This window comes from Rhodopseudomonas palustris (genome assembly GCF_003226555.1).
Classification (GTDB): domain Bacteria; phylum Pseudomonadota; class Alphaproteobacteria; order Rhizobiales; family Xanthobacteraceae; genus Rhodopseudomonas; species Rhodopseudomonas palustris_I.
On sequence record NZ_QKQS01000006.1, the window covers coordinates 467861 to 525099 of the forward strand.

The window sequence follows — 57239 nt, forward strand, 5'->3', positions numbered from 1 at the left end:
AAGCGGGGAGAGGGAGACAACCGCCCCCCTCCTCCTGGTCGAAAAGCTGGTGAAGGAATATCCGCGCCAGGGCGCCACCGCGACGCTGAGCCGGCTGTTCTCACGCGGACCGGCGCCAGAGCCGGAGGTGTTTCGCGCCGTCGACGGCATCAGCTTCCAGATCGGTCACGGCGAAAGCGTCGGGCTGGTCGGTGAGTCCGGCTGCGGCAAGTCGACCACCTCGATGATGCTGATGCGGCTGCTCGACCAGACCTCGGGCCGCATCGTGTTCGACGGCGAGGAGATCGGCGCCATCCTGCCACAGCGCTTCACGCGACTGCCGCTGCGCAAATCGATCCAGATGGTGTTTCAGGATCCGACCGACAGCCTCAATCCACGCTTCACCGCCGCGCGCGCGATCGCCGATCCGGTCCTGCAACTCGGCGAGATCAAAGGCCGCGACGCGGTGCGGGTGCGCTGCGAGGAACTGGCCGAGCAGGTCGGCCTGCCGCTCGATCTGCTCGACCGCTTTCCGCATCAGCTCTCCGGCGGCCAGAAGGCGCGCGTCGGCATCGCCCGCGCCATCGCGCTACGCCCGAAGCTGGTGATCCTAGACGAGCCGACCGCGGCGCTCGACGTCTCGGTACAGGCTGTGGTGCTGAACCTGCTGCAGGATCTGAAGCAATCGCTCGGGATGAGCTATTTGTTCGTCTCGCACGACCTCAACGTAGTGCGGCTGCTCTGCGACCGCGTCATCGTGATGCGCTCGGGGCGGATCGTCGAACAGGGCACCTCCCAGCAGGTGCTCGGCAGCCCGCAGCACGACTACACCCGCGAACTCCTCACCGCGATCCCACATCCGCCGCTGCCGGTGACGTGATGACGCGACGCACAATTCTACATGGTCATTCCGGGGCGCTCGCGCCCGCGAGCGAACCCGGAATCTCGCTTCCATCATCTCGGGATTCCGGGTTCGCGCTGCGCGCGCCCCGGAATGACGAACTGATTACTTGAAAGGTACTGATTTTGACCGATCCCCTCGACACCTACATCGACGCCGTCGCTGCCGCGCTTGATTTGCCGATCGATCCGACTTGGCGGCCGGCGGTGCGGGCCAATCTCGAGGTTTCGCTGAAGCTGGCGCGGATGGTCGATGAGTTTCCGCTGCCCGACGAGACCGAGCCTGCGAGCGTGTTCCGTGCCTGAGATCAGTTCTGCAATGTCCACCGATTGGATGACCGCCGCCGAGATCGCCACTGCCGTGGCGAACCGAACCACAACCGCCCTCGCCGCGACCGACGCTGCAATCGCGCGGATTGCCCAGGCCGACTCGACGCTCAACGCCTTCACCGATGTCGTGGCCGATCGCGCCCGTGCGCGCGCTCGTGAGATCGACGCCGCGATCGCGCGTGGCGAGAACCCCGGCCCGCTCGCCGGCGTGCCGTTCGCGGTGAAGAACCTGTTCGACGTCGCTGGGCTCGCCACCCGCGCCGGCTCCAAGATCAACCGCGACCGCGCGCCCGCCGCTCACGATGCGCCGCTGATCCAGCGGCTGGAAGCCGCTGGCGCGGTGCTGATCGGCGCACTCAATATGGGCGAGTACGCCTACGACTTCACCGGCGAGAACATCCACGACGGCCCGTCGCGCAATCCGCACGACCCGACCCGGATGACCGGCGGCTCCTCCGGCGGATCGGGCGCGGCCGTTGCCGGCGGCGAGGTGCCGCTGGCGCTCGGCTCGGATACCAACGGCTCTATCCGCGTCCCCTCCTCGCTGTGCGGCATCTTCGGGCTGAAGCCGACTTACGGACGGCTGCCGCGCACCGGTTCGTTCCCGTTCGTGGCGAGCTTCGATCATCTCGGACCACTGGCGCGTAGCGCTGCCGATCTAGCGCTGGCCTACGACGCGATGCAGGGGCCGGACGATGGCGACGCCGCCTGCACCACACGGGCGCCGGAGCCGGTCTCCGGCCTGCTGACGCAAGGCATCGACGGCCTGCGGATCGCGAAGGCCGGCGGTTACTTCGAGACCAACCTGTTTCCGGAGGCGCGAGAAGCCGTCGGGCGTGTCGTCAAGGCGCTCGGCGTCACCCGCTCGGTCGAACTGCCAGAGGCCGCCCGCGCCCGCGCCGCCGCGTATGTTATCAGCACCACCGAAGGCGCCTCGCTGCATCTCGACCGGCTGCGGCAGCGGCCGAACGATTTCGATCCCGCGGTGCGTGACCGACTGCTGGCCGGCGCGATGGTGCCGGCGTCGCTGGTCGACCGCGCGCAAAAGTTCCGGCGCTGGTACGGGGCCCGGGTGCTCGAACTGTTCGAGCAGGTCGACGTCATCATCGCCCCGGCAACGCCCTGCGTCGCGCCCAAACTTGGACAGGTCACCTTCACGCTCGACGGCGTCGACCTGCCGGTGCGCGCCAATGTCGGCCTCCACACCCAGCCGATTTCGTTCATCGGCCTACCGGTGGTGGCCGCCCCGATCCCGCTCGAACCGCTGCCGATCGGCGTGCAGATCATCGCCGCGCCGTGGCGCGAGGACATTGCGCTGCGCGTCGCCGCTGCGCTGGAGCGCGCTGGCGTCGCCGGCGCAGCACGACCGAAAGATTTCTGAAGATGGATATCGATCTGCCCGAAATCGTCGCCGAAGTCAGCGAAGCCTTCGCACGCTACGAGGCCGCGCTCGTCGGCAACGACGTCGCCACGCTGAACGAGCTGTTCCACGACGATCCGCGCACGCTGCGCTACGGCGGCGGCGAGAACCTCTACGGCTACAACGAGATCAAGGCATTCCGCGGCGCGCGCTCACCGGCGGGACTGATGCGCACCACGGCGCGCACAATCATCACGGCCTACGGCCGTGACACGGCGGTCGCGTCGACATTGTTCTATCGCGACAGCGCGCCCGGCAAGGTCGGCCGCCAGATGCAGACCTGGGTGCGATTTGCGCGAGGCTGGCGCATCGTCGCCGCCCATGTCAGCATCATCGACGAACCGCGAGCGTCGACATGAGCTTCGATGATGCGCTGACGTCGCGCCGAACCAGGGCGTCTCTTGCGCCGCCCGGAGTCATCACTCCGGGCACGCGGATGGCGCGGGAACCGGCGCCGATCAAGATCACCCGCGCCGAAGAGCTGCGACGCCAGCTCGCCGACGAGATCGTGCGCGGCTCGTTGCGCCCCGGCGCAGCACTCGATGAAACCGAGATCGCGCAGCGCTTCAAGGTGTCGCGCACGCCGGTGCGGGAGGCACTACGCCAGCTCGTCGCCAGCGGTCTCGTCGAGTCGCGGCCGCATCACGGCGCCGTCGTGGCTAAGCCCTCGTTCGAGCGGCTGACCGGCATGTTCGAAGCGATGTCGGAACTCGAAGCGCTCTGCGCGAGCTTTGCGGCCGAGCGGATGACGCCGCTGGAGCGGCGAACGCTGGAGACAATCCATGAGGAGCTGCGGATGCTCAGCTCGCAGGGCAATCCGGAGCGCTTCCATGACGTCAACGAACACTTCCACAACGCGATCTATGCCGGCGCGCATAACGACTATATCGCCGAGATCACCCTGGCGACGCGGGTGCGGGTGCAGCCGTTCCGCCGCGCCCAGTTCCGCAATCTCGGCCGGCTGGCGAAGTCACATGCCGAGCACGACCGCGTGGTGATCGCGATCCTGCGCGGCGACCGCGACGGAGCCGCCAAGGCGATGCGCCATCACATCGATCTGGTGCGCGACGAATACGAAATCTACGCGGTGTCGGTATGAGCCAATTCGAAACCATCCCTGAAATCGTCGCCGCGCATCGCGCCGGCACCACGACGCCGGCGCAGACGATTGCGCGCTGTTATCAGCGCATCCGCGCCTATGCGGACCCGGCGCTGTTCATCACCCTGCGCGACGAGGCCGATGCGATCGCCGAAGCGGTCGCGCTTGCGGCACGCGATCCGTCGCTGCCGCTGTACGGCGTGCCTGTCGCGGTGAAGGACAATATCGATGTCGCCGGCCTGCCGACCACCGCCGCCTGCCCGGCATTTTCGTATCAGCCGTCGCGCGACGCCACTGCGGTCGCCAAGCTGCGCGCCGCCGGTGCGATCGTGATCGGCAAGACCAATCTCGATCAGTTCGCCACCGGCCTCGTCGGTGTACGCTCGCCTTACGGCGTCCCGCGCAACGCTATCCGCAGCGATCTGGTGCCCGGAGGATCAAGCTCCGGCTCTGCGGTCGCAGTCGGTGCCGGCTTGGTGCCGCTGTCGCTCGGCACCGACACGGCGGGCTCCGGCCGGGTGCCGGCGATGCTCAACAATATCGTCGGGCTGAAACCGAGCCTCGGGATGATTTCGACCACCGGCGTGGTGCCGGCCTGCCGCACGCTCGACTGCGTTTCGGTGTTCGCCCTGACCACCGATGATGCGATCACGGCGCTTCAGGTGATGACGGGACCGGACGCCGACGATCCGTTCTCGCGCGAGCGCCCGGTGGCGGCGATCACCGCGATGCCGAAGCGGGTGCGGCTCGGCGCGCCGCAATCAGGTCAGCTGCAGTTCTTCGGCGACGACGCTGCGGCGCGCAGTTACGACGAGGCGTTACAGCGCTGGCGGCGGCTCGGCGCCGAGCTGGTCGAGATCGACGTCGAGCCGCTCTACGAGACGGCAAGGCTGCTGTACGAAGGGCCGTGGGTGGCAGAGCGCTATCTGACGATCCGGGCGCTGCTCGACACCCAGCCGGACGCGGTGCATCCGGTGACGCGGCAGATCACCCTCGCCGGCGCCAAGATCTCCGCCGCCGATACATTCTCGGCGCTGTATCGGCTGCAGGCGCTGCGCAAGATCGCCGAGCGCAGCTTTGCCGGGATCGATGCACTGGTGCTCCCCACAGCGCCGACCGCGTACACCGTCGACGACGTGCTGGCCGATCCGGTCACGCTGAACAGCCGGCTCGGCACCTACACCAATTTCGTCAATCTGCTCGACCTTTGCGGCCTGGCGCTGCCGGCGTCGATCCGCAGCGATGGCATTCCGTTCGGCATCACGCTGCTGGCGCCCGCCGGCCGCGACGCCGAGCTTGCCAGCCTCGGCCGCGTCTTCCATGCCGACACCGCGCTGCCGATGGGCGCCAGCGGCCAGTCCCAGCCACCGCTCATTGAAGTCGCAGACGGTGACGCCGCCGACGAGATCGCGATTGCGGTGGTCGGGGCGCATCTGTCCGGGATGCCACTGAACCGCGAGCTGACGGCGCTCGGCGGCCGGCTGCTGTCGGCCACCGCCACAACACCGGACTACAAACTTTACGCACTGAAAGGCACCGTGCCGCCGAAGCCCGGCCTGCTTCGGGTGGCGCCCGGCGCAGGCACTGCGATTGCCGTAGAGGTGTGGGCGCTGTCGCCGGCAGCGTTCGGCTCATTCGTCGCGGCGATTCCATCACCGTTGTCGATCGGCACGCTGACCCTCGCCGACGGCACCACGGTGAAAGGCTTCCTCGCCGAGCCGGCGGCACTCGAGGGTGCCCGCGACATTTCGCATTTCGGCGGCTGGCGCGCCTACATGGCGGAGCTCGCCGCCACCGGCTGAAGCGACTGCGCGATCAACGGAAGAACACTTCCTGATGACGCCGCTCGAGTTCGGTCGAGTAGGTGCGCAGGACGTGAGCCTCGCTGACGGTGCCGATCACCTGCTTGGTCGCCAAATTGTCGACCACTGCGAGAACGTCCGCCTCGCTGCGATCGAAGGTGGCGAGGATATCGCGCACGGTGACGCTCGGAAGCAGGTACTGGTGGCGCAGCTGCGCCAATGTCGCGAGCGTATCGTGATCGGCGTCGGTGACGCCGTGCAGTTCGGCCGAGCTGACGATTCCGCCATAGCTTCCGTCGCCTTTGCGCAACACGATCTGCTTGACGCGTCCGGGCGGAAACAATTTCTGCGCGGTCGAGATCGGCAGGTCGTCCTGCGCAGAGGCGAAATCCGATCGCATCAGCGTCGCCGCGCTGATCTGCTTGATCCAGCCGATGTCTTGCGGACCGCGGATCGTCTCGCCGCGCAGATGGAAGCGCCAGGTGGCAAAGCTGTAGCCGAACAACTCCCGCACGATCAGTGCGCTCGTCGAGGCCGCAACCACCGCACCGATCGTCACCCAGAAGTCCCCAGTCAGCTCGAGCGCCAGACAGATCATGCTGAACGGAGCCCCGATCACGCCGGTGCCGAGCGCCACCATCCCGGCCACTGCCGCCGTCCCGGGCTGCAATGCGATGTTCGGGAAGTACGGCATCAGCACCGTGCTGTAGAGCTGTCCGATCAATGCACCGAGCATCAGCGAGGCGAAGAACAGACCGCCGCGAAAGCCCGCGCCGAGCGAGATCGCGGACGCCAGCGCCTTGAGCAGCAGCGTCGTCACCAGCATCAGCCAGGTCGGGTCACTCATCAGCAGAAGCTGCATCGCGCCGTGCCCGGAGCCGAGCACGGTCGGCGTGAGCAACGCCAGCCCACCGAGCAGCGCCGCGCCGATCACCAACCGCAGCGCGCCGCGCAGCACGGTGATGCGCAGAAACACCCGCTCCGAGAATGCCACCGCGAGCATCACCAGAATGCTGAAGAACGCACACAGCACACCGATCAGCACGGTCTGACCGACCATCTCGACGGACGGTAGCGTCGGCGTGCCGGGGATCTGCAGGAACGAGGTGTGCACCAGGTTCCGCATCACGAGCCACGACGATACGGCGCTGGCGATCACCGGCACCAAGCTGGCCGAGGTGTAGGCGCCGAGCACGACTTCGAACGCGAAGAACGCGCCCGCGAGCGGTGCAGTGAATGCAGCGCTGATCGCGCCCGCGGCGCCGCAAGCGACCAGCAGCCGCATATCGGAGCGTCGGGCGGCGAGACGCTGTCCGATCTGCGAACTGAGCGCCGCGCAGATCTGGGTGTAGCCTGCTTCCAGCCCGACCGAGCCGCCGCAGCCGTTCGACAGCACCGTCTGCAAAGAAATCAGCAGGCTGCCGCGCATCGACATCCGCCCACCATACAGCGCATTCGCTTCGATCGCGTCGGCCAGCCGCCCTTTGAAGCGGCCGGCGTAGAACACCCCGATGATCGTCAGGATGACGGCCCCGCCGAGCGGCACCAGCAGCGTCCGCTGCCACGAGATCACGCCGTTGGCGCTGAGACGGGTGTCGAACGGAATGTTGAACAGCACGGCGTGAGCGAATTCGCTGAGATGCCAGATGATCGCCACCAGCAGGCCGGACAACAGGCCGATCACCACCGCGACGATGACCAGGCCGATTTCCCGGTTGCGGACGAAGTTGCGGATGACCGCTGGCAGCCGCCAGGGCACGGGCGCCGCCGAAGCGGAGGCGCTGCCGGAAACTGCCGGAGCCTCTGGGCGCGATAATACGCTCATCGAGCGCGCTCGCGTGAAACGACATTGGTCATGACGCGTGGCATATGGCTAAGGGAGATCCTGGTGAAAATACGGACAGAACTGGCTCGCAGCGGACATCCGCCCAGCCGACACGCGCCAGCTTCTACCCATTGATCCGAGCGTTCGCCAGCGCAGAGCTGACAATCAATTTCAACTGCATTGCCGGGCTCGATTTTCACCGTTTTGGCTGTATGGTCCGAGGGTTGTCAGGGAGGAACAGGATGGCGGGCAGAGCGGTAATCGGCGTGATCGGCAACGCCCATCTCGTCGATAATCGGTTTGCCGTCCAGCATGTGGGCGAGCGCAACCTGCGCGCGGTGGCCGAGGTCGCGGGTGCCCTGCCGCTGATGTTCGGTGGCTCGTCCGACTTCACCGAGATCGAGGACCTGCTCGCCGTGGTCGACGGCATTCTGCTGACCGGCGGCCGGGCCAACGTGCATCCGACCTATTTCAAGACCGAGCCCAATCCCCGCCACGAGCCCTACGACCAGCCACGCGACGAGCTGGCGCTGGCGCTGGTGCGCACCTGTGTCGAGCGCGGCGTGCCGCTATTCGGGATCTGCCGCGGCTTTCAGGAGATGAACGTCGCCTATGGCGGCTCACTGCATCCGGAAATCCGCGAACTGCCGGGGCGGATGAACCACCGGATGCCGCGGCTGGAGAACGGCGAGGTTCATCCCGATCCCACCGTGGTGTTCGCCGATCGCCACGACGTGCAGCTCACGCCGGGCGGCGTCTTTGCCCAGCTGTTCGGCCGCGATCTGATCCGGGTGAATTCGCTGCACGGCCAGGGCATCCTCGAGCCCGGCCCGCGTATCGTCATCGAAGGCGTCGCCGAAGACGGCACCATCGAGGCGATCCGCATCGCCGACGCGCCGGGCTTCGCGCTCGGCGTGCAGTGGCACGCCGAATACGACCCGCAGGTCAATCCGATCAACCGCGCGCTGTTTCTCGCCTTCGGCGAAGCCGTCGCCGGCTATCGCACCGCGCGGCAGCGGCCCGCCGCGCTGAGGCGATCGGGCTGAGGCGAACTGTTAATTCGTTCCTGAGCTACGTCATGGCCGGGCCCGTCCCAGCCGTCCACGTCTTGGTCGCGGCCTCGTGGATGCCCGGCACGAGGCCGGGCATGACGTGGAGAAGCGCTATTAGGATTTCGGTGCTTACCGAACCCGCCGCTTGACGTCGCGCACCGCGCCGTTGGCGGCGCTGGTGGTCAGCATCGCATAGGCCTGCAGCGCCGCCGAGACCTTGCGCTTGCGGTCCTTCGGCGTCCAGGCGGCATCACCGCGCGCCCGCTCTTCTTCACCGCGCTTGGCGAGTTCGGCGTCGGAGACGTCGAGCGAGATGGTGCGGTTCGGGATGTCGATCGAGATCCGGTCGCCGTCACGCACCAGCCCGATCAGGCCGCCTTCCGCCGCTTCCGGCGAGACGTGGCCGATCGACAGCCCCGAGGTGCCGCCGGAGAAGCGGCCGTCGGTGATCAGCGCGCAGGCTTTGCCGAGGCCCTTCGATTTCAGGTAGCTGGTCGGATACAGCATCTCCTGCATGCCGGGGCCGCCGCGCGGTCCTTCGTAGCGGATCACGACGACGTCGCCGGCGACGATCTTGTTGGTCAGGATCGCCGACACCGCATCGTCCTGGCTCTCGAACACCTTCGCGGGCCCCGAGAAGACTAGGACCGAGGCGTCGACGCCCGCCGTCTTCACGATGGAGCCGTCCAGCGCGATGTTGCCGTACAGCACCGCGAGGCCGCCGTCCTTGCTGAACGCATGCGCCGCATCGCGGATCACGCCCTTCTCACGGTCGAGATCGAGCTCGTCGTAGCGGCGCTCCTGGCTGAACGCCGTCTGCGACGGCACGCCGCCGGGCCCCGCACGGAAGAAGGTGCGGACGCTCTCGCTGTTGCTCTGGCGGATATCCCAGCGCGCCAACGCAGCGCCAAGCGTTTCGGCATGCACGGTGGTGCAGGACGTATCCAGCAGCCCGGCGCGATCCAGTTCACCCAGAATCGCCATGATGCCGCCGGCGCGATGCACGTCCTCCATGTGGACGTCGGACACCGACGGCGCGATCTTGCTGAGGCAGGGCACGCGGCGCGACAGCCGGTCGATGTCCTTCATCGAGAAGTCGAGCTCGGCCTCGCGCGCCGCGGCGAGCAGATGCAGCACGGTGTTGGTCGAACCGCCCATCGCGATGTCGAGCGTCATCGCATTCTCGAACGCCTTGAAGCTGGCGATGCTCCGTGGCAGCACCGAGGCGTCGTCGCCTTCGTAGTAGCGCCGCGCCAGATCGACGATGGTGTGGCCGGCCTCGACGAACAGCCGCTTGCGATCGGCGTGGGTGGCGAGCACCGAGCCGTTGCCCGGCAGCGACAGGCCGAGTGCCTCGGTGAGGCAGTTCATCGAATTCGCCGTGAACATGCCGGAGCACGAGCCGCAGGTCGGACAGGCCGATTGCTCCATCGCCTGCACTTCGGAGTCCGACATGCTGCTGTCGGCGGCGGCGACCATCGCGTCGATCAGGTCGACGGCGTGGGTCTTGCCCTTCAGCACCACCTTGCCGGCTTCCATCGGGCCGCCGGAGACGAACACGGCCGGGATGTTCAGCCGCATCGCCGCCATCAGCATGCCGGGCGTGATCTTGTCGCAGTTGGAGATGCACACCATCGCGTCGGCGCAATGTGCATTGACCATGTATTCGACGCTGTCGGCGATCAGCTCGCGCGAAGGCAGCGAGTACAGCATGCCGTCGTGGCCCATCGCGATGCCGTCGTCGACCGCGATGGTGTTGAACTCCTTGGCGACGCCGCCGGCCGCTTCGATCTCGCGCGCGACGAGCTGGCCGAGATCCTTGAGATGGACATGGCCAGGCACGAACTGAGTGAACGAGTTGACGACTGCGATAATCGGCTTGCCGAAGTCGGAATCCTTCATGCCGGTGGCGCGCCACAGGCCGCGTGCGCCGGCCATATTGCGGCCGTGGGTCGTCGTTCTCGATCGATAAGCAGGCATTGAACTGTTCCGTGAAAAATGTCCGTCGCCGGGAAAGCGCGCCGGCGGCCGAAAACAGGCTTCAGTGAGGGGCGCGCCGAAGCAAAGCGACCATCGTTACAGCCTTACTGCAGAACTCGCGGCCTCTCAATGGCCGCTGGGCGCGCAGTCGGATGCCGCACGCGCACCGACTCGGCCGATTTGGCCGCCTGCCGGGACTTCCATCCGGCGCGCACGATCAATTGAACTGCGGCGGCGTGGTCAGCGTCTCGATTGCTTGCTTGGAAAGCATGTAACGTTATAACGTTTCAAAAACAACCCTCCCTTACCAGCAACGAAGGCTTCGTCCGCCATGGATCACCCCCTGCTCCCGGTCACCGTCCTGTCCGGCTTCCTCGGCGCCGGAAAGACTACCCTGCTCAACCGAATGCTCGCCAACCGCGAAGGTCGGCGGATCGCCGTGATCGTCAACGACATGAGCGAAGTGAACATCGATGCCGAACTGGTGCGGCAAGATGGCGGGCTGACACGATCCGAGGAGTCGCTGGTCGAGATGACCAATGGCTGCATCTGCTGCACGCTGCGGGAGGATCTGCTGGTCGAGGTCCGCAAGCTCGCCGAGAGCGGCCGGTTCGACGCGCTGGTGATCGAATCCACCGGGATTGCCGAGCCGCTGCCGGTCGCGGCCACGTTCGAATTCCGCGACGAGAACGGCGACAGCCTCTCGGACATTGCCCGACTCGACACCATGGTGACGGTGGTGGACACCGCCAGCCTGCTGGCGAACTACTCCAGCCAGGAATTCCTGCGCGATCGCGGCGAGGTCGCCGGCGACGACGACGAGCGCACGCTGGTCGATCTTTTAGTCGAGCAGATCGAATTCGCCGACGTCATCGTGCTCAACAAGGTCTCGGCGACCTCGCCGAGCCGGCGCGAGACCGCGCGGTCGATCGTGCGGGCGCTGAACTCAGACGCGAAGATCATCGAGGCAGATTTCGCCGACGTGCCCCTATCGTCGGTGATGCACACCGGGCTGTTCGATTTCGAACGCGCGCATCAGCATCCGCTGTGGTTCAAGGAGCTGAACGGCTTCTCCGATCATGTCCCGGAAACCGAAGAATACGGCATCCGCTCGTTCGTCTATCGCGCGCGGCGGCCGTTCCATCCGCTGCGCTTCCAGTCGTTCTGCAACCGGAGCTGGCCGGGCGTCGTTCGAGCCAAAGGCTTCTTCTGGCTGGCGACGCGGCCGCAGCACGTCGGCGAGATTGCGCAGGCTGGCGCCATGGTACGCACCTCCAAGCGCGGCCTGTGGTGGTCGGCGGTGCCGAAGACGCGCTGGCCGGACAACGCCGACTGGCACGAGGCGATGAAGCCGTATTTCGATCCCGTCTGGGGCGATCGCCGCCAGGAGATCGTGTTCATCGGCACCAGCGAAATGGACGAAGCCGCGCTGCGCCGACAGCTCGATCTGTGCCTCGTCGGCGACGAGAAGCAGTTCACGCCTGACGCGTGGCGGCAACTCCCAGATCCGTTCCCGAACTGGACCGCCGCCCAGGCCTGATATGCTACGCTTGCCGCCACTGGCGGCGAGCGGCACCACACCGCTCTGGCAACCGGCGGACTCGAATTCCGAAACGAGTGCCGGCCGCGAGAGGCGGCCGAACGGTCTGGAACTTCCATCGTCGGTCACGCTTTGACCTCGGTTCCCGAGGGCGGCACGCGATCCTGCGCCCGCCGTCGCCCGAACCGAGGGCCGCCGATGGCATCAGCAAAGCAACACCACTCCGACCAATCATCGAATCAGGTCACCGCCGAGACGGCCCCCAACCATGCGCCGATCTCCGAGCGCGAGGTCGAGGATGTCGAGGCGCGATCGACCCCACGAACGCCGGTGATCTACGAGATCGTGCGCCGGCTCGGCGAAGAGGAGATGGCACGGCCGGTGGTGTCGCTGTGGTGGTCCGGGCTCGCGGCCGGCCTGTCGATCAGCTTCTCGCTACTCGCGCAGGCGGTCCTGCAGCAGCATCTGGAACCGACCGGCTGGCGGCCATTAGTCACCAGTCTCGGCTACTCGATCGGCTTTCTGATCGTGGTGCTGGCGCGCCAGCAGCTGTTCACCGAAAACACCATCACGGTGGTGCTGCCGGTGATGGCGAATTGGTCGCTCGGCACGCTCGGCCGCGCGGCGCGATTATGGGCGGTCGTCCTGGCGGCGAATTTCGCCGGCACGCTGTTCGCCGCGGCGTTCTGCAGCTTCACACCCGCGATCGAACCTGATCTGAAACAGCAAATGCTCGAGATCAGCCGACACGTGATCGAACATGGCTGGTTCGTCTCCGTGCTCAAGGCGATCCCTGCCGGCTTCCTGATCGCCGCGATGGTGTGGCTGCTGCCGAGCGCCGAAGGCAGCCAGGCCTGGATCATCGTGGTGATGACCTGGCTGATCTCGGCCGGCGGCTTCCTCCACATCGTCGCCGGGAGCACGGAGGCGTTCATGCTGATGTGGGACGGCTCGGCGAGCGTCACGGAGGTGTTCGGCGGCTTCGTCGCGCCGGTGCTGATCGGCAACCTGATCGGCGGCACCGCATTGTTCGCGCTCCTGACGTACGCGCAGGTGATGAAGGAGATGGAGTGAGCCGCCGCGACCGGTCACCCCATCAGATTGCGGTAGATGCCGGGCAGCGTGGCGGGCAGCCGGCCGATGTGGCCGACGATGGCGTAGCCGGCGCGGCCGAACAGCGTCGGGAAATATGCCTGCGCATCGACATCGATGGTGACGCCGAACACCGCGATGCCGCTGCGACGCGCCTCCTGCACCGCCCTGCGACTGTCCTTGAGCGCGAACCGGCCCTCGTAGTGATCGACGTCGTTGGGCTTGCCGTCGGTCAGCACCAGCAGCAGCTTCTTGCGCTGTGGCTGCTTGGCCAGCTCCGCGCTGGCATGGCGTAGCGCCGCGCCGATCCTGGTGTAGTAGCCGGGCTTCAGCGCGGCGATCCTCCGCTCGACCAGCGGACTCATGCTCTCGTTAAAGCGCTTCACCGTCTCGACCCGCACCCAATCCCGGCGCCGCGACGTGAAGGTCAGGATGCTGTGCTGATCGCCGCACGCCTCGATGCCGTGTGCCAGCACCGTCAACGCCTCCTTCTCGACGTCGAGCACGCGTCGGTTGTCGATCCAGGCATCGGTCGACAGCGACACGTCGACCAGCAGCGTCACCGCTAGATCGCGCGCCTGCGGCCGCGCCGCAAGGTGATAACGATCCGAGCCACCGTCGCCGGCGGCGATCTCGCAGCGCGAGCGCACCAGGGCGTCGAGATCGAGATCATGACCGTCGGCTTGCGCCCGCAGCACCTCGTGCCGCGGCCGCAACGCTTCGAACTGACGCCGCACCCGCTTGACCAGCGCCCGTGTCGCCTCGCCGCATTGCCACGCCTCGCCCTGTTCCGGCGCCTCCTGCGCCAAAACGCGGCAATGATCCGCAAGGTAGGCGCCGCGCTTGTAATCCCATTCCGGATACAGCGTGCCGGCGGTGAGCCGGCTGTGCTCGATCGCCTGCGGCGGCAGATCGAGATCGAAGTGGAATTTGCTCGCGGGCTTCTTGGTCGATTTGCCGATGGTGATCTCGTCGAGATCGTCGGCCGCCTTGTCGGCGTGCTCGTCGTCGTCCTCGTCGGTCGGCCGATCGACATTGACCACCTCGGCCATCGCCAGGATCTTCTCGAAGCGGTTGAGCGCCAGCGGATCGCGCTTCGGCCCATCGTCCGCCTTCCGATTCGCCGCCTTGCGCCGTGGCTTCGAACATGACTTGGACGCCGCCTCGTCGGTTTCGTCGGGATCGCTGGCAGGAGCCTCGACTTCGCGGCTCCAGACTTCGCCCCACAACGGGCACGGCAGGAACGGCTGATAGCCCGGCGGTGACCGGGCCGAGATCTCGCCATCGGTGACGATCATCCGCCACAGCTCGGGGTCAGGCGTGACTTCCGCGCCGAGCAGTGCCTGGATCGCGGTTTCGAGACCGCTCTCCATCCGCGGCAAGGCCCGCCGCGGCCTTGCCGCCGCCGTTGCGGCCGCAAGGCGATGATAGGAGCAGCAAAGCCCGGGATAAGTCACCAGCACCTGCTGCGTCGTAGTATGCGCACGTCGCAATAGCAGGACATCGCGCCGCAGCGGATCGGCTTCCTGCACGCTGTCGGTCGGCGTCACCGCGAACCAAGCGGCAAGCCAGCGATACAGCGCCCGATTGAGCGCAACATCGGCGAACAGCGCGATCCGGTCAGGCAGAAACAACGTCGCGTCGTCGCGGCCGGGCTGCATCAGCCGCTCCTCGCCGAGCCCGATCCGCTGCCGCCAGCCGAGCCGGTGCCCAGACGTGCGTGCGCTGCTGCCGGCGAGCTGCACCGCCGTCTCGCCGCCGAGCCCGCGATAGATCACGCCGAGCGCGCCGCGGCAGTCGTTCAGCGTCGCCGCGTGTTCCGGATGCTCCGGATAGCTCGCGGCGCGCCCGACCATGCGGTGCCAGGCACGGCCGACGGTCTCTTCGAGTTCGAGGAAGTCGAGCATGGCGTCTGCTCCAGCGAAATCCCAGGATGTCATTCCGGGGCGCGAGCAGTTCGCGAACCCGGAATCCGGAAGTTGTTATCGAGAGAGACTCCGGGTTCGCCGCTGCGCGGCGCCCCGGAACGACGGCATTGAGGGATCAGTTCACCCGATCACCGCGCCGGCGACTTCGATCAGCGCGGCTTTCACATCCGGATCGTCGGTCAGCGGTTCGATCAGCCCGGCGAGCACGGCGTCGCGCACCGAGAGTCCTTCGCTGATCAGACTGGCGCAATACACCAGCAGCCGAGTCGAGACGCCTTCCTCGAGATCATGGCCCTTGAGCTTGCGCAGCCGGCCGGCCAGCGCGACGAGCGGCGCGACGCGCTCGCTCGGCAGGCCGCTCTCGGCGGCCACCACCGCGATCTCCTGCTCGGGCGCGAGGAAGCCGAACTCGATGGCGGCGAAACGTTGCCGCGTCGAGGGCTTCAGGGCTTTGAGCAGGCTCTGGTAGCCGGGGTTGTAGGACACCACGAGCATGAAGTGCGGCGGCGCCTGCAGTTCCTCGCCGGTGCGCTCCAGCGGCAGCACGCGGCGATCGTCCGCCAGCGGATGCAGCACCACTGCGACGTCCTTGCGGGCCTCCACCACCTCGTCGAGATAACAGATGCCGCCTTCTCGCACCGCGCGGGTCAGCGGACCATCGACCCACACCGTCTCGCCGCCCTTCAGCAGGTAGCGACCGGTGAGATCCGCCGCGGTGAGATCGTCGTGGCAGGACACGGTGAACAGCGGCAGGCCGAGCCGCGCCGCCATATGGGCGACGAAACGCGTCTTGCCGCAGCCGGTCGGCCCCTTCAGCAGCAGCGGCACCCGCCGCTTCCAGGCGTGTTCGAACAGCGCGCATTCGTTGCCGGCAGGCGTGTAAGGCGGCGGAGCGGGCAGCGTCGCATCGATGGCGTGCAGAGCGGGCTTCATGGCGATCTCCGTGAATGGAAAGCGGCGGCCACGGATCGCCGTGGCCGCCAGGGGGCCTATTCGGCCGGTTGCAGGGCGCCAGTCAGCGTGGCCTGCTTGGTGCGTCCGGCGACGAGAATCGCCCAGACGAACATCAGCGCGGAGATCAGCACCGCGACGCCGGAGCCGAGCCGCACCCAGTAGAACAACGCGACCTGGTCCTGCACCTCCATGTAGTTCTGGCCGAGCACACGCTGCAGGTGCACCTGAATGATGCCGGCGAAGGTCAGCGCGAAGGTCATCACGCTCATCGCCGTGCACATCAGCCAGAAGCTGGCGATCGACAGCGCCTGGTTGTAGGGCGCGCGGCCGCGGAGCTGCGGGATCGCGTAGGTCATCATCGCCAGGTTCAGCATCACATAGGCGCCGAAGAAGGCGAGATGGCCGTGCGCCGCGGTGACCTGGGTGCCGTGGGTGTAGTAGTTCACGCTGGACAGCGTGTGCAGGAAGCCCCAGACGCCGGCGCCGAAGAACGCCATCACCGAGCAGCCCACCGACCACAGCAGCGCGGCGCGGTTCTCGTGCTTGCGGCCGGCCTTCCAGGTCATCTGCACGGTGAACACCACCATGGTGAAGAACGGCGCGACTTCGAGGGTCGAGAACAGCGAGCCGATCCACTGCCAATAGCCCGGCGCGCCGATCCAATAATAATGGTGACCGGTGCCGAGAATGCCGGAGAACAGCGCAAGGCCGATGATGACGTAGAGCCACTTCTCCACCACTTCGCGATCGATGCCGTTGAGCTTGATCATCAGAAACGCCAGCACCGACGCCATGATCAGCTCCCACACACCCTCGACCCAGAGGTGTACGACGTACCACCAATACATCTTGTCGAGCGCCAGATTGGCCGGATTGTAAAACGCGAAGAGGAAGAAGATCGCCACACCCCACAGCCCGAACAGCAGGATGTTGGTGATCGTCGTCTTGCGCCCTTTCAGCACCGTCATGGTGATGTTGAACAGGAAGATCAGGCAGACCACGACGATGCCGATCTTGATCACGAACGGCTGCTCGAGGAATTCGCGGCCCTCGTGATAGTGAAACAGGTAACCGACCACAGCGGCGCCGGCCGCGCCGAAGAACAGCCAGAACTGCAGCTTCGCCAGCAACGGGCTGAACAGCTCGTTCTCGGCCTCTTCGGGCACCAGATAATAGGCGCAGCCCATGAAGCCCATCAGCAGCCAGACGATCAGCGCGTTGGTGTGGATCATCCGGACGATGTTGAAGGGCAGCAGCTCCGACAGCGTGTTCGGCAGCACGTAGATGGTGCCGGCGAGCACGCCGAACGACACCTGGGCGAGGAACAATGTCAGCGCGCCGTAGAAATACAGCAGCGCGACCTTTTGGGTTTGATATTTCATCACGAGGTCTTTCTGATGCGGATGCGTGAAGGTCGGATCAGCCGGCGTCGTTCGGCGGCCAGTGCTGGGTCTTGATCTTGCTGGTCCACTCCAGGAAGTCGGCGAGGTCACCCACCTCCTGATCGGTCAAATGGAACTGCGGCATCTGCCGCCGTCCCGGGACGCCGGACGGCTGCGACGCCATCCAGGACTTCAGCATCTCGCGGGCCTGAGCCGGATCCTTGTCGCCGCCCCAGCGCACCCAGACATTGCTGAGTTCAGGAGCAAAGTACGCACCCTCGCCGAGCAGGGTGTGACAGTTGATGCAAGAGTTCTTTTCCCAGACGTGCTTGCCGCGGGCCACCGACGGGGTCAGCGTCGAGGCGTCGGTCGACTTGGTCGCGATGTAATAATGGCTGTGGGCGGTGAGCCCGACGAAGATCGCGAAGAAGAAGGCCGAGCCGCCGAAGAACACGTTGCGCGCGGCAGACTTGGTGAGGCGTTCAGCCATCACGTGATTCCTTTTTCGATGTGGGGAGGCGAAGGTGCGGCGCTGCAGCTTCGCCCGCGAAACTAATCGACCGGACCGCCGCAACTTTGTGCTAGCTCAAGGTTCGGAACGATTAGCGAAGGGCCTGCACCAATGGCGAGGCGAGTGCTCCGCACGCCACCAGCGCGATCCAGCCGAACAACAGCGCCCGCCACGGCCCGGGCGCGCCGCGGAACCCGAAATAATCGAGCACGACCAGGCGGGCCTTCAGCACCGCGATGATCATCAGCACGGCGCCGCCGGCAAACGCTGCCGCGGCACCGCCGCTAAGTAGAACTCCGAGGATGGTGAGCAGCAGCAGAGCAATCGCGCTGCGATCCCGGCGCTGAGTGAACCGGATCATCGCGTCACCGCATTAGATAGACGATCGGGAACATCACCAGCCACACCAGATCGACCATGTGCCAGAAACAGGTTCCGCTTTCGACCGCGGCCGCATTAGCGCGCCACGCCACGCCGAGCAGGATCGCGATCCCGAGCGCGACATGCAGCAGGTGGAACCCGGTGAGCAGGAAGTACAGGGTGAAGAAGGTGCTGCCATCGATGTCGGCGCCACGGCCGATCTCGCCGGCATATTCGAACAGCTTGATGGCGATGAAGGCGCCGCCGAGCAGACAGGCAGCCATCGTCCAGCGCCATTTCGCCTGGCGTGAGCCCGCATAAGCGGCCGCGCTGGCCTTGGCGGCGAACCAGCCGCTCGACACCAGGCAGAGCGTATTGGCGGCGGCCAGCGCCGGATCGAGCTGGCCCTGCCCGGCCGCGAACACTTCAGGCTGCAGCGCCCGCGCGATTTGGAACCCGATCAGCAGCGCGCCGAACGCGGCAAGTTCGCTGAAGATCAGCACCCACATCATCAGATGACCGGGCAGCGAGTCGAGCGCGCTGGCCCCGGGCGCGATGCGGCTCTCGGGGCTGTCGGGCAAGGCGGGCACGCCCGCTGCGGTCGCGTCGGTCATGGCGCGACCATAGAGGCAGCGCCTGCCGGAACGTTGTGCCGCGACAAACTCGCAGCCAATTCACCAGAGCTTGCGCCCCGACAAACTGCGCTCCCCGCCGACCGCTAGGATCGCCTCCACTCGGAGAAAGAGGGAAAACATGACCGAAGCCAAGCTGGGGCTGATCGTCGTGTCGGTGATCATCATCGCCTTCGCGTTCGCGATGCGGCGGTTCGGCGCGCTGCAAACCACGGGCGTGGTCGCCACCGCGATCATCACGGTGGCGATTGCCGCCAGCCTGTTCCTGACCCAATAGGCAGGACTATCCCGCCGGATACAGCGTGGCGTGTTCCTGCGCGTAGGGCGCGTAGGAATCCTTCAGCGTCGCCGAATTCAGCAGCATGGTCGCGACCAGGCGGCCGGTGGCGTCATAGGCTTCGCTGCGCACCCACATGCTCTCGGTGCGCTTGCTGCCGGACAGCGCCACCACCTTGCGCTCGATCCGGTACGGCTCGCCGACGAACAGCGGCCCGTGGATCAGCCGGATCTCCTGATCGGCGAACAGGCCCACCACCGGTCCGCGCACCGGCAATCCGTCCTGCTTGCTGAGATACTGGAACAGCACGCTGAGCATTTCCAGCGGGATGATCGGCTTGCCCCACGGCGCCCCGCCGCCCGGCCGATAATACGGCGACGGCTCGGTGATGACCTCGAGCTTCTGGGCGAGCGAGAACGGATATAGCTCGCCCATGATCTGCTCATGGTCCATCTGCGCCGCCTGGGTCTTGGTCGTCATGCCGACCGAGACGTCGCGCAAGATCACCGGATCGGCGAGCGGCTTCAGTTCGCCGAGGCGGACGTCGAGCGCCGAAGCCGGCGCATCGTGGCCGACCGAGACCGTACCGCGCAGCACCTCGGTGCCGTCGCGCTTGACCATCCGGATCGTGGTGTGACGAGCGCCGGCCACCGGCTTGTCGACGATCGCCTGGACGTCCTCGCCCTCGAAGGCGGCGTTACGATAATGCGCCGAGATGCAACCGGTCTCGAACCACTCCTTGCCCCACAGCCGTTCGCACAGCGGCGCGAACTGGCTGAAATGCGTCGGCCCTTCGATCGTGCCGCCCTTGAAGCCGAGCTTCTGGGCGGTGGCGTCGTCGTGGATCGAGGCGTGCGAGTCGTAGACCTGCGCGTGCAGCATCTGGCGCGGCTGCCGCCACGGCCCGATCAGCGCCGCGCCGGTGTCGTCGATCGGCGTCTCGAAAGCGGCTTGTGTCATCGTCTCACTCCCAATGCGTTCGAACAGTCGTCGGCTACTACCAGGTATCGATACAGGGTCGCTTGCGCTCGCTGCGCTCGGGCGGCGTCGGCACCGAACGCAGCCCCGCCATGACCCAGCGCCGCGTCTCGGCCGGATCGATCACGTTGTCGATCTCGAACACTGAAGCGATCGAGACCGCCTTGCCGTTGGCGTACAGCTCCGCGACCTTGTTCTTATAGTAAGCCTCGCGCTCGACCGGATCGGCAATCGCTTCCATCTCCTTGCGGAAGCCGAGGCGGACGTAACCTTCCAGACCCATGCCGCCGAATTCGCCAGTCGGCCAGGCCGCGGTGAAGAACGAAGCGTGGAAGCCACCGCCGATCATCGACTGTGCGCCGAGGCCGTAGCCCTTGCGCAGCACGATGCCGAACAGCGGCACGGTGAGGCTGGCGCCGGTGACGAACATCCGCGCGACGTGACGGACGATCGCGGTCTTCTCGGCTTCCGGCCCGACCATGAAGCCGGGCGTATCGCACAGCGACACGAGCGGAATGTCGAACGCATCGCACAATTGCAGGAAGCGCGCCGCCTTGTCGCCGGCGTCGGCGTCGATGGCGCCGCCGAGATGCTTCGGATTGTTGGCGATCAGGCCGAACGGTTTGCCCTCGATGCGGATGAAGGCGGTGATCATGCCGACGCCGAAATCGCGACGCAGTTCGAGCACCGAATCCTCGTCCGCGATCAGATCGATGACGTTGCGGATGTCGTAGACCCGCAGCCGGTTCTCGGGGATCGCCCGGCGCAGCAATCGTTGGTCCGGAGCCTTCCACTCGCTCACCGTGCCCTGGAAGTAGGACAGATATTTCTGCGCGACGCGGGTCGCCTCCTCTTCGTCCTGCACCAGAATGTCGACCACGCCGTTCGGCGCCTGGAACGACACCGGGCCGACCTCGGCCGGATGATACACGCCGAGGCCACCGCCCTCGATCATCGCCGGCCCGCCCATGCCGATCGAGGCGTTCTGGGTGGCGATGATGACGTCGCAGCAGCCGAGCATCGCGGCGTTGCCGGCGAAGCAATAGCCGGAGACGACGCCGACCACCGGCACCAGGCCGGACAGCTTGGCGAACTGCACGAACGACGGGCCGTCGAGCCCGGTCATGCCGAGCCGGTCGGTGTCGCCGGGCCGGCCGCCGCCACCCTCGGCGTAGAACACCAGCGGCATCTTCCATTGCTCGACCAGCGTCAGCATCCGGTCGATCTTCTTGTGGTTCATGTGGCCCTGGGTGCCGGCCAGCACGGTGTAGTCGTAGGCGATCACCATGCAGCGCGCGACGTGCTCGCCGAACTTCGCGGCATTGACGGTGGCGACACCGGTGACGAGACCGTCGGCCGGGGTGTTCTTGATCAGGTCGTCGAGCGAGCGGCGCCGGCGCTGGCCGGCGATCGCCAGGCTGCCGTATTCCATGAAGGAGCCTTCGTCGACGAGCTGCGCGATGTTCTCGCGCGCGGTGCGCTGATTGGTCTTGCGCCGCCGCCCCACCGAGTCGGGCCGATTTTCGTCGAGCGTATTGGCCTGCCGGGCCAACATCTCGGCGAGGTCCGGCCGGATCGCGTCGAGGTCGACATCTTCTTCGGCGACCACATGGTCGCCTTCGACCTCCTGCGGCTCGACATACAGGATCGGTTCGCCCTGCATCAACGTCACGCCGTCGGGGGCGACGATACGGCGGATGCGGCCGCCCTGCTCGGCCGCGACCAGATGCTCCATCTTCATCGACTCGATCACCGCGAGCTGCTGCCCGGGCCGCACCACGTCGCCTTCGGCGACCGTGATCGCCACCACGGTGCCCTGCAGCGGCGCGGCGATCGCGACCGCGCCTTCGGGGACCGGCTCGGCGTTGGCCGCGGCGACAGTGCTGCTCCGCTTGTCGGCGCTCACCGTCGCAATCAGCGGTTGGCCGAACTGCTGGGCGGCTTCGACCAGATCCGCGACGTGGCGATCGATGAAGCTGGTGCTGACGCGATTGGCCTTGAAGTCGGCATGGGCGAGGATCGCCTGCAGCAGCGGGATGTTGGTGGCGACGCCGCCGACCCGGAATTCGCGCAGCGCACGGGAAGCTTTCGCCACCGCCTCGGTCCAGTCGCCGCGGCCGTGCACGATCACCTTGGCGAGCAGCGAGTCGTAGGCCGCGCTGGTGGTGTAGCCGGCGTAACCGAACGTATCGACGCGAACGCCGGGGCCGGACGGCGGCTCGAAGATTGCAAGCGTGCCGCCGGTCGGCTTGGTCGCGCCCTTGGCGTCCATCGTCTCCATATTGACGCGGAGCTGGATCGCAAATCCGCGCGGCTGCGGCACGGAGGCTTGATCGAGCCCAAGCGACGGCAGCGTTGCGCCGCCCGCAACCGCGAGCTGGGCGCGCACCAGATCGATCGACAGCACCTCTTCGGTGACGGTGTGTTCGACCTGCAGCCGCGGATTGGCCTCGATGAACGCATAGACGCCGTCGCCTTCACCGGCGTCGCCGTCGACCAGAAACTCGAAGGTGCCAAGGCTGTCGTAGTTCGCCATCGCGGCCAGCGCCTTGGCGGCCTCGACGATTCTGGTGCGCAGGCCATCCGACAGCGACGGGCTCGGCGCGATCTCGACCAGCTTCTGGTTGCGGCGCTGGATGGTGCATTCGCGCTCCCACAGCTGGCTGACATTGCCATGGCGGTCGCCGATGATCTGCACCTCGATGTGCCGCGCGTTGCGGATCAGCCGTTCGGCATAGACGCCCTCGTAGCCGAACGCCGCCTTGGCCTCGGACTGGCAGCGCGCATAGGCGTCGGCGAGATCCTCGGCGCGCTCGACCACGCGCATGCCGCGACCACCGCCGCCAGCCATCGCCTTGATCATCACCGCCGGCTTGTCACCGAGCGAGGCAAAAAACGTTTGAATCTCTTCGAGCGACGACGGGCCGACGGTGCCGGCGATGATCGGCACATCGCAGCGCTTCGCCAGCTCCTTGGCGGCGACCTTGTCGCCGAACAGCCGTAGCGTCTCCGGTGACGGACCGACGAAGGTGATACCCTCCTCGGCGCAGCGCCGCGCCAGATCGGCATTCTCGCTGAGGAAGCCGTAGCCGGGATGCAGCGCATCGCAGCCCGCCGCCTTCGCCGCCGCCATCACCGCCTCGATGTCGAGATAGGCCCGCGCGCCGCGGCCGGGGATCTGCTCGGCGTGATCGGCGATGCGGACGTGCAACGACGCCGCATCGTCGGCAGGATGGATCGCCACCGTGGTGAGGCCGGACTCGGCGGCGGCGCGCGCGATACGGATCGCGATCTCGCCGCGGTTGGCGATCAGCAGTTTTCGGAACGGCATTGGGGATTTCCTCGACAGGTAGCTTTGGGCCGGCAACGCCTGTGCGTTGCCGGCCGTCTCGTTTCACAGCGGCGCGTTGGCGTTGAGCTCTTGCTTCTTCACCTTGCCGGTCGCGGTCATCGGCAGCGCGTCGATAATACGGATCTCCGGAACCTTGTAGACCGCCATGCGCTCGGCGCACCAGGCCTGCAGCTCGGCCGGCGTGATGGTGCCTTCGGCTTCCGGCTTGAGCTGGATGAAGGCGACCGGTACCTGGCCCTTGCCGGGATCGTCGCGCCCGACCACGCCCGAACCGAGCACCTTCGGATGCTGGCCGAGCAGCGCCTCGATCTCCGGCGGAAACACGCTCATGCCCTTGACCTTGAGCATCTCCTTGCGGCGGCCGAGGAAGTGCAGGAAGCCCTGCGGATCGATGGTGCCGATGTCGCCGGTGCGCAGCCAGCCATCGACCAACGATTGCGCGGTGGCTTCCGGCTTATTCCAGTAGCTCTTGAGCAGCGACGGCGTGCGGACGCGGATTTCGCCCTCGCCGCCGAGCGGCACCAGTTCACCGGTCTCGAAGTCCGTGATCTTGAATTCAGCACCCGGCACCGGCAGGCCGACGAAGATCGGCTGCGACACCAGATCGAAATCATCCCCCTGAAAGCCTGCCGTAAAGGTGTTGGAGGTGTGGGTCTCGGTCATCCCCCACGCTGCCTCAGTCAGGATCGTACCGGTGAGATCCTTCCAGCGCTTGCGATAGGTCGGGTTGAGCTTCTTGACGAACGACACCACCCGCACCTGGCTGAGCGAGGACAGATCGAACTCCTTGAAGCGTGGGTGATCCATCAATTCGACCGCGCCGTCGACCGGCATCGCGGTAACGTTGACCTTGTAGCGCTGGATCGCGCTCAGCACCCCGAGCGCATCCCAGCGCGCCAGCAGCACCAGGGTCGCGCCGGTAAACAGCGGGAAGATCAGGCCGAAGTTTTCACCCGCGATCCAGAATTCGGGGAAGAACGACAGGAACACGCTGTTCTGATCGGCCACCACCGAGATGCCGTGGTTGGCGGCCGCTGTGTAGACCATGTCGCGCTGGGTGTGGACGCAGCCCTTCGGCATGCCGGTGGTGCCGCCGGTGTAGTTGAGCGCCGCGACATCGTCGAGCGATGCCGGCGGCAGCGGCTCCGGCTTCGGCAGCGCCGCGAGCGCCGGTAGCAGGTCGGTCGCGCCCGGCACCGCGATACGAGGACCGCTCACCGAGTCCGGCACCGGAATCGTCGGATCGGCGGGGATCACGTCGGCAAAGCTGGTGACGATCACTTCACGCAGCGAGGTCTCGGCGCGCACCTGCTCGACCACGCCGGCGAGCTGGTCGAGCGCCACGATCACTTCGGCGTCGGTATCGTTGAGCTCGTAGGACAGCTCGAACGCGCGCGACAGCGGGCTGACCGGCACATGAATCGCGCCGAGCTTCAGGATTCCGAAGAACACGATGTGGAACTGCGGGCAGTTCGGCAGGAAAACCGCGACCCGATCGCCCTTCTTCACGCCCTTCTGCATCAGCAACGCAGCAAAACGGTCGCTCTGCTCGTCGAGATCCGCGTAGGTGGTGACGTGGCCGTAGAAGATCACCGCCGGCCGCAGCGGCGCCGATTTTGCCCAGGCGCGCAGGTACTCGCTGAGCGCGACTTCGCCGTGCAGATATTGCGGCTCGCGCGGCGTGCCCTTCGGCCACGCCTTGGCCCACAGCTCGTGCAGCTTCGCCAGATAGTCGGCTTCCTTGGCGTCCACGGTCATGTCTCGTCCTTGTTGTTCTTGTTTGATCAGTTGCGCTTCATCGTCGGATCGAGTGCCGCCCGCAAGGATTCGCCGAGCGTATTGTAGGCGAGCGCGGTGAACAGGATGGCGAGCCCGGGCGGATACATCTGCTCCGGCGCGATCTCCATGTTCTGATAAGCGCGCGCCAGCATCGCGCCCCAGCTTGGGTCGGGCGGCTGAATGCCGAGGCCAAGGAAGCTGAGGCTCGCCTCGGCGAGCAGCGCGGCGGCCAGCAGCAGCGTCACCTGTACGATAACCGGCTGAATCGCGTTCGGCAGCACGTGCCGCCACAGGATGCGGCCGGTCGAGCCACCGAAGCAGCGCGCGGCGTCGACATACAGCTCCTGCCGCACCACCAGCGTCCGGGCGCGCACCAGCCGCGCGAGCTGAGGCGCGAATACGATGCCGACCGAGATCATGCCGTTGGTGAGCCCGATGCCGAGCGCGCCGGTCACCGCGATCGCCAGCACGATCGCCGGGAACGACAGGAAACTGTCGATGACGCGGCTGATCATAGTGTCGACCCAGCCGCCGAGATAGCCGGCGAGGATGCCGACCGGGACGCCGATCAGCACGGCGATCGCGACCGCCAGGAAGCTCGCATACAGCGACGCCATGCCGCCATAGATCAACCGGCTCAGCGTATCGCGGCCGAGATCGTCCGCGCCGAGCCAATGCTGTGCCGACATCGGCGCCAGCGCCGCATCGATATCCTGGGCGACCGGATCGTATGGCGCAATCCACGGCGCCAGCAGCGAAATCACTAGCAGCACCAGCAGGAACGTCAGGCTGATGGCGCCGCGCAGATCGGAGACGAACCAGCGCAGGAAACGGCGCATCCGGCGGCGGCGATGGTGTGGCTGCGCGGCGGTGAGCGAGACCGTGGTCATGTCGAGATCCTCGGATCGAGCACGCTGTAGAGAATGTCGGTGAGCAGATTGAGCGCGACTACGATCAGCACCATGGTGAACACCACGCCCTGCACCACCGGGAAATCGCGGTTCATCGCGGCGTTGACGATCAGGCCGCCCATCCCCGGAATGGCGAACACCGCCTCCACCACCACGGTCGCGGCCAGCATCCGGTTGGCGAGCAGGCTGATCACGGTGAGGAGATTGACGCTGACGTTCTTCAGGCCGTGCCGCCACAGGATCGACGACGGCGGCAGCCCCTTGGCGTGCAGCGTGCGGACCTGCTGCGACGACATGATCTCGACCAGCGAGGAGCGCAGTTGCCGCGCCACCTCGGCGATGCCGCCGGAGGCGAGCGCCAGTGCCGGCAGAAGAGCGTGACTGAGCGCGGCGGCCGGGTCCTTCATCAGCGACACCGCACCGGTGGCCGGCAACCAGTTGAGCTGCAGCGAGAAGAACGCCACCAGCAGCATGCCGAGCCAGAAATTCGGCACCGCGACGCCGAGCGAAGCGACCGCCATCACGATCCCGTCGATCCACGAGCCGGGCTTCGCCGCAGCCGCGATGCCGAGCGGCACACCGATCACCAGCGCTGTGAGCAGCGCCAGCGCCACGATCAGCAGCGTGTGCGGCAGACAGCGTTCGATCGAAGTCAGCACCGCCTCGCTCGACACCAGCGAATTCGACAGATCGCCCTGCACCGCCTTCGCCAGCCACGAGCCGTATTGCACCAGGAACGGCTGGTTCAGGCCGTAGAGTTCGCGGATCTCGGCGATGCGCTGCTCGGACGCGTTGTCGCCTGCCAGCGTCACCGCGACGTCGCCCGGCACCAGCTTGAGCAGACCGAACACGATGAAGGTGGACAGCACCACCACCGGTACCGCGTGCAGCAGGCGGCGACCGATGATGCGCAGACGCGGAGCGTTCAACATGGCGAAACCAGTCCAGAGAAGGGGCGCCGCGATCTCTCGCGGCGCCGGACGATCAGGCGAGCGAGACGTTCTCGAACTTCGGCTTGCCGAGCAGGTTCGGCTTGAAGTCCTTGACCTTCGCCGACAGCGCATCGAGCTCGAACTGGAACGCCAACGGCGCCGACAGCGCCTGTCCGACGGTGATCCGCTGGATCTTGGCGAACACCGCGGCGCGCTCGGCGAGATCCTGGCTGGCCCGGCTCTCCTGGATCAGCTTCGACAGCTCGGGATCTGCGGTGCGGCCGGCGTTGTAGTAGGCGCCTTTGTCGAAACCGAGCGCGTAGGTCATGCTCGGATCAGGCCGGCCGGTCCAGGCCGACACCAACAGATCGAACTTCTTCTCCTGGGCGAAGAACTGCGCGCTGATCTCGGCGATGGTGCCGCGGGTGAATTTCAGCCTGATGCCGACCTTGCCGAGCTGATCCTGGATGATTTCGCCTCGCCGCACCGAATCCTGATCGGTGTAGCCACCGATCGTCATTTCCAGCCCATCCTTGTAGCCGGCTTCGGCGAGCAGCTTCTTCGCCTTCTCCGGATCGTGCGGGTAGGTGCCGGCGACATCCTTGGCGTAGGCCCAGTGCGTGCTCGGCAGCGTCATCCGCGCCGGCTCGCCGAGGCCGCTCAGCGTCGCCTTGACGAAGGCTTCGCGATCGAGCGCGAAGTTGATCGCCTGGCGGACCTTGACGTTGTCGAGCGGCGCGCGGGCGTAGTTGAAATAGACCTGGATGCAGTACAGCGTCGGCGACGACACCAGCTTGAGATCCTTGGCGCGCTCGATCACCGGCTTCAGCCGCGCCGGCAATTGGAACGCCATGTCGTTCTGGCCGGCAACAACCGAGCGCAGCGCCGTGGCGTTCTCCGGGATGATGTTGAACTCGATGCCGTCGAGGAACGGCCGACCCTTGCGCCAGTAGTTTTCGTTACGAGCGACGACGATGATCTCATTGTCGTTCCAGCGCACGAACTTCCACGGGCCGGCGCCGACCGGCTTGCGGTCGGTTTCGTTGCCGAGCGCCTTGATATTGGTCGGCGACACCATCATGCCGGCGCGGTCCGACAGGATCGCCGGCAGCGAGGTGTCGGGATTCTTCAGCTTCAGCGTCACCTGAAGCGGGCCGGTCACTTCAACAGCTTCGATGGTCAGCAGATCGGATTTGACGTTGGAACGCTGGTCGGAGCGATTGCGATCGAGGTTGAACTTGACTGCCTCGGCGTCGAGCGGCGTGCCGTCGTGAAACTTGATGCCGTCGGAAATGTCCAGCACCATGGTTTTGGGATCGGGATACGACCACTTCGCCATGCCGGGCTTCGGCTTCAAGGTGTCGTAGTCCCATTCGACCAGCGTGTCGTACATGGTCCAGAGGATGCTGTGATCGGAGCCGGCGCCACCGGTCGCCGGATCGAGCGACGACGGATTGGCAGGCGCAGCGACCTTGAGAATGCCGCCGGTCTTGGCGGCCAGCACTTCGCCCGGCAACCCGAGCACGCCGGCCGCGGCGGCGCCGCCGAACAGCGCCAGAACTTCGCGACGGCGTAAGGTGCGGTTTCCCAAATCGATCACGCGCATGTTGGTCCTCCCATGATTGTTGTGTTTTCTGCTTGTCGTTGATCGGGTGGCGGACCTTCCGTGGTCGCGAAATGACAGGCGACGCGGTGTCCCGACCTGACCTCGCGCCACGCCGGCTCCTCGGCGGCGCAGCGCGGCTGCACCGAGGGGCAGCGCGTGCGAAACCGGCAGCCGGACGGCGGCGCCACCGGGCTCGGGATCTCGCCTTCGAGAATGATGCGGCGATCGACCCGCAGATGCGACGGCAGCGGGATCGGCTCGGCCGACAGCAGCGCGCGCGTATAAGGATGCAACGGGTGCTCGATCACGTCCTCGGCGGGCCCGAGCTCCATCAGCTTGCCGAGATAGGTGACGGCAATCCGGTCGGAGATGTGCGACACCACCGAGATGTCGTGGGTGATGAACACGTAGGTCAGGCCGAACTCGCGCTGCAGATCGGCGAACAGGTTGAGCACGTCACCGCGGATCGAGACGTCGAGCGCGGCCACGACCTCGTCGCAGACGATCACCTTGGGACGCAGCGTGAGCACCCGCGCGATGTTGACGCGCTGCTTCTGTCCGCCGGAGAGCTGGTGCGGATAGCGATCGGCGGCCTCGGGAGACAGACCGACCCGCTCGATCGCAGCGATGCCCCGGCGACGGCGTGATGCAGCATCGCCTTCGCCAACGATTTCCAGCGGCTCCATCACGCTGTCGATGATGGTCATCCGAGGGTTCAACGCCGCGTTGGGGTCCTGAAACACGATCTGGTAGTCGCGGCGATGCCGGCGGAATGCCTTGGCGCCGAGCGCGGCGGGATCGACGCCCTGATGCAGGATCTGTCCTTCTGTGGGCTTCAGCAGCGACACCAAAGCGCGTCCCAGCGTGGTCTTGCCCGATCCGGATTCGCCGATGATGCCGAAGGTCTCGCCGGTGCGAACCTCGAAGTCCATGCCGTCGACGGCCTTGACGGTGTCATGGCCGTCACGGGTGGGGAACAGAATGCGCAGATCGCGCACCGCGATGATCTCGCTCGGAGTGGGCGAAGTTGAATCGGTCAATTCACCGCTCCCGGCAACGCTAGCTCGGCCGCGCGCCAGCAGCGAGCGCCATGGCCGGCATCGACTTCGACCATCGCCTGCTCGCGTTCGCAACCGGCCACCACGTGGGCGCAGCGCGCGCGAAACCGGCAGCCGGCCGGCATCGCATTCGGCGACGGCACGCGGCCGGGAATCGACGACAGCACACCGCGGCGCGCGCTGAGTCCCGGCAGCGAACGCAGCAGACCCGACGTGTAGGGATGGCGCGGCCTCGTCAGCACGCCGTCGACCGGTGCGTCTTCGACGACCTCGCCGGCATACATCGTGATCATCCGCGTGCAGGTCTCGGCGACAACGCCGAGATCGTGGGTGATGAAAATCAGCGCGGTACCGGTCCGTTCGCTCAGCGACCGCAGCAGGTCGGTGATCTGGGCCTGCACGGTGACGTCGAGCGCGGTGGTCGGCTCGTCGGCGATCAACAGCTTCGGCTTGCAGATCAGCGCCATCGCGATCATCACGCGCTGCCGCATGCCGCCGGAGAGTTGATGCGGATACTCGTCGCAGCGCCGTTCCGGCGCCGGAATGCCGACCTCGCGCAGCGCCTCGATGGCGCGGTCACGGCCCTCGGCCCGGCTGACCGGAAAATGCACCCGATAGGCTTCGCTGATCTGATCGCCGACGGTGAACACCGGATCGAGCGCACTCATCGGCTCCTGAAAAATCATCGCGATGTCGCGGCCGCGCACCGCGCGCATCCGCCGCGGCGACAGCTTCAACAGATCGACGCCGTCGAACCTGATCTCGCCGCGGACCTGCGCGTTGTGCGCCGGCAGCAGCCGCAGAAGCGACAGCCCGGTGACCGTCTTGCCGCAGCCGCTCTCGCCGACCAGGCCGACGCGCTCGCCGGGCGCGATCGAAAAGCCGACGTTGCGCGTGATCGGCAGCGAGCCGCTCGCGGTCGCGAACGACAGCGACAGATCGCGCACCGCGAGCAGCGGCTGCTCGGCGCGAACCGACACGGTCGCGCGGTCCAGGGCATTTGCTTGAGCAACTGACATCACTGCGCGTCAGCCCACGATCGCGCAGGCAACGGCAGCGGGGACGGCCGCGGACATCTCGGGCTGGAGAATGTCCGACGACGCGGCGAATGTTGCACACGCCTTCGACCCGACGGTGCGGGTGCTGGTTCGCATCTGCGCGAACGTCATCGCCATCTCCCTCCCTTGATCCGCAGCGTGGGCGTGCGGGCCGTCGCCTTTTCGGCTTGTCGCCGGTCTCTGACCGGCGCCGGCGGACGTCATCAAAGGGCACCGGTTGTCGATTGTCAACAATCGACTGTCGCGCTAGGAAAGGAGACGCAGCGCGTTCCGCCGCTGAGAAGGCCGAGGAGACATCATGGCAGCGACCAACTATCGCAGGCCTGAGACCGACGACGAGACCATGCCGTCGGGTCGCTTCTCTCTGCGCACGCTGCCGGATCAGATCGCCGAAGAACTCGGCGCCGATATCGTCTCCGGCCGCCGCAAGGCCGGCGAGCGTCTGGTCGAACTCGACCTCGCGCGCGACTTCGGTGTCAGCCGCGGCCCGATCCGTGAAGCGATCCGCATTCTCGAACGGCGTCGCCTGGTCGAGCTCACCCCGCGGCGCGGCGCCTACGTCAAACCGCTGTCGCTGAAGTCGGTGGCCGATCTGTTCAACGTCCGCACCGCGCTTTCGATGCTGGCGGTACGCACGATGGCGACCGCGCCGATCGAGAGCTTCGTCGAGACGCTGGCGCGGCGCTGCGACGAATTGAACGCGGGCGTCGAAACCGACGATCCAATCAGCTTCGCGCGGACAACCACTCGCGCGGTCAGAACCATTGCGCGCGGCTCCGGCAACGAGCTGCTGGTCGAACTCCTCGCCGACCTCGCCAACCAGACGGTGTGGACCACGATCTGGAAGTCACCGCTCGACTATCAGACCCGGAAAATTCGCCGGCACAGCGCCGACCTGATGGCCGCGACGCTACGCGCGATCCGGCAGCGCCGCCCGAACGCTGCCGAGACGCATTACTGCGAACTACTCGAGGGCGACCGTGACCGCGCACTTGAGACGCTGTCGCGAATGCGTGGCGAAGCGATCGACTTCAGCGGGATCGCGCCGACAGACGGCACCGCAGCCAGGCCACCGAAGGCACGGTCCCCGAGCCGCCCATCGGCCCAGCCCTGACGGTATCCGTCGGCGACCGGGATTTTCGTGATCAGCACAAGCCTCGCGGCACGCGACGTGAGTGTTGCCACTAATAGCTACATAACGCCTTGAACTTCCTCACAAATAATCACTATCAGCATCTCTACAGCGTCGCGCTCGATCTCGGCCTGCCGGTCGGCTCGCTCGCACCGCTCGCCGCCAGCGAAGCCGGCCAGAACGGTCACATCCTGGCGACGTTGCTGGCGCCCGAGGGCGTGTCCTACGTCGAGAAGCCGACGGTGGCGAACCAGCTCGCGATCCATCTCGCCGCAACCCGCGCGGTGGTGGCGAGCGCCTTCCCGCCCTATCACAATCACGAATTCCCTGGCGCGCGGCTGCCGCCGCATCGCTGCGACGTCGGCGCCTTCCTGCTCGCGGACGCGCTCGGGGCCGCCGGGCTCACCATCGTCGAGGACGTCGATGGCGTGTTCAGCGCCGATCCGAACGGCCCCGGCGGCGACAAGGCCGAGCTGATCGCCGAGACCAGCTATGCCGATCTGGCCAAGCACGACGGCACGCTGCCACTCGACCGCGCGCTGTTCGATGTGATGGCGAATGCCCGCCACATCGAGCGGGTGCAGGTCGTCAACGGCCTGAAGTCCGGCAAGCTCACCGCGGCGCTGCGCGGTCAGCACGTCGGCACGGTGATCAAGACCGGCGCGCAGCCGGCCTGACGCTGCGACACGGAGGCGCGTAGCTTTTGATGCAGCGCGCTTCCATCTCGCGCCGCTTTTGCTATCTTGATGACGGTGCCGCGCCGTAAGCGCCCACCTTCATCAGGAACGAGGGTTCCAACCATCTGCAACTCGATCGCATGATTTGCCGATCGAAGGTTGGAGCCTGCATGATGTCGATCGCACACGCCCGACAGGCCGCGATCATTCTGATCCTTTTCGGACTTTCCACCGCCACGGCCTTGGCCGCGGAGCCGAACGGCTGCGCCGCCTTCAAATGGCCTGTAGATCGCGAGCGAGCCAGCCTCACCGCATCCGATCGGATGCAATCGGCGTCCGGCCAGACGTTGGATGCGCTGCCGAACCGCACGATCGTCCTCTCCCTGAAGCCCGCGGCTGACGCCTCCTTGCCGAAGCCGCCCGAGCGCAGCTCGGCCCCGGGGCGCTTCGCCGGCTTCATCCGCATCAAGCAAGTGAGCGAGGCCGGCACCTATACGGTCGCGCTGTCGACAGCCGCTTGGGTCGACGCCGTTCAGGGCGACCAGCCCCTGAAACCGAGCGGCTTCAGGGGCGCGACCAATTGCGACGGCGTCCGCAAGCTGGTGCGCTACCAGCTATCGGCCGGCGAACTGCTGCTGCAGATCAGCGGCGTCAGCGCCGAAACGATCGCTCTGACGATCATGCCGGTGGAGTGAGCGATGCCGACGGCCCAAAATCAACGCCGGATCGCGCCGGATCCTGTGCAGCCCGAACGCGCAAAGCGCCCGACGACGCTCGATCTCGACCAGGACCCAGCCGGCTTCGTCGATGAATTCTCGCATTGCTTCACCGGCGAATGCCGGGTCAACGTGCTGCAGATCCTGTTTCGCATCAATCAGGTGCTGACGCAGAACGCCGACCTCGCCACGCTGGTGTCGATCATTCTCGACGGCATGCGCCAGCAGATGAGGATGCAGCGCGGCGTGATGATGCTGTACGACCGCCACTCCGACGCGATCTTCATCCACGACAGTTTCGGACTGACCGAGGAAGAACGTGGCCGCGGCATCTACGCACCCGGCGAGGGCATTACCGGCAAGGTGGTCGAGACCGGCAAGCCGATCATCATCCCGCGGGTGATCGACAACCCGGATTTCCTCGATCGCACCCGCGCCCACAACAAGGGCCGCAAGCACGACAAGCTGGCGTTCTTCTGCGTGCCGATCGTGCTCGCCCAAAAGGTGCTCGGCACCATCTGCGCCGAGCGCGTCTATATGAATCAGCGCCTGCTGAAGCAGGACGCCGAGCTGCTCGCCATGGTCGCCTCGCTGATCGCGCCGGCGGTCGAACTCTATCTGATCGAGAACGTCGACAAGGTGCGGCTCGAGGCTGAAAACCGGCGGCTGAAAAGCGAGCTGAAACAGCGTTTTCGACCGGCCAATATCATCGGCAATTCGAAGCCGATGCAGGACGTCTACGCCATGGTGCACAAGGTGGCCTCGACCAAAGCCACCGTGCTGCTGCTCGGCGAAAGCGGCGTCGGCAAGGAGCTGGTGGCGAGCGCCCTGCACTACAACAGCCCGGTCGCCGACGGCCCCTTCATCAAGGCGAACTGCGCGGCGTTGCCGGAAGCGCTAGCCGAAAGCGAACTGTTCGGCCACGAACGCGGCGCCTTCACCAGCGCGGTGGCGACCCACAAGGGCTATTTCGAACAGGCCTCCGGCGGCACGATCTTTCTCGACGAAGTCGGCGAACTCAGCCTGCCGACCCAGGCCAAACTGCTGCGGGTGCTGCAGGAACGCACGTTCGAGCGGGTCGGCGGCGCCAAGCCGGTCAAGGTCGACGTCCGGATCATCGCCGCCACCAACCGCAACCTCGCCGACATGGTCGCCGAGGGCACTTTCCGCGAGGATCTATACTATCGGCTCAACGTGTTCCCGATCACGATCCCGCCGCTGCGGGATCGCGGCTCCGATGTGATCACCCTCGCCGACCATTTCGTCACCACCTATTCGGCCGAAATCGGCAAGCCGATCAAGCGGATCTCGACGCCGGCGATCAACATGCTGATGAGCTATCACTGGCCCGGCAATGTCCGCGAGCTGGAGAACGTGATCGAACGTTCGGTGATCCTGGCCGACGAAGGCGTGATCCACGGTTACGATCTGCCGCCATCGCTGCAGACACCGACCGAGACCGGCACCGGCTTCAGCGGCACGCTGGAAGACCGTGTCACGGCGGTCGAATACGAAATGATCGTCGAGGCACTGAAGGCCTCGAACGGCAATGTCGGCCAAGCAGCCACCGCGCTCGGCCTGACGCGGCGGATGCTCGGCCTGCGGATGGACCGCCACGGCCTGACCTACAAGACGTTCCGCACCGCTGGGCTCCGGCCGCGGAACTGACGTCTTCTCATCTTGTGCATCGAAACTTCCGACGGCGGCTCTCACGGGCCGCCGTTTTGCGTTGGTGCAGAACGTCCGCGCAATCGACCACCCGGTAAATCTGGGCATCGAAATTTACGCTCGACGTTACTTTCCTTGATCCCGGCACAAACCGGTCGGAAGTTACGGCTCGCGTCACGCCTCCTTGAGAATTTACGTCAGACGAACATTTCGATCGCCAGCTCGCGATGCGAGACCTGAGGCGTCGTCTCCGGTGCGCTTTCTTGGTCGTCGTCGCCACCGCACACAGTGACCAATCCACGGGCGTTCTCGGCGCTCCCTCGTCGGACCTCATCATCTCGAATGCATGCGAACGCTTAGCATCCGTCGCTAGCAACCCGCGCTTGGCTTTTTCCCTTTCGCGTACTTCCGATTTCGCGCCAAGGCGTGCGCGCACGTTGGCACGCCCGTTGCTCTTAACGATGGCGAGGCGATGGACAACTCATCGTCCTGATCAACTCATCGCAGGAGTTTCAGCAGATGACGCGCAAGGTGGCGATCTACGGCAAGGGTGGCATCGGAAAATCGACGACCACTCAGAACACGGCGGCAGCGCTCGCGTTCTATCACGACAAGAACATCTTCATTCACGGCTGCGATCCCAAGGCGGACTCCACCCGCCTGATCCTCGGCGGCAAGCCGCAGGACACCGTGATGGATACGCTGCGCACGCTGGGCGCCGAGAAGGTGACGCTCGAGAACGTGGTGAAGAGCGGCTTCAAGGACATCCGCTGCGTCGAATCCGGCGGACCCGAGCCGGGCGTCGGCTGCGCCGGCCGCGGCGTCATCACCGCGATCGACCTGATGGAGGCCAACCAGGCCTACACCGACGATCTCGACTTCATCTTCTTCGACGTGCTCGGCGACGTGGTGTGCGGCGGCTTCGCGATGCCGATCCGCGACGGCAAGGCGCAGGAAGTCTACGTCGTCGCCTCCGGCGAGATGATGGCGATCTACGCCGCCAACAACATCTGCAAGGGCCTCGTCAAATACGCCAAGCAGAGCGGCGTGCGGCTCGGCGGCATCATCTGCAACAGCCGCAAGGTCGACGGCGAGCGCGAATTCCTCGAGGAATTCACCGCGGCGATCGGCACCAAGATGATCCACTTCGTGCCGCGCGACAACATCGTGCAGAAGGCCGAATTCAACAAGAAGACCGTCACCGAGTTCGATCCCGAGGCCGATCAGGCGCTCGAATACAAGCAGCTCGGCGCCGCGATCATCGACAACAAGGACTTCGTGATTCCGAAGCCGCTGACGATGGATGAACTCGAAAAGATGGTCGTGAAATACGGCCTGATGGACTGACCTGCGCACCCCGCGCCTGACGGCGTACTTCCCGCACGAGGACAACAAGATGCCATATCACGAGTTCGACTGTTCGAAATGTCTCCCCGAACGTAAGAAGCACGCCGTCACCAAGGGCACTGGCGACAATCTCGCCACCGCGCTTCCGCTCGGCTATCTCAACACCATCCCCGGATCGATCTCCGAGCGCGGCTGTGCCTATTGCGGCGCCAAGCACGTGATCGGCACGCCGATGAAGGACGTGATTCACATGAGTCACGGCCCCGTCGGCTGCACCTACGACACCTGGCAGACCAAGCGCTACATCTCCGACAACAACAACTTCCAGCTCAAATACACCTTCGCCACCGACGTGCGCGAAAAGCACATCGTGTTCGGTGCCGAGGGCCTCTTGAAGCAGAACATCATCGAGGCATTCAAGGCCTGCCCCGACATCAAGCGGATGACGATCTACCAGACCTGCGCCACCGCGCTGATCGGCGACGACATCAACGCGGTCGCCGCCGAGGTGATGGAGGAGATGCCGGACGTCGACATCTTCACCTGCAATTCGCCCGGCTTCGGCGGCCCCAGCCAGTCCGGCGGTCACCACAAGATCAACATCGCCTGGATCAACGACAAGGTCGGCAACGTCGAGCCCGAGATCACCTCGGACTACGTCATCAACTATGTCGGCGAATACAACATCCAGGGCGACCAGGAGGTGATGCTCGACTATTTCACCCGGATGGGCATTCAGGTGCTGTCGACCTTCACCGGCAACGGCACCTATGACGGGCTGCGGGCGATGCACCGCGCGCATCTCAACGTGCTCGAATGCGCCCGCTCGGCCGAATACATCTGCAACGAGCTGCGCGTGCGCTACGGCATTCCGCGGCTCGACATCGACGGCTTCGGCTTCGAGCCGCTGTCGCAGTCGCTGCGCAAGATCGGCATGTTCTTCGGCATCGAGGACCGCGCCGAGAAGATCATCGCCGAAGAGACCGCGCGCTGGAAGCCCGAGCTCGATTGGTACAAGGAACGGCTGAAGGGCAAGAAGGTCTGCCTGTGGCCGGGCGGCTCCAAGCTGTGGCACTGGGCCCACGTCATCGAAGAGGAGATGGGCGTCAAGGTCGTTTCGGTCTACACCAAGTTCGGCCACCAGGGCGACATGGAGAAGGGCATCGCCCGCTGCGGCGAGGATGCGCTGGCGATCGACGATCCCAACGAACTCGAAGGGCTCGAGGCGCTGGAGAAGCTGCAGCCGGACATCATCTTCACCGGCAAGCGCCCTGGCGAAGTCGCCAAGAAGGTGCGCGTCCCCTACCTCAACGCCCACGCCTATCACAACGGCCCGTACAAGGGCTTCGAAGGCTGGGTGCGGTTCGCCCGCGACATCTACAACGGCATCTACTCGCCGATGCATCAGCTCTCGGGCCTCGACATCTCGAAGGACGAGATCCCGACCGATCGCGGCTTCGTCACGCAGCGCATGCTGTCGGACGCGCACCTGCCGGAGGAGATCGCCAAGTCGGAGAGCCTGCGCCGCTACACCGGCAAGGACGACATCATTGCCGACCTGCGCAAGAAGAACCCGCCCTACTTCACCCCGATCGTCAAAGCCGAAGCGGCCGAGTGAGACGAGAGCCCCATGACCAAGATCACCTACAAAGTCACCTCGGAGCATCCGTTCCCGGCCGACGCCGCCGCGGCGGCCGCCTCGCTCGCCGCCTATGAGGCTCTCGACGACATCACCAAGGCCCGCGTCGACCAGATGGTCGACTGGATCATGAAGAACTGCCTCTGGCAGTTCCATTCGCGGACGTGGGACCGCAAACGGCAGAACGAGGGCATCCTCGGCATCGCCGCCAAGCTGCTCGCCGGCGAGCCGTTCACGCCGGAGACGCCGGAAGACCGCTGCTACTGGGTCGATTCGGTGACACTGCAGCGCGCCTATCAGGCCACCTGTCCGTGGCTCGCCGAGATGTCCAAAGAGGACATCAAGGCGCTGATGAAAGAGCTGCACGCCCGTATCGACTATCTCACCGTCACCGGCTCGCTCAACGAAGAGCTGACCGACAAGCACTATTGATTGGACCCTCGCCATGAACTGTCAATTCAAGCCGAAGGACCGGATCGGCACCATCAATCCGATCTTCACCTGTCAGCCGGCCGGCGCACAATACGCCTCGATCGGCATCAAGGACTGCATCGGCATCGTCCACGGCGGCCAGGGCTGCGTGATGTTCGTCCGCCTGCTGATTTCGCAGCATCTCAAGGAGAGCTTCGAAATCGCCTCCTCGTCGGTGCACGAGGACGGCGCGGTGTTCGGCGCACTCGACCGTGTCGAGGAAGCGGTCGACGTCCTGCTGATGCGCTATCCGCACGTCAAGGTGGTGCCGATCATCACCACCTGCTCGACCGAGGTGATTGGCGACGACGTCGACGGCGTCGTCACCAAGCTGCAGGAAGAGCTGCTCGACGTGAAGTATCCGGACCGCGAGGTCCATCTGATCCCGATCCACTGCCCGAGCTTCGTCGGCAGCATGGTGACGGGCTACGACGTTGCGGTGCGCGACTTCGTCAAGCACTTCTCCAAGAAGGACAAGCCGAGCCTGAAGATCAATCTGATCACCGGCTGGGTCAATCCGGGCGACGTCAAGGAGCTCAAACATCTGTTGGCCGAGATGCAGGTCGAGGCCAACGTGCTGTTCGAAATCGAGAGCTTCGACAGTCCATTGATGCCGGACAAGAGCGCGGTGTCGCACGGCTCGACCACGATTGCCGAGCTGACTGCGACTGCGGACGCGCAAGGCACGATCGCGCTCAACCGCTACGAAGGCGGCCAGGCCGCGACCTGGCTGCAGACCCGCTGGGACGTGCCGGCGGTGATCGGCCCGACCCCGATCGGGATCCGCAACACCGACACCTTCCTGCGCAACGTCAAGGACATGACCGGTAAGCCGATCCCGGAATCGCTGGTCAAGGAACGCGGCGTCGCGCTCGACGCCATCACCGACCTTGCCCACATGTTCCTGGCCGACAAGCGGGTGGCAATCTATGGCAACCCCGATCTCGTGCTCGGTCTCGCGGAATACTGCCTCGATCTCGGCATGAAGCCGGTGCTGCTGCTGCTCGGCGACGAGAACGCCGGCTACGAGAAGGATCCGCGGATCGCGGCGATCAAGGAGAATGTCGACTACCCGATGGAGATCATCACCAACGCCGACCTGTTCGAGCTCGAGGACCGCATCAAGAACGGCCTCGAACTCGATCTGATCCTCGGCCACTCCAAGGGACGGTTCGTCGCGATCGACTACAACATCCCGATACTGCGGGTCGGCTTCCCGACCTACGATCGCGCCGGCCTGTATCGCTATCCCGTCGTCGGCTACGCCGGCGCGACCTGGCTCGCCGAACAGATGGCCAACACGCTGTTTGGCGACATGGAGGTCAAGAAGAACCGCGAATGGATCCTGAACGTGTGGTGATCACGGTCATGATCTGGTCCGGCGACGGTTTGCCATGTCCGTCGCCGGACTCTTTTTTCTCCTGACGGCCGCGAGACAACCGATGAAGATCGCAGCTTATGTCGACGCCGAGGGCGAGATCACAAAGGTCTCGGACAAGGGCGTGATCCTGCTGTTCGAGCAGCACGGCGAAGTCTGGAAGGTTCGCAAGACGATCCGCTTCGCGGTGCGACCGGACGATGGGCTTGCCGAGATTCACGCATCCCTCGCCGCAATGGTGCCCGAGCTGGAAGACTGCCGGCTGTTTCTCTCCAGGAGCGTGCGCGGTGTCGTCAATTCGCTGCTGCAGGAAATGGGCGTGCAGACCTGGCAGTCGCACGGCCCGCTGTTCACCCAACTCGAAACCATCGCCCGCAAGGAGAACGAGCGCGCGCAACAGAGCGCCAAGGCCGCACGCGCCGAGCGACGCTCGCGCCGACGGCGCCGTCGTCAGGACAGTCCGGACAGCGATCTCGACGAGATCAAGCCGGTGCTGGTCGGCGATGACGACAGCGGTCACTTTCGGCTCGATCTGGTGCGGCTGCTGCAGGACGATCCGGGCCTGAATTCCTGGGACATCCTGATCCCGTTCCTCACCGGCACGCCGTTCCGTCAGCTCGATCTCGTCTGCGATCACATTCCGCGCTGGTTTTCCCGCGCGATGCGCGCGCTCGATATGGACGCCGAAATCATGGAGCTGCCCGGCCTCGGCGTCGCCGCCACCATCACCCCGAAGCAACAGGCAGAAGCGACATGACCCCGACGCTCACCACGCCGCTCCCGACTGCGCCGCGCGCCAAGCCGGCCCGCCGTCCGACCACGCTGCTGTTCGCCTATGGGGCGACGCTGAACCCGGAGCACATCATGGTGCGGCTGTGCCAGCCGAAGATCCGCGCAATCGCCCGGCTGCCGGACTACCGGCTGGGCTTCCACGGCCATTCGGACGTTTGGGACAGCGGCCTCGAAACCCTGGTGGACAAGCCCGGCGCAGAGGTGTGGGGCGTGCTCTACGAGCTGTCGGCCACCGAGCTCGACCGCTTCGATGCCTGGCAGGGCGTCAAGCTCGACGGTGGCGGATCGTACTTCCACTACCCGGTCGAAGTGATCGATGAGCACGGCCAGGCGCTCGACGCGCTGTTTCACCGCAAGACCGAAATGGGGCCGCAACAGCCGCCGAGCCGCGACTATCTCGACTTCATCCTCGCCGGTGCACACGCTCGCGGCCTGCCTGCGCCGGCGATCGCCGCGCTCGAAGCCTGTCCCGCGGTCCAGCCGCGCTATCCGGTGCCGAAGATCAATACCGACATCAAGGCACTGGCCTCGAAGCTGTCCTGCGCCTGCTGACAATCCGATCCAGCGGTCTCGGCAAAGCCGGAGCACCGCGCCATTAGGAGACTTGGAATGACCGACCCCGCCTCCGACCTGTTGTCCCGACCGATGCGGCGGCGGAGCCGCGAAATCACCGACCGCGCCGAGATCGACGCCATCCTGGCGAGCGACAAGGTGCTGCATCTGGCACTAGCGCGCGATAACGTGCCGTTCCTGGTGCCGGTGTTCTACGGCTTCGACGGCAAGGCGCTGTACGTCCATTCGGCCAGCGCCGGCACCAAGATCGAGATTCTCAAGACCAACAACCGCGTCTGCTTCGAGGTGACGACCGAGAACGGCGTCGTCACCGCCGACGCCGCTTGCGATTTCGAAGCCAAGCACCGCACCGTGATCGGCTTCGGCCGCGCCAATTTCGTCGATGACGTCGCCGAAAAGACCAAGGCGCTCGACCTGATCGTCAGCCGGTTCACCGACCGCAAGTTCGACTATCCGGCGGAAAAGCTCGGCATCACCAAGGTGATCCGGATCGACATCGACAGCATCAAGGGCAAAGCCTACGGCTTCGGCGAACCGCGCCCCGAGCAGCCCGGCGAGACCGATTGATCCTGCTGCCTCCGCACGTCATTCCGGGGCGCGGCCGAAAGGCCGCGAACCCGGAATCCCGAGGTGCTCTGAACGTCGAGATTCCGGGTTCGCGAGCTGCGCTCGCGCCCCGGAATGACTCGTGGAAACGTGGGACACTTTATAGCTGCGAGGATGCAGCGCGTCCTCAAAACCATCCGTGATACGCCCGCACCTTGTAGTTTCCACCGATCACCAGAAACTCGCCTTCATAGCCGAGCACATGCCGCTGCAGCAGGCCGGGGAAGAACAACAACTTCGCCGTCGGCACTTCGGTCTCCAGCACCCAATCACCAAATTCCTCGGCGCGCTCCTTGGAATCGCTGAACGACACCAGATTGTTCAGCCGCACTGTGCACAGACGGCTACGGGCATCACCATCGATCAGCTGATCCTCGACGTCGTTGGTGCCGCGCCACAGCCGGACGAAACGCGGGCCCGGCGTTTTGAAGTGGCGGATGCTCCATTGGCAGTATTCGTACAGCAGGTCGAACTGCTGGAAGATGCAGTTGTTGTGAAAGCGGGCGTCGGTCTTTTCCTGCAAGTAGGTCGCCCACGCCGCAGACGGAAACAGCCCGAGCCGCTGCTTGTGGAAGGTCGGCACCAGCCCGAACCGGCTCTCGACCCAGCCCTTCAGCACCGCTGCCTTCGGGCAATCGGATTCGACGCCCCAGCCGCGCAGCAGATCGAGATAGCTGGTCGGGTGCCGCGCGGCTGACGGGCCATGCGCTCCCGGCGCGAGGCCGAACTCGAGCTCCATGTAATGCTCGAACACTTCGGCGGCGGTCGCCGGATACTCGCAGGCGGCGAGCAGCCGGAACAGACCTGGGTGCGTCTCGCGGGTGCCGTGGATAGTGATCCGGCGCAAACAGCGGTTGAACGCGGTCGAGCCGATCAGCCCGACCGGTACGCCCACCATATTGGTGCAGTACCAGCGTTCTGGATCCTCGCTCACCGGAGGAAAAGGGTGGAGTTCGTCCATGCAAGGCTGCGAGACCGGAGTGCCGACGCTGCATTTGATCGAGACATCGGTCCCTCATCAAGCCCGCCTGTCGGAGGGGGCGTGCCAGCCTTTGATCAGGAGTGACTCGCAACTTCTCCCGGAATCCAACGCTTGTCGTGAGTGAGCATTCGATGCGCAACCGACTTGCGAACCGAGTGCCTGATTCCGGCTGGTTCGCAGGTGTGCGCGCTGCAGCAGGAAGTTCTCTTCATCCGAGGGAGCAGACCACGGCGCTTTCTCATTCGCGCGTCCCCGCGCCAAATCGATCTTATTTTTTGGCACGCGTTGACTTCACATCGACGTCTGGCAGATTTGACTCGTCCGACGTTCTTGGTGGGCTCGGATCGCGGGATTTGACGGAGCAGCTTGCGCCGCGGGTTTAATCGCTAAAGCGCCACGACACGGCTCGTGGGCTCCTTTGTTGACGGAGATCGGCTCATGAACGCCATCATCTCGATCATTGTTGAACGACCTGCCTCCGACCGTCGCGCAACCATTTCATTGCGTGCGATTGCGCCGGGCTCGACATCCGCCCGACTTTCTCTCCCCCGCTCCGGCCTCTGTTGTCGCTGTCGAATGATCCTCGGCTGACGCCGACATCGTTTCGACACCACCGACATCATCAGAGATCAGAAGGCGCTGGCTTTGCCAGTGAGGGAGTCATGTCCGACGCTTACGTCATTGAAGTTCACGCCCGCACCGCCGGCATCGTCGTCCGGGACGGACGCAAGTTCTGCTTCTTCGCGGCCCATCACGACTTCAACAGTCTGGAGCGACAGTCGTTCGGTTCGCTGGTCGCCGCCCAGAAGGCCGCGACCCGCTGCGCGAAAGATGTCCGTCCGCGGCTGCAGTGACCAGCAGCGGCACCGCGTCCCGTCACCCAAACGGCGTCCAAGCCACATTCGCGTCGCGCGCGGCGCGAAGGCGCGGCGGGCATCGCGGGCCGCACACGCGACACGAATGTTCTGCGATGGCGGCAGATCGGGAAATCCCGATCTCGTCTCGTCGCGGATTTCGAAATGGCCGCTGGTTCGGGCGGCCGGTAGTTTCCCCGCAAACCACGACCAGCAAGATGGTCACGTCTCGAGGTTGATTCCCATGGCACGTAAACTCGTTTTCGCCGCGGCCGCTTTCGCCGCGCTCACCGCCGCGGCTCCGGCCTACAGCACCGAAGTGGTCCGGATCGGCACCACCGCCGGTCCTTATGCCGAGATCCTACGCTATGCCGGCGATCTCGCCGCCAAGCAGGGCATCGAACTGAAGATCACCGAATTCACCGACTACACGGTGCCGAATGCTGCGCTGGCGCAGGGCGACCTCGACATCAACAACTTCCAGCACCAGCCCTATCTGGACAACCAGGTGGCACAGCGCGGCTACGATATCGTCTCGATCGCCAAGAGCATCATCGTGCCGATCGGGATCTATTCGAACAAGGTCAAGAGCATCGCCGACATCAAGGACGGCGCCAGCGCCGCAATCCCGAACGATCCGTCGAACGGCGCCCGGGCGTTGCAGCTGTTCGAGAAGGCCGGGCTGATCAAGCTGAAGCCGGGCATCGGCATCAAGGCGACGATCGCCGACATCGCCGAGAACCCCAAGCATCTGAAGATCGTCGAACTCGACGCCGCGCAGTTGCCGCGCTCGCTGAACGACCTCGACTTCTCCGCGGTCAATCTCAACTACGCGCTCAGCGCCGGGCTCGACCCGAAGAGCGCGCTGCTGCTCGAAGGCGCCGACACCAACTGGAACCTGGTGTTTGCGGTGCAGGCCAAGAACAAGGACAATGCGACGCTGAAGAAGTTCGTCGAAATCTATCGCTCGCCGGAGGTCAAGGCCTTCACCGAGCAACGCTTCAACGGCACCATTCTCACCACCTGGTGACACCGGACGCCGTCGCAACGATCGCCTGTTCATCCTTCCATCGATAGCGCGACCGGCCCCACGGCCGGTCGTCCGCGTTCAGGACCACTGCACATGACCGCGACTTCCGACGAGCGCCCGTACTGGGACGCCAAGCTCGAAACCCAATCGCGCGCCGACTGGGACGCGCTGAAACTGTCGCTGCTGCAAAAGCACGTCGCCCACGCCTATGCGGGCTCACCGGCCTATCGCGCCGCGTTCGACGCCGCGAAGGTCTCGCCGGGCCAGATCAAATCGCTCGACGACATCCGCCGCTTTCCGTTCATCGACAAGCGCCGCTTGCGTGATCGCCAGATCGCGGTGCCGCCGTTCGGCGATCTCGTCGCGGTGCCGGAGCGCGACATCGTCTATATCTCCGCGTCGTCCGGCTCGACCGGCGTGCCGACCGCCTCGCCGTTCACGCAATCGGACTTCGACGGCTGGATCGACTATGAGGCGCGGCAGTTCTGGTCGTCCGGGATGCGGCCGACCGATCGCTACGTGCATTCGCTGAACTTCTCGCTGTTCATCGGCGGGCCGTGCGTGCTCGGCGCTCAGAAGCTCGGCGCGCTGACGATCCACGCCGGCACGATTCCGTCCGACCGGCTGCTGCAGATTCTCCGCCAATTCCAGGCCACGGTGATCTGGACCACGCCGTCTTACGCCTGGTATCTCGGCGAGACCGCGATCAAGGAAGGCTACGACCTGCGCAAGGACCTGGCCGTGCGCCGGATCTTCGTCGCCGGCGAGCCCGGCGGCTCGATCCCCGAGACCCGGGGCCGCATCGAGCAACTGTGGGGTGCGTCGGTGTACGACTATTATGGTCTGTCCGACATCTTCGGCTCTTGCGCCGGAATGTGCGAGCAGAAGGACGGGCTGCACTGGGCCGAGGATCACATCCTGGTCGAAGTAATCGATCCAGACAGCGGCGAGCCGGTGAAGCCGGGGGATCGTGGCGAAATGGTCCTGACCACGCTGCAGAAGACGGCGCGGCCGATGATCCGGTTCCGCACCGGCGACATCGTCAGCTTCAATCCGGAGCCGTGCCGCTGCGGCCGCACCGCGATCCGGCTCAACGGCGTACATGGCCGGCGCGACGACATGCTGATCATCAAGGGCGTCAACCTGTTCCCGAGCGACGTCGAAGCCGTGGCGCGGCAGGATCACGAGCTGACCGGCGAATATCGGCTGGTGGTCGACCGCATCAATCATCTCGACCGCCTCACCGTCGAGGTCGAGCACATCCACGGCTACAACGGCGAGCCGGCGCATCTCGCCGACCGGTTCGAGCGCAAGCTGAAGGCCATCACCGGCGTCTCGGCCGCGGTGTCGGTGCTGAAGCCCGATACGCTGCCGCGCGCCACGCACAAAGCCAAGCGGGTCGAAGACCGACGCAGCGGGGTGTGGAGCTGAGGAAGAGAACTGAGGACAGGCGGACGACCTAGGTCCAGGCGGCGGAGCGGCAGCGTTCCGCCGCACCTCTCCGAACCGTCATTGCGAGGAGGCGAAGCCGACGAAGCAATCCAGCTCCGTACACGAGGCTTTTTGGATTGCTTCGCTGCGCTCGCAATGACGGGGATGGGCGTTTGATAACAAGTGATACCGCGACGCGCCTTAACGGTTCACTGTTGGCTGTCGAGCCGCTGAGCGCGCCTCACACTCTGCCGTCATCGCCCGCGTAGGCGGGCGATCCAGTATTCCAGAGAGCTGTTGTTGAAGCGCTTACGTTAGCCACTAACGCACTGCAATACGAGATCCCCCGCTTTCGCGGGGGATGACGGTGGTTTGTGTGGTTTTGGCGTTATTCTATCCACTCACCACGCCGGAATATACGTGCCCTTGAAGCGAGTCTCGACGAACTGCTTGACCGGGCCCGAGTGGTAGGCGTCGATCAGCTGCTTGACCCAGGGCTTGTCCTTGTCTTCCTCGCGCACCGCGATGATGTTGACCCAGGGGCCTTCGACATTCTCACGGGCGAGCGCGTCCTTGGACGGATCGAGGCCGGCCTGCACCGCGTAGTTGTTGTTAATCGATACCAGATCGACGTCCTGCAGCGAGCGCGGCAACTGGGCGGCGTCGAGTTCGACGAATTTCAGCTTCTTCGGATTATCGATGATGTCGGCGACCATCGCGGTGGCGCCGACGCCCCTTCAGCTTGATCAGGCCGTGGAGCGCCAGGATCTGCAGGCCGCGCGCGCCGTTGGACGGATCGTTGGCGATCGCCACGGTGGCGCCTTGCTTGAGGTCGGCGAGCGCCTTGACCTTGACCGAATAGACACCCTGCGGCGACGCGATGGTGCTCGCGACCTTGACGATGGTCCAGCCGGTCTTGGCGACCTGCGCCTTCAGATAGGGCTCGTGCTGAAACGAATTGGCCTCGAGTTCCTTCTGCGCCAGCGCTTGGTTCGGCACCACGTAGTCGGTGAACTCGACAGGCTTGACGTCGAGGCCGCGCTCGGCGGCGACCTTCTTGACCACATCGAGGATCTCGGCGTGCGGACCGGCGGTGACGCCGACCCGGATGGTCTCGGCGTGGGCGGCGCCGGCGAAGGCCAGCGCGATCAGGGAAACGACAAGACGGCGCATTGGAAACTCCTGGTCCGAACAGCGAAAATCAGTGACGGCGGATGCGGCGCTTATCGAGCTTGCGCGCCAGCGTGTCGCCGAGCGTCTGCACGCCCTGCACCAGCGCGATCAGCACCAGCACCACCGTGAGCATCACCTCCGGCATGAAGCGCTGGTAGCCGTAGCGAATGCCGAGATCGCCGAGACCGCCGCCGCCGACCGCACCGACCATCGCCGAATAGCCGAGCAGGCTGACGATGGTGAGCGTCAGCGCCATCGTCACCGCCGGCATCGCTTCGGGCAGCAGCACCTTGCGGACGATCTGCAGCGGGCTGGCGCCGAACGCACGCGCCGCTTCGATCAGGCCGTGATCGACTTCGCGGATCGCCGCCTCGATCACGCGGGCGATGAACGGGATCGCCGCGATCGTCAGCGGCACGGTCGCCGCCGCGGTGCCGATCGAGGTTCCGGCGATCAGCCGGGTCAGCGGCACGATCGCCACCACCAGGATGATGAACGGCGTCGAGCGCGTCGCGTTGACGACGACGCCGATCAGGCGATTGGCGATCGGCGCGGCGAACAATTCGCCGGCCTGGCTGGTGGCGAGGAAGATGCCGAGCGGCAGGCCGATCAGCGTGCCGAACAGCCCCGCCAGCCCGACCATGTAGAGGGTGTCGAGCGTCGACGACGCGATCATGCGAATGAGTTCAGGCGACATAGCCGAGCTGCTCCACCAGATTGTTGCCGGCCGACAGTTGCGCGATCACCTGGCGCAGCACGTCGGGCGCGGCGTCGAGCGACACGATCAGCGTGCCGAACGGATGGCCGGCGATCATCTCGACCTGACCCGAGAGAATGTTGAGATTGACGCCGAGATCGCGCGACACCCTCGACAGCAGCGGCTGGTTGGCGTCGCTGCCCTTGAAGGTGATGCGCAGCACCGCCTGGCCGCCCGGCGGCTGCTGCGGCTGCAGCTTTTCCAAGAGCCAGTCCGGCGCGCCGCTGCCGGTCACCGACGAGACAAACCGCCGCGTCACCTCATGGCGCGGGGTGGCGAACACGTCGAAGGTCGCGCCGTCCTCGACGATGCGGCCGCCTTCGATCACCGCGACGCGGTCGGCCAGCGCTTTCACAACCGCCATCTCGTGGGTGATGAACAGGATGGTGAGATGCAGATCGCGATTGATCCGCTTCAACAGCTCGAGGATCTGATCGGTGGTTTCCGGATCGAGTGCCGATGTGGCTTCATCCGACAGCAGCACCGAGGGTTCGGTCGCGAGCGCGCGGGCAATGCCGACGCGCTGCTTCTGACCGCCGGACAGCTCCGCCGGATAGCGATCACGCTTGTCGGCGAGCCCGACCATGTCCAAGAGCGGCAGCACGCGCTTTTCGATCTCGGCTTTGGGCGTGCCGGCGATCTCGAGCGGCAGTGCGACGTTGCCGAAGGCGGTGCGCGACGACAGCAGGTTGAAATGCTGAAACACCATGCCGATCGAGCGCCGCGCGGTGCGCAGATCGCGCTCGGACAGCGCGGTGATTTCGACGCCGTTGACGACGACGCGGCCGCTCGACGGCTTGTCGAGGCCATTGATCAGCCGGATCAGCGTCGACTTGCCGGCACCACTGCGGCCGATCACGCCGAGGATCGAGCCTTTCGGCACATTCAGGCTGATGTCGTCGAGGGCGACCACTTCGACGCTGCTCTGGCACGCCGGATACACCTTGCGGACGCGGTCGATCAGGATGCCGGTTGTCGGCTGCGACGACACAAAGGCGGGGCGCTCTCCCGCAGGCGGTTGCCAGGGAGCATTCATAATGGGCTCGTTCATCGATTCCAGGTGGCCGCCCGCGTGGCGGCGTTCGCTATCGACTACCGGCCGGCATTCCGCCTCGCAAGATCTAGAGAATAAAAACAACGCAAACGCCTGAGAAATGGCGGTCCACGACAATCTTCGGCGCACAAAAGCTCTGAGAAAGGAAAATTATTCTCGTGCGATTGGACAGACCGGTCGCACGCCACCGAGATGACCGCCTCACAGGCTAGACGATCAAGAATGCGGCCGCTGTTCGCCTTGCCATTCGATACCCGGCCAGGGTATAGGAGGCCTAGTCGGCTTTGAGCCGCCGAAGCCGGATATGGCTTGGACTTTTGATGCGCGACAAGTCGCGCGACCATCCAAGTACTATCGAACCGATCGACGCCCCTGGCAAGCTGAAAGCGGAATGCGACTGTTCCGGACGATCTTGGCGCTGATGATCGCGTTGTCGCTGGCGGCTCTGCCGGTCGGCTCGGCGTCGGCCCTCATGCTGCCTACGGCCGCCGCCGAAGCAGCGCAGCGTGCCGAGCATCACGCCGGTGCGCAGGCCCACCACGCCGCGGCCGTCGAATCTTGTCACGGCGCCACAGCGGATGCGGCGCCAGCAACGCCGTCCCTGCCGCAACATCCGGCCAAATGCCCGCTCGGGTTCTGCTGTGTCGGCGCCTCGGTCGGCTTCTCGCCGGTTGCGTCCGTCCCGGTGAAATTCATCGCCCGGCGCACCGGACAGGTATTTCCCCCGGCCGACCTGTTCGTTCCGGACCACGCCGGCAGTCCGCCGTTCCGACCTCCTCGCGTCTGATCTCCCGCTGACGAACCGCGCGGGCATTCCGTCCGCGCCGATAAATGCTGCGTGCCGTTCGGCCGCCGCACGAGATCAGACACGTTTGGAGATCATGATGACTGCGAAATTTAGCACCGCCGCGGCCTGCGCCGCCGCGCTCTCCCTGTTTGCCACCGCCGCCATGGCGGGCGCGGGTGACTACGCGTTCGAGGCCACCAAGGCCGAAATGAAGAAAGGCGACGACGTCACCGTCGCCATCCGCCTCACCCACAAGACCACCGGCAAGCCGGTGGAAGGTGCGGTGATCTTCAACACCCGCGTCGACATGGCGCCGGACAACATGGCCGACATGGTGTCGCCGGTGACGGCGCTGCCGTCGCCGGAGCCCGGCGTGTACGCCTTCAGGACCGACCTGCCGATGGCGGGCCGCTACCTGATCACGCTGTCGGCGAAGGTCCAGGGCGAGCCCGAGACCGTCACCGGCAAGGTGATCGTCAAGGCGTTCAAGTAGGCGCAAGCGGCGCCGCGAGCCGCGGTGCCGCCGTCCCCCACTTCTCCCGACAATCGAACTGCGCCCTCGCGGCGCGCGACGGTGCACGTCATGGCTACACTGCGCTCACCATTCCTGCTGCTTCTGATCGGACTCTGTCTCGCTGCGCCTGCCGCGGCTGACGAGCGGTCGCCGCTGTACTACCGCGATCCATCCGGCGCGCCGCGCTGGTCGGCCGTGCCGGCGACCGACGCCCACGGCCGCGCTTTTCTGCCGGTCTACGAAGCGGACGAGCCCTCGGTGCAATCAGCACCGAAGCCCGCTCCCGATCCCAGCCGCAAGATCCTGTACTACCGCAACCCGATGGGGTTGCCCGACATCTCCAAGGTGCCGAAGAAAGACTCGATGGGGATGGACTACGTCCCGGTTTACGAGGGCGAGGACAGCGCCGACGGCACGGTCAAGCTCTCCCCCGGCAAGATCCAGCGCAGCGGCGTGAAATCCGAGCCGGCCGAACGCCGCGCCCTCCATGTGCTGGTGAAGGCGCCGGGCGTGATCCAGCTCGACGAGCGCCGCGTCTCGGTGATCGCGATGCGCAGCGAGAGCTTCGTCGAGAAGATCGCCGACGTCACTACCGGCAGCTTCGTCAAAGCCGGGCAGCCGCTGATGCAGATCTACAGCTCAGCGATCAGCTCGGCCGCCGCCGAGTATCTGTCGACCATCAATTCGAAGACCACCGGCACGATCGAAGCGTTCGGCCGCGGCTCGCGGCAGCGGCTGGCGAATCTCGACGTGCCCGAAGAGACCATCGCCGAACTCGAACGAACCCGGACCGCTCCCGTCAGAGTGCAGTGGCGCGCCCCGCGCGACGGCATCGTGCTGGAACGCAACGCCATCGACGGCATGCGCGCAAATGTCGGCGACGTGCTGTTTCGGATCGCCGATATTTCGACGGTGTGGGCGCTGATCGACGTTGCCGAGCGTGATCTCGGCGCACTGTCGGTCGGCCAGAAGGTGACGATCCGGGCCCGCGCCTTCCCGGATCGCGCGCTGTCGGGCAAAATCGCGGTGATCTATCCGCAGGTCAATCGCGACACCCGCACCACACGGCTGCGGGTCGAGCTCGCCAATCCGGATCTGAAACTGCTGCCGGACATGTATGTCGATGCCGAGATCGACGTCGCCGGCGACGCCCCGGTGCTGACGATTCCAACCTCGGCGGTGCTCGACAGCGGCAGCCGCCGCGTCGTGCTGATCGACAAAGGTGATGGCCGGTTCGAGCCGCGCGCCGTGACGCTCGGACGACGCGGCGACGGCATCGTCGAGATCAAACATGGGGTCGACGAAGGCGAAGCGGTGGTAACCTCCGCCAACTTCCTGATCGATGCCGAAAGCAATCTGAAGGCGGCGCTGAAGGGCTTTGCCGAAGCCGCGAACACTCCAGCCGCCGGGCCGGAGGCTTCGTCTCACAACCACGCCCACGACCAAGCAGGAGCCCAGCCATGATCGGCCGCATCATCGCCTGGTCGGCGCACAATCTATTGCTGGTACTGTTCGGCACCGGCTTTGCGGCAGCCGCGGGCCTCTACGCCCTGCTGCATTTGCCGCTCGACGCCATTCCGGATCTCTCGGACACCCAGGTCGTCGTTTACACCGAATACCCCGGACAGGCGCCGCAGGTGATCGAGGATCAGGTCACCTATCCGCTGACCACAGCAATGCTGACGGTGCCGAAATCGAAGGTGGTGCGCGGCTTCTCGTTCTTCGGCGTGTCGTTTGTCTACGTGATCTTCGAGGACGGAACCGACATCTACTGGGCCCGATCGAGGGTGCTGGAATTCCTCAACGGCGTGGCCTCCCGCCTGCCGGCGGGTGTGGCGCCGAGCATCGGCCCGGACGCCACCGGCGTCGGTTGGGTCTATCAGTACGCGGTCTTGTCGAAGGAGCTGAACCTCGCCGACACCCGCTCGATCCAGGACTGGAATCTGCGCTTTGCGCTCGCCAAGGCCGAAGGCGTCGCCGAGGTCGCGAGCATCGGCGGCTTCGTCAAGCAGTACAACGTGGTGCTCGATCCGCAGCGAATGCGCGACCGCGGCATCACCATGGCGCGGATGCGCGAGGCGATCCGCGCCTCGAACGCCGATGTCGGTGGCCGCACTGTCGAGCTGTCGGAGTTCGAATACGTGATCCGCGGCAAGGGCTACATCAAGGACATCAACGACCTCGGCAACATCGTGCTGAAGGCCAGCGGCGGCACGCCGGTGCTGCTGAAGGACGTCGCGCGGGTCGAGCTCGGCCCCGACGAGCGCCGCGGCATCGCCGAGCTCAACGGCGACGGCGAAGTCGCCAGCGGCATCGTGCTGCAACGCTTCGGCGTCAACGCGCTCGACGTGATCGAGCACGTCAAGACGCGCTTCCAGGAGATCGCCAGCAGCCTGCCGAAGTCGGTCGAGATCGTGCCGGTGTACGATCGCTCGACACTGATCTACAGCGCGATCGACACGCTGAAACACACGCTGCTCGAAGAGAGCCTGGTCGTCGCCGTGGTGTGCATCGTGTTTCTGCTGCACGTCCGCAGCGCGCTGGTGGCGATCCTGATGCTGCCGGTCGGCGTGCTGATGGCCTTCGCGGCGATGAAGCTGCTCGGCCTCGGCTCCAACATCATGAGCCTCGGCGGCATCGCGATCGCGATCGGCGCCATGGTCGACGCCGCGATCGTGATGATCGAGAACGCCCATAAGCACCTCGAACGCGCCGAGCCGGGCAAATCTCGTGTCGCCATCCTGATCGAGGCTGCCTCCGAGGTCGGGCCGGCGCTGTTCTTCAGTCTCCTGATCATCACCGTATCGTTCCTGCCGATCTTCACGCTGGAGTCGCAGGAGGGCCGGCTGTTCGGACCGCTCGCTTTCACCAAGACGTTCGCGATGGCGGCGGCCGCGCTGCTGTCGGTGACGCTGGTGCCGGCGCTGATGGTGATCTTCGTCCGCGGCAGGATCGTGCCGGAGCACCGCAACATCATCAACCGCGCGCTGATCTGGATCTATCGTCCGGTGATCCGCGGCGTGCTGCGCGCCAAGACGCTGGTGATCGTGCTGGCGCTGGTGGTGCTCGGCGTCTCGATCTGGCCGGCGCGCCAGCTCGGGACCGAGTTCATGCCGTCGCTCGATGAAGGCACGCTGCTCTACATGCCGACCACCCTGCCCGGCCTGTCCATCACTAAGGCGGCCGAGCTGCTGCAGATGCAGGATCGCATCATCCGCGGCTTTCCTGAGGTCGCCTCGGTGTACGGCAAGGCCGGCCGCGCATCGACTGCGACCGACCCGGCCCCCACCGAGATGTTCGAGACGGTGATCAACCTCAAGCCGAAGACAGAATGGCGACCGGGCCTGACCACCGACGGGCTGATCGCCGAGATGGACAAGGCGCTGCAATTCCCCGGCGTCTCCAATGCATGGACGATGCCGATCAAGGCGCGGATCGACATGCTATCGACCGGCATCCGCACCCCGGTCGGCGTCAAGGTGATGGGCACCGATCTGGCCGAGATCGACCGCCTCGCCAAACAGGTCGAGCAGGTACTCAAGACGGTTCCCGGCACGTCCTCGGCCTATGCCGAACGCACCATCGGCGGCTACTACCTGGAGATCGTTCCGGATCGATCGGCTCTGGCGCGCTATGGGCTGGCGATCCAGGACGTGCAGGACACCATCGCCACCGCGCTCGGCGGCCAGACGGTGACCACGACCGTAGAAGGCCGCCAGCGCTTCACCGTCAACATGCGCTATCCGCGCGAGTTGCGCGACGATCCGCAAGGAATCGCCCGCGACGTGCTGGTGCCGCTGCCGGCGGGCGGCGCCGTTCCGCTTGGCGAGGTGGCAACGGTGCAGCTGGCGCGTGGCCCGACCGCGATCCGCACCGAGAACGGCCAGCTCGCGACCTACATCTATGTCGATATTCGCGACCGCGACCTCGGCGGCTACGTCGCCGATGCCAAGCAGGCGGTGCAGGCCGGCGTCAGCTTCCCGCCCGGCACCTATGTGACCTGGAGCGGACAGTACGAGTATCTCGAACGTGCCACCGCACGGTTGAAGGTCGTGGTGCCGGTCACGCTCGCGATCATCTTCCTGCTGCTGTACCTGAACTTCCGCTCGCTGACCGAGACGCTGATCGTGATGCTGTCGCTGCCGTTCGCACTGGTGGGCGGACTGTGGCTGATGTGGAGCCTCGGCTTCGACCTTTCGGTGGCGGTGGCGGTCGGCTTCATCGCGCTGGCCGGCGTCGCCGCCGAGACCGGCGTCGTGATGCTGATCTATCTCGACCACGCGCTCGCCGCTGCCAAGGCGAAGTGCGCGGCCGAGGGCCGGAGCCTGACGCAGCGCGATCTGCAGGGTGCGATCATGGAGGGCGCGGTCGAGCGCGTCCGACCGAAGATGATGACCGTGGTGGCGATCATGGCCGGCCTGCTGCCGATCCTGTGGAGCAGCGGCACGGGATCGGAGATCATGCAGCGGATCGCGGTGCCGATGATCGGCGGCATGGTGTCGTCGACGCTGCTGACGCTGATCGTGATCCCGGCGATCTACGGGCTCATCGAAGGCTTTAAACTGAAGCGCGCCGCGAGCCACCGCACCGCGGGAGCCGCACTGCTGCCGGGAGAATAATCTCCCGGCCCGCAGTCTCTATGGCTTTACGAGACAGACGCCGGCCGCGGCTCGGGGCCGCGGCGGCGCAGGCCGCGCCAAGCCCGCTCGGCGAGCGGCAACAACCCGCGGGGGGTGGCGAGGATCACCACGATCACGACAACGCCGTAGATGAAGTAGTGCAGCCCCGGCACCGCACCGCCGAGCTGGCCGCGCAGCACCTCGCCGAGCGGCACCAGCAGCAGCGCACCGAGCGCCGGACCGAAGGCCCGGCCGAGCCCACCCACGGTGGCGAACAGCACGATCTCGATGGTGATGGTCGGCGTCGCCAGCAGATACGGATCGGCGAAGGTGAGGTAGCGCACATAGCAGGTGCCGACGATCGAGGTCAGCACCGCCGAGATCGTCATCGCGGTGATCTTGTGGCGCAGCACGTTGACGCCGATCGCCTGCGCGGCTTTCTCGTTATCGCGGATCGTGCGCAAATAGTAGCCGAGCGGCGCGTTGAGGATTGCGACGTTGACCAGCACGATGATCGCCGCCAGTCCCAACATCACCCAGAACGCACCGTGGCCGCCACCGAACTGGAACGCCAATAGGTCGCCGGTGTCACGCGGAAGCAGCAGGCCCGAGGCGCCGCCGAGGAATTCCCAGCCCTCGACGATGATCGCCCCCATCTCGGCGAACGCCAGCGTGATCAGCACGAACGACAAATGGCCGAGCTGGAACCGGAAATCGATCCAGGCGATCATCGCGCCGAGCGCGCCGGAGATTGCGGCGGCAATCACCAGCCCCGCCCACATGTTGATGCCGAACTTGAGCAGCAGCGCCGTCGACAGCATCGCGCCGGTGCCGATGAACAGGCTGTGCGCCAGCGAGATCTGGCCGGCCATGCCGCCGACGATGTTCCACGCGGACGCCAGCGCCACATAGACCAGCGCCAGGGTCAGAAGATGCAGATGGTAGCTGTTCAGCACCAGCGGCAGGCAGGCCGCGACGGCCAGCACGCCCCATAGCCAAGGCGACGCCAGGGTCTGGTAGAAGCCCTTGCCGATCATGACGTCCTCCAGGTCAGGCCCTGCGGCCGGAACAGCATGATCAGCACGAAGATCGCATACGGCACCAACCGCCCGAGCGTATCCGACACATAGATCTGCCCGAACGCTTCAGAGAGGCCGATCACGAGCCCGCTGAGCATGATGCTGACGAAGTTGGTCATGCCGCCGAGCACCACGACCAGCAGCGTGATCACCGTGTACTGCAGGCCCTGCGTCGGCGTGATCGGCGTGCCCGGCAGCAGCAGCGCCGCGGCGACCGCGAGAATCCCGACGCCGATCGCGAAGGTGACGACCTGGACGCGACCGACATCGACGCCCATCAGCGCCGCCGCCCGCGCATTCTGGTGCACCGCGCGGATCGAGCGACCGAAATCGGTCGAGCGCAGCATCACGTACAACCCGATCGCCATCGCGAAAGCGACGACGAACGCGATCAGATGCGGCAGCCGCAACACGACGTCGCCGAGGATGATCAGCTTGGACTCGACGATCGACGGCGTCCGCGCCGGCTGTCCGCCGAACACCATCAGGATGCCGTTCTGCAACACCAGGCTGAGGCCCAGCGTGAGCTGCACGATCATCAGGAACTGGTGCCCGGCCATCGGCCGTAACAGATAGCGGTAGACCAGGCCGCCGATCAGCGCCATCACCGGAATGGTGATCAGCGCCGATACGTAAGGGTCGAGCGCGAATGCCGAGAACAGCGCCAGCGACATGAACATCGCCAGCGAGATGAAGTCGCCATGGGCGAAGTTGACGATGCCGGACACGCCGTACACCAGCCCCATGCCCAGCGCCAGCAGCCCGTAGGTGCTGCCGATCAGAACGCCTTGCGCCAAGGCCTGCCAGAACTCGCTCACTTCATTCTCCTCACAGTCCCAGATAGGCCTGCCGCGTGCGCGGGTCGTTCTTCACAATGTCTGCGTCGCCTTCGACCGCGATCTGCCCGCGTTCGAGCACGTAGCAGCGCTGGGCGTGGCGCAGCGTCAGATTGAGATTCTGTTCGACCAGCAGCATGGTCAGGCCATCCTTGTGCAGCTTGTCGATGATCTCGAAAATGTACTGCACGAACAGCGGCGACAGGCCGAGCGACGGCTCATCCAGCATCAGGATGCGCGCTTCCGCCATCAGCCCGCGGCCGATCGCCAGCATCTGCTGCTCGCCGCCGGACAGCGTGCCGGCGGCCTGCGTCAGCCGCTCCTTCAGCCGCGGAAACAGTTCGAGCACCTTCTCCATCTGCGCCGGCCGATGCGGCCGTGCGCGAT

General features: G+C 65.6%; 50 protein-coding genes and 3 pseudogenes (1 of these 53 cut by a window edge). 28 read left to right on the forward strand and 25 right to left on the reverse strand.

Translation table 11 applies throughout. From position 1 onward, the window contains the following. From DNX69_RS26530 to atzF, 6 genes are all read left to right on the forward strand, one after another. On the forward strand, positions 1-859 hold an 859-nt coding region (locus DNX69_RS26530), incomplete at its 5' end, for an ABC transporter ATP-binding protein (RefSeq protein WP_234826837.1). Positions 860-1005: 146 nt separating this feature from the next. Further along, positions 1006-1185: a DUF4089 domain-containing protein gene (locus DNX69_RS04090; protein WP_110784710.1), complete on the forward strand. Its 180-nt coding sequence runs from the start codon at positions 1006-1008 to the stop codon at positions 1183-1185. A 13-nt stretch (positions 1186-1198) separates the two neighbouring features. Next, complete coding sequence (locus DNX69_RS04095) at positions 1199-2590, forward strand: AtzE family amidohydrolase (RefSeq protein ID WP_234826838.1); 1392 nt, start codon at positions 1199-1201, stop codon at positions 2588-2590. A 2-nt stretch (positions 2591-2592) separates the two neighbouring features. Beyond that, positions 2593-2988, forward strand: coding sequence for an oxalurate catabolism protein HpxZ (hpxZ, locus tag DNX69_RS04100; protein WP_110784712.1), 396 nt, complete (start codon positions 2593-2595; stop codon positions 2986-2988). 77 nt (positions 2989-3065) lie between these two features. After that, positions 3066-3728: a GntR family transcriptional regulator gene (locus DNX69_RS04105; protein ID WP_110784713.1), complete on the forward strand. Its 663-nt coding sequence runs from the start codon at positions 3066-3068 to the stop codon at positions 3726-3728. After that, positions 3725-5530 carry an allophanate hydrolase gene (gene atzF / locus DNX69_RS04110; protein ID WP_110784714.1) on the forward strand — a complete coding sequence of 602 codons (1806 nt, stop codon included), beginning with the start codon at positions 3725-3727 and terminating at the stop codon, positions 5528-5530. The genes DNX69_RS04105 and atzF overlap by 4 nt, the downstream gene beginning before the upstream one ends. Positions 5531-5543: 13 nt before the next feature. Here atzF and DNX69_RS04115 read toward each other — a convergent pair whose 3' ends face one another. Next, a complete protein-coding gene (locus tag DNX69_RS04115) occupies positions 5544-7355 on the reverse strand; it encodes a chloride channel protein (RefSeq protein WP_110784715.1) in 1812 nt (603 codons plus the stop codon). Between the two features lie 242 nt (positions 7356-7597). On the opposite strand from DNX69_RS04115, the gene DNX69_RS04120 reads away from it, so the two are divergent. Further along, positions 7598-8401 carry a gamma-glutamyl-gamma-aminobutyrate hydrolase family protein gene (locus DNX69_RS04120; RefSeq protein WP_110784716.1) on the forward strand — a complete coding sequence of 268 codons (804 nt, stop codon included), beginning with the start codon at positions 7598-7600 and terminating at the stop codon, positions 8399-8401. Positions 8402-8536: 135 nt separating this feature from the next. Here DNX69_RS04120 and ilvD read toward each other — a convergent pair whose 3' ends face one another. Then, positions 8537-10387: a dihydroxy-acid dehydratase gene (ilvD, locus tag DNX69_RS04125; protein WP_110784717.1), complete on the reverse strand. Its 1851-nt coding sequence runs from the start codon at positions 10385-10387 to the stop codon at positions 8537-8539. A 331-nt stretch (positions 10388-10718) separates the two neighbouring features. Here ilvD and zigA point away from each other — a divergent pair, with 331 nt between their 5' ends. Further along, entirely contained in the window at positions 10719-11927 is a 1209-nt protein-coding gene (gene zigA / locus DNX69_RS04130; protein WP_110784718.1) for a zinc metallochaperone GTPase ZigA, read from the forward strand. Positions 11928-12125: 198 nt separating this feature from the next. After that, positions 12126-13001: a formate/nitrite transporter family protein gene (locus tag DNX69_RS04135; protein WP_110784719.1), complete on the forward strand. Its 876-nt coding sequence runs from the start codon at positions 12126-12128 to the stop codon at positions 12999-13001. A 14-nt stretch (positions 13002-13015) separates the two neighbouring features. On the opposite strand, the gene DNX69_RS04140 is transcribed toward DNX69_RS04135, so the two are convergent. The 6 genes from DNX69_RS04140 to DNX69_RS04165 all read right to left on the reverse strand — a co-directional run bounded on the left by DNX69_RS04140 (position 13016) and on the right by DNX69_RS04165 (position 18768). Further along, positions 13016-14926: a nitric oxide reductase activation protein NorD gene (locus DNX69_RS04140; protein WP_110784720.1), complete on the reverse strand. Its 1911-nt coding sequence runs from the start codon at positions 14924-14926 to the stop codon at positions 13016-13018. 141 nt (positions 14927-15067) lie between these two features. Beyond that, complete coding sequence (locus tag DNX69_RS04145) at positions 15068-15880, reverse strand: CbbQ/NirQ/NorQ/GpvN family protein (protein WP_110784721.1); 813 nt, start codon at positions 15878-15880, stop codon at positions 15068-15070. A gap of 56 nt (positions 15881-15936) precedes the next feature. After that, positions 15937-17283, reverse strand: coding sequence for a cbb3-type cytochrome c oxidase subunit I (locus DNX69_RS04150; protein ID WP_110784722.1), 1347 nt, complete (start codon positions 17281-17283; stop codon positions 15937-15939). A gap of 37 nt (positions 17284-17320) precedes the next feature. Beyond that, a complete protein-coding gene (locus DNX69_RS04155; RefSeq protein WP_110784723.1) occupies positions 17321-17773 on the reverse strand; it encodes a c-type cytochrome in 453 nt (150 codons plus the stop codon). Positions 17774-17885: 112 nt separating this feature from the next. Further along, entirely contained in the window at positions 17886-18155 is a 270-nt protein-coding gene (locus DNX69_RS04160; RefSeq protein ID WP_110784724.1) for a cytochrome C oxidase subunit IV family protein, read from the reverse strand. A 4-nt stretch (positions 18156-18159) separates the two neighbouring features. Beyond that, the gene (locus tag DNX69_RS04165; RefSeq protein ID WP_110784725.1) at positions 18160-18768 is read right to left on the reverse strand and encodes a cytochrome c oxidase subunit 3 family protein; all 609 of its coding nucleotides are present in this window, start codon (positions 18766-18768) and stop codon (positions 18160-18162) included. Positions 18769-18907: 139 nt separating this feature from the next. Between DNX69_RS04165 and DNX69_RS26220 the strand changes: the two genes are divergently transcribed. Continuing rightward, positions 18908-19063: a hypothetical protein gene (locus DNX69_RS26220; RefSeq protein WP_012495088.1), complete on the forward strand. Its 156-nt coding sequence runs from the start codon at positions 18908-18910 to the stop codon at positions 19061-19063. Between the two features lie 6 nt (positions 19064-19069). On the opposite strand, the gene DNX69_RS04170 is transcribed toward DNX69_RS26220, so the two are convergent. From DNX69_RS04170 to DNX69_RS26225, 10 genes and pseudogenes are all read right to left on the reverse strand, one after another. Then, complete coding sequence (locus DNX69_RS04170) at positions 19070-20023, reverse strand: hotdog fold domain-containing protein (RefSeq protein WP_110784726.1); 954 nt, start codon at positions 20021-20023, stop codon at positions 19070-19072. Positions 20024-20060: 37 nt separating this feature from the next. Continuing rightward, entirely contained in the window at positions 20061-23372 is a 3312-nt protein-coding gene (locus tag DNX69_RS04175) for an acetyl-CoA carboxylase family protein (protein WP_110784727.1), read from the reverse strand. 63 nt (positions 23373-23435) lie between these two features. Further along, positions 23436-25151 (reverse strand): AMP-binding protein, encoded by a 1716-nt coding sequence (locus tag DNX69_RS04180; protein ID WP_110784728.1) that lies wholly within the window; start codon positions 25149-25151, stop codon positions 23436-23438. A 26-nt stretch (positions 25152-25177) separates the two neighbouring features. Beyond that, a complete protein-coding gene (locus DNX69_RS04185) occupies positions 25178-26062 on the reverse strand; it encodes an ABC transporter permease (RefSeq protein WP_110784729.1) in 885 nt (294 codons plus the stop codon). Then, entirely contained in the window at positions 26059-27015 is a 957-nt protein-coding gene (locus tag DNX69_RS04190) for an ABC transporter permease (RefSeq protein WP_110784730.1), read from the reverse strand. Before DNX69_RS04190 ends, DNX69_RS04185 begins: the two co-directional genes overlap by 4 nt. A gap of 52 nt (positions 27016-27067) precedes the next feature. Further along, positions 27068-28621 carry an ABC transporter substrate-binding protein gene (locus tag DNX69_RS04195; RefSeq protein ID WP_110784731.1) on the reverse strand — a complete coding sequence of 518 codons (1554 nt, stop codon included), beginning with the start codon at positions 28619-28621 and terminating at the stop codon, positions 27068-27070. Continuing rightward, positions 28612-29661 (reverse strand): ABC transporter ATP-binding protein, encoded by a 1050-nt coding sequence (locus tag DNX69_RS04200; RefSeq protein WP_110784732.1) that lies wholly within the window; start codon positions 29659-29661, stop codon positions 28612-28614. Before DNX69_RS04200 ends, DNX69_RS04195 begins: the two co-directional genes overlap by 10 nt. Continuing rightward, positions 29658-29972: an oligopeptide/dipeptide ABC transporter ATP-binding protein gene (locus DNX69_RS26870; RefSeq protein ID WP_425327291.1), complete on the reverse strand. Its 315-nt coding sequence runs from the start codon at positions 29970-29972 to the stop codon at positions 29658-29660. Before DNX69_RS26870 ends, DNX69_RS04200 begins: the two co-directional genes overlap by 4 nt. A gap of 30 nt (positions 29973-30002) precedes the next feature. Then, positions 30003-30566, reverse strand: a pseudogene (locus tag DNX69_RS26875) (ABC transporter ATP-binding protein); the annotation flags it as partial. 141 nt (positions 30567-30707) lie between these two features. Continuing rightward, positions 30708-30854, reverse strand: coding sequence for a hypothetical protein (locus tag DNX69_RS26225; RefSeq protein ID WP_165825173.1), 147 nt, complete (start codon positions 30852-30854; stop codon positions 30708-30710). Positions 30855-31035: 181 nt separating this feature from the next. On the opposite strand from DNX69_RS26225, the gene DNX69_RS04215 reads away from it, so the two are divergent. The 11 genes and pseudogenes from DNX69_RS04215 to DNX69_RS04265 all read left to right on the forward strand — a co-directional run bounded on the left by DNX69_RS04215 (position 31036) and on the right by DNX69_RS04265 (position 41697). Further along, positions 31036-31851 (forward strand): GntR family transcriptional regulator, encoded by an 816-nt coding sequence (locus DNX69_RS04215; protein ID WP_110784735.1) that lies wholly within the window; start codon positions 31036-31038, stop codon positions 31849-31851. A 116-nt stretch (positions 31852-31967) separates the two neighbouring features. Continuing rightward, positions 31968-32546, forward strand: a pseudogene (locus DNX69_RS04220) (molybdenum storage protein subunit alpha); the annotation flags it as partial. Between the two features lie 170 nt (positions 32547-32716). Continuing rightward, complete coding sequence (locus tag DNX69_RS04225) at positions 32717-33241, forward strand: hypothetical protein (RefSeq protein ID WP_110784736.1); 525 nt, start codon at positions 32717-32719, stop codon at positions 33239-33241. Between the two features lie 3 nt (positions 33242-33244). Beyond that, positions 33245-34930: a sigma-54 interaction domain-containing protein gene (locus DNX69_RS04230; RefSeq protein ID WP_207803107.1), complete on the forward strand. Its 1686-nt coding sequence runs from the start codon at positions 33245-33247 to the stop codon at positions 34928-34930. A gap of 519 nt (positions 34931-35449) precedes the next feature. Then, complete coding sequence (nifH, locus tag DNX69_RS04235) at positions 35450-36277, forward strand: nitrogenase iron protein (RefSeq protein WP_110784737.1); 828 nt, start codon at positions 35450-35452, stop codon at positions 36275-36277. A 49-nt stretch (positions 36278-36326) separates the two neighbouring features. After that, positions 36327-37895, forward strand: coding sequence for a nitrogenase iron-iron protein, alpha chain (gene anfD / locus DNX69_RS04240; RefSeq protein WP_110784738.1), 1569 nt, complete (start codon positions 36327-36329; stop codon positions 37893-37895). A 12-nt stretch (positions 37896-37907) separates the two neighbouring features. Next, complete coding sequence (gene anfG, locus DNX69_RS04245; RefSeq protein ID WP_110784739.1) at positions 37908-38348, forward strand: Fe-only nitrogenase subunit delta; 441 nt, start codon at positions 37908-37910, stop codon at positions 38346-38348. A 13-nt stretch (positions 38349-38361) separates the two neighbouring features. After that, entirely contained in the window at positions 38362-39747 is a 1386-nt protein-coding gene (anfK, locus tag DNX69_RS04250) for a Fe-only nitrogenase subunit beta (RefSeq protein ID WP_110784740.1), read from the forward strand. Positions 39748-39829: 82 nt separating this feature from the next. Further along, entirely contained in the window at positions 39830-40522 is a 693-nt protein-coding gene (anfO, locus tag DNX69_RS04255) for a Fe-only nitrogenase accessory protein AnfO (protein ID WP_110784850.1), read from the forward strand. Continuing rightward, positions 40519-41109, forward strand: coding sequence for a gamma-glutamylcyclotransferase family protein (locus DNX69_RS04260; protein WP_110784741.1), 591 nt, complete (start codon positions 40519-40521; stop codon positions 41107-41109). The genes anfO and DNX69_RS04260 overlap by 4 nt, the downstream gene beginning before the upstream one ends. Positions 41110-41166: 57 nt before the next feature. Then, positions 41167-41697 carry a pyridoxamine 5'-phosphate oxidase family protein gene (locus DNX69_RS04265; RefSeq protein ID WP_110784742.1) on the forward strand — a complete coding sequence of 177 codons (531 nt, stop codon included), beginning with the start codon at positions 41167-41169 and terminating at the stop codon, positions 41695-41697. A gap of 166 nt (positions 41698-41863) precedes the next feature. On the opposite strand, the gene DNX69_RS04270 is transcribed toward DNX69_RS04265, so the two are convergent. Beyond that, positions 41864-42697 (reverse strand): NAD(+)--dinitrogen-reductase ADP-D-ribosyltransferase, encoded by an 834-nt coding sequence (locus DNX69_RS04270; RefSeq protein WP_110784743.1) that lies wholly within the window; start codon positions 42695-42697, stop codon positions 41864-41866. Between the two features lie 683 nt (positions 42698-43380). Between DNX69_RS04270 and DNX69_RS04275 the strand changes: the two genes are divergently transcribed. The 3 genes from DNX69_RS04275 to DNX69_RS04285 all read left to right on the forward strand — a co-directional run bounded on the left by DNX69_RS04275 (position 43381) and on the right by DNX69_RS04285 (position 46033). Then, entirely contained in the window at positions 43381-43572 is a 192-nt protein-coding gene (locus tag DNX69_RS04275) for a hypothetical protein (RefSeq protein WP_110784744.1), read from the forward strand. Positions 43573-43816: 244 nt separating this feature from the next. After that, positions 43817-44602, forward strand: a complete 786-nt coding sequence (locus tag DNX69_RS04280) for a MetQ/NlpA family ABC transporter substrate-binding protein (RefSeq protein ID WP_110784745.1) — start codon at positions 43817-43819, stop codon at positions 44600-44602. Positions 44603-44695: 93 nt separating this feature from the next. Next, positions 44696-46033 carry a phenylacetate--CoA ligase family protein gene (locus tag DNX69_RS04285; RefSeq protein WP_110784746.1) on the forward strand — a complete coding sequence of 446 codons (1338 nt, stop codon included), beginning with the start codon at positions 44696-44698 and terminating at the stop codon, positions 46031-46033. Positions 46034-46434: 401 nt separating this feature from the next. Here DNX69_RS04285 and DNX69_RS04290 read toward each other — a convergent pair. From DNX69_RS04290 to DNX69_RS04300, 3 genes and pseudogenes are all read right to left on the reverse strand, one after another. Further along, a pseudogene (locus DNX69_RS04290) lies at positions 46435-47206 on the reverse strand (MetQ/NlpA family ABC transporter substrate-binding protein). Between the two features lie 28 nt (positions 47207-47234). Continuing rightward, positions 47235-47903, reverse strand: a complete 669-nt coding sequence (locus tag DNX69_RS04295) for a methionine ABC transporter permease (protein ID WP_107343465.1) — start codon at positions 47901-47903, stop codon at positions 47235-47237. Continuing rightward, complete coding sequence (locus tag DNX69_RS04300; protein WP_110784747.1) at positions 47893-48999, reverse strand: methionine ABC transporter ATP-binding protein; 1107 nt, start codon at positions 48997-48999, stop codon at positions 47893-47895. Before DNX69_RS04300 ends, DNX69_RS04295 begins: the two co-directional genes overlap by 11 nt. A gap of 439 nt (positions 49000-49438) precedes the next feature. On the opposite strand from DNX69_RS04300, the gene DNX69_RS04305 reads away from it, so the two are divergent. From DNX69_RS04305 to DNX69_RS04320, 4 genes are all read left to right on the forward strand, one after another. Beyond that, complete coding sequence (locus tag DNX69_RS04305) at positions 49439-49804, forward strand: hypothetical protein (RefSeq protein ID WP_234826850.1); 366 nt, start codon at positions 49439-49441, stop codon at positions 49802-49804. Between the two features lie 97 nt (positions 49805-49901). Further along, positions 49902-50297, forward strand: coding sequence for a FixH family protein (locus tag DNX69_RS04310; RefSeq protein ID WP_110784851.1), 396 nt, complete (start codon positions 49902-49904; stop codon positions 50295-50297). Between the two features lie 90 nt (positions 50298-50387). After that, positions 50388-51782 (forward strand): efflux RND transporter periplasmic adaptor subunit, encoded by a 1395-nt coding sequence (locus tag DNX69_RS04315; RefSeq protein ID WP_110784749.1) that lies wholly within the window; start codon positions 50388-50390, stop codon positions 51780-51782. Next, a complete protein-coding gene (locus DNX69_RS04320) occupies positions 51779-54937 on the forward strand; it encodes an efflux RND transporter permease subunit (protein ID WP_110784750.1) in 3159 nt (1052 codons plus the stop codon). Before DNX69_RS04315 ends, DNX69_RS04320 begins: the two co-directional genes overlap by 4 nt. Before the next feature lie 26 nt (positions 54938-54963). On the opposite strand, the gene DNX69_RS04325 is transcribed toward DNX69_RS04320, so the two are convergent. The 3 genes in view from DNX69_RS04325 to DNX69_RS04335 are tightly spaced (at most 10 nt apart) and all read right to left on the reverse strand, a layout consistent with a single transcriptional unit that may run on beyond the window. Continuing rightward, complete coding sequence (locus DNX69_RS04325) at positions 54964-55974, reverse strand: branched-chain amino acid ABC transporter permease (RefSeq protein ID WP_110784751.1); 1011 nt, start codon at positions 55972-55974, stop codon at positions 54964-54966. After that, positions 55971-56834, reverse strand: coding sequence for a branched-chain amino acid ABC transporter permease (locus DNX69_RS04330; protein ID WP_110784752.1), 864 nt, complete (start codon positions 56832-56834; stop codon positions 55971-55973). The genes DNX69_RS04325 and DNX69_RS04330 overlap by 4 nt, the downstream gene beginning before the upstream one ends. 10 nt (positions 56835-56844) lie before the next feature. Next, positions 56845-57239, reverse strand: partial view of an ABC transporter ATP-binding protein gene (locus DNX69_RS04335; protein ID WP_110784753.1) — the 3' portion only. 310 nt of this gene lie beyond the right edge of the window; only the last 395 of its 705 coding nucleotides appear in the window; the start codon falls outside the window, past its right edge — the gene reads right to left on this strand; its stop codon occupies positions 56845-56847.

Excerpts from the sequence above, each read along its gene's own strand:
- DNX69_RS04305 (WP_234826850.1), top strand. The coding sequence starts at position 49,439 with ATGATCGCGTTGTCGCTGGCGGCTCTGCCGGTCGGCTCGGCGTCGGCC.
- DNX69_RS04300 (WP_110784747.1), bottom strand. The coding sequence starts at position 48,999 with ATGAATGCTCCCTGGCAACCGCCTGCGGGAGAGCGCCCCGCCTTTGTG.
- anfO (WP_110784850.1), top strand. The coding sequence starts at position 39,830 with ATGAAGATCGCAGCTTATGTCGACGCCGAGGGCGAGATCACAAAGGTC.
- DNX69_RS04180 (WP_110784728.1), bottom strand. The coding sequence starts at position 25,151 with ATGACCGTGGACGCCAAGGAAGCCGACTATCTGGCGAAGCTGCACGAG.
- DNX69_RS04135 (WP_110784719.1), top strand. The coding sequence starts at position 12,126 with ATGGCATCAGCAAAGCAACACCACTCCGACCAATCATCGAATCAGGTC.
- anfG (WP_110784739.1), top strand. The coding sequence starts at position 37,908 with ATGACCAAGATCACCTACAAAGTCACCTCGGAGCATCCGTTCCCGGCC.
- DNX69_RS04145 (WP_110784721.1), bottom strand. The coding sequence starts at position 15,880 with ATGAAGCCCGCTCTGCACGCCATCGATGCGACGCTGCCCGCTCCGCCG.
- DNX69_RS04225 (WP_110784736.1), top strand. The coding sequence starts at position 32,717 with ATGATGTCGATCGCACACGCCCGACAGGCCGCGATCATTCTGATCCTT.
- DNX69_RS26225 (WP_165825173.1), bottom strand. The coding sequence starts at position 30,854 with ATGGCGATGACGTTCGCGCAGATGCGAACCAGCACCCGCACCGTCGGG.
- DNX69_RS26220 (WP_012495088.1), top strand. The coding sequence starts at position 18,908 with ATGACCGAAGCCAAGCTGGGGCTGATCGTCGTGTCGGTGATCATCATC.
- DNX69_RS04165 (WP_110784725.1), bottom strand. The coding sequence starts at position 18,768 with ATGACCGACGCGACCGCAGCGGGCGTGCCCGCCTTGCCCGACAGCCCC.
- DNX69_RS04270 (WP_110784743.1), bottom strand. The coding sequence starts at position 42,697 with ATGGACGAACTCCACCCTTTTCCTCCGGTGAGCGAGGATCCAGAACGC.
- DNX69_RS04310 (WP_110784851.1), top strand. The coding sequence starts at position 49,902 with ATGACTGCGAAATTTAGCACCGCCGCGGCCTGCGCCGCCGCGCTCTCC.
- DNX69_RS04315 (WP_110784749.1), top strand. The coding sequence starts at position 50,388 with ATGGCTACACTGCGCTCACCATTCCTGCTGCTTCTGATCGGACTCTGT.
- DNX69_RS04160 (WP_110784724.1), bottom strand. The coding sequence starts at position 18,155 with ATGATCCGGTTCACTCAGCGCCGGGATCGCAGCGCGATTGCTCTGCTG.
- DNX69_RS04185 (WP_110784729.1), bottom strand. The coding sequence starts at position 26,062 with ATGACCACGGTCTCGCTCACCGCCGCGCAGCCACACCATCGCCGCCGC.
- DNX69_RS04265 (WP_110784742.1), top strand. The coding sequence starts at position 41,167 with ATGACCGACCCCGCCTCCGACCTGTTGTCCCGACCGATGCGGCGGCGG.
- DNX69_RS04275 (WP_110784744.1), top strand. The coding sequence starts at position 43,381 with ATGTCCGACGCTTACGTCATTGAAGTTCACGCCCGCACCGCCGGCATC.
- DNX69_RS04215 (WP_110784735.1), top strand. The coding sequence starts at position 31,036 with ATGGCAGCGACCAACTATCGCAGGCCTGAGACCGACGACGAGACCATG.
- DNX69_RS04155 (WP_110784723.1), bottom strand. The coding sequence starts at position 17,773 with ATGGCTGAACGCCTCACCAAGTCTGCCGCGCGCAACGTGTTCTTCGGC.
- DNX69_RS04295 (WP_107343465.1), bottom strand. The coding sequence starts at position 47,903 with ATGTCGCCTGAACTCATTCGCATGATCGCGTCGTCGACGCTCGACACC.
- DNX69_RS04285 (WP_110784746.1), top strand. The coding sequence starts at position 44,696 with ATGACCGCGACTTCCGACGAGCGCCCGTACTGGGACGCCAAGCTCGAA.
- DNX69_RS04105 (WP_110784713.1), top strand. The coding sequence starts at position 3,066 with ATGGCGCGGGAACCGGCGCCGATCAAGATCACCCGCGCCGAAGAGCTG.
- DNX69_RS04260 (WP_110784741.1), top strand. The coding sequence starts at position 40,519 with ATGACCCCGACGCTCACCACGCCGCTCCCGACTGCGCCGCGCGCCAAG.
- DNX69_RS26870 (WP_425327291.1), bottom strand. The coding sequence starts at position 29,972 with ATGATCACGATGTATGCCGGCGAGGTCGTCGAAGACGCACCGGTCGAC.
- nifH (WP_110784737.1), top strand. The coding sequence starts at position 35,450 with ATGACGCGCAAGGTGGCGATCTACGGCAAGGGTGGCATCGGAAAATCG.
- DNX69_RS04115 (WP_110784715.1), bottom strand. The coding sequence starts at position 7,355 with ATGAGCGTATTATCGCGCCCAGAGGCTCCGGCAGTTTCCGGCAGCGCC.
- DNX69_RS04195 (WP_110784731.1), bottom strand. The coding sequence starts at position 28,621 with ATGCGCGTGATCGATTTGGGAAACCGCACCTTACGCCGTCGCGAAGTT.
- hpxZ (WP_110784712.1), top strand. The coding sequence starts at position 2,593 with ATGGATATCGATCTGCCCGAAATCGTCGCCGAAGTCAGCGAAGCCTTC.
- DNX69_RS04320 (WP_110784750.1), top strand. The coding sequence starts at position 51,779 with ATGATCGGCCGCATCATCGCCTGGTCGGCGCACAATCTATTGCTGGTA.
- anfK (WP_110784740.1), top strand. The coding sequence starts at position 38,362 with ATGAACTGTCAATTCAAGCCGAAGGACCGGATCGGCACCATCAATCCG.
- DNX69_RS04230 (WP_207803107.1), top strand. The coding sequence starts at position 33,245 with ATGCCGACGGCCCAAAATCAACGCCGGATCGCGCCGGATCCTGTGCAG.
- DNX69_RS04325 (WP_110784751.1), bottom strand. The coding sequence starts at position 55,974 with ATGATCGGCAAGGGCTTCTACCAGACCCTGGCGTCGCCTTGGCTATGG.
- DNX69_RS04170 (WP_110784726.1), bottom strand. The coding sequence starts at position 20,023 with ATGACACAAGCCGCTTTCGAGACGCCGATCGACGACACCGGCGCGGCG.
- DNX69_RS04175 (WP_110784727.1), bottom strand. The coding sequence starts at position 23,372 with ATGCCGTTCCGAAAACTGCTGATCGCCAACCGCGGCGAGATCGCGATC.
- atzF (WP_110784714.1), top strand. The coding sequence starts at position 3,725 with ATGAGCCAATTCGAAACCATCCCTGAAATCGTCGCCGCGCATCGCGCC.
- DNX69_RS04120 (WP_110784716.1), top strand. The coding sequence starts at position 7,598 with ATGGCGGGCAGAGCGGTAATCGGCGTGATCGGCAACGCCCATCTCGTC.
- DNX69_RS04280 (WP_110784745.1), top strand. The coding sequence starts at position 43,817 with ATGGCACGTAAACTCGTTTTCGCCGCGGCCGCTTTCGCCGCGCTCACC.
- ilvD (WP_110784717.1), bottom strand. The coding sequence starts at position 10,387 with ATGCCTGCTTATCGATCGAGAACGACGACCCACGGCCGCAATATGGCC.
- DNX69_RS04095 (WP_234826838.1), top strand. The coding sequence starts at position 1,199 with ATGTCCACCGATTGGATGACCGCCGCCGAGATCGCCACTGCCGTGGCG.
- DNX69_RS04150 (WP_110784722.1), bottom strand. The coding sequence starts at position 17,283 with ATGAAATATCAAACCCAAAAGGTCGCGCTGCTGTATTTCTACGGCGCG.
- zigA (WP_110784718.1), top strand. The coding sequence starts at position 10,719 with ATGGATCACCCCCTGCTCCCGGTCACCGTCCTGTCCGGCTTCCTCGGC.
- DNX69_RS04140 (WP_110784720.1), bottom strand. The coding sequence starts at position 14,926 with ATGCTCGACTTCCTCGAACTCGAAGAGACCGTCGGCCGTGCCTGGCAC.
- DNX69_RS04190 (WP_110784730.1), bottom strand. The coding sequence starts at position 27,015 with ATGTTGAACGCTCCGCGTCTGCGCATCATCGGTCGCCGCCTGCTGCAC.
- anfD (WP_110784738.1), top strand. The coding sequence starts at position 36,327 with ATGCCATATCACGAGTTCGACTGTTCGAAATGTCTCCCCGAACGTAAG.